Origin of the sequence: Dactylosporangium sp. NPDC051484 (assembly GCF_040689395.1) — a bacterium.
Lineage (GTDB): Bacteria > Actinomycetota > Actinomycetes > Mycobacteriales > Micromonosporaceae > Dactylosporangium.
The window spans coordinates 1-55,102 of sequence record NZ_JBFAZX010000003.1; the positions used below are offsets into that span (position 1 = coordinate 1).

56 protein-coding genes and 1 pseudogene (1 of these 57 cut by a window edge) are annotated in these 55,102 nt (G+C 72.7%); 32 read left to right on the forward strand and 25 right to left on the reverse strand.

Annotated features, from left to right (window positions below):
* Positions 1-718 precede the first annotated feature (718 nt).
* The 12 genes from AB0367_RS06320 to AB0367_RS06375 all read left to right on the forward strand — a co-directional run bounded on the left by AB0367_RS06320 (position 719) and on the right by AB0367_RS06375 (position 12,605).
* Positions 719-2,053 carry a condensation domain-containing protein gene (locus AB0367_RS06320; protein WP_366225605.1) on the forward strand — a complete coding sequence of 445 codons (1,335 nt, stop codon included), beginning with the start codon at positions 719-721 and terminating at the stop codon, positions 2,051-2,053.
* Between the two features lie 107 nt (positions 2,054-2,160).
* A complete protein-coding gene (locus tag AB0367_RS06325; RefSeq protein WP_366225131.1) occupies positions 2,161-2,610 on the forward strand; it encodes an Rrf2 family transcriptional regulator in 450 nt (149 codons plus the stop codon).
* 49 nt (positions 2,611-2,659) lie between these two features.
* Positions 2,660-3,082: a cupin domain-containing protein gene (locus tag AB0367_RS06330; RefSeq protein WP_366225132.1), complete on the forward strand. Its 423-nt coding sequence runs from the start codon at positions 2,660-2,662 to the stop codon at positions 3,080-3,082.
* Positions 3,079-3,948: a hypothetical protein gene (locus tag AB0367_RS06335; RefSeq protein ID WP_366225133.1), complete on the forward strand. Its 870-nt coding sequence runs from the start codon at positions 3,079-3,081 to the stop codon at positions 3,946-3,948. The genes AB0367_RS06330 and AB0367_RS06335 overlap by 4 nt, the downstream gene beginning before the upstream one ends.
* Positions 3,949-4,207: 259 nt before the next feature.
* Positions 4,208-5,752: an ABC transporter substrate-binding protein gene (locus AB0367_RS06340; protein WP_366225134.1), complete on the forward strand. Its 1,545-nt coding sequence runs from the start codon at positions 4,208-4,210 to the stop codon at positions 5,750-5,752.
* Positions 5,749-6,762 carry an ABC transporter permease gene (locus tag AB0367_RS06345; protein WP_366225135.1) on the forward strand — a complete coding sequence of 338 codons (1,014 nt, stop codon included), beginning with the start codon at positions 5,749-5,751 and terminating at the stop codon, positions 6,760-6,762. Before AB0367_RS06340 ends, AB0367_RS06345 begins: the two co-directional genes overlap by 4 nt.
* A complete protein-coding gene (locus tag AB0367_RS06350) occupies positions 6,759-7,544 on the forward strand; it encodes an ABC transporter permease (RefSeq protein ID WP_366225136.1) in 786 nt (261 codons plus the stop codon). The genes AB0367_RS06345 and AB0367_RS06350 overlap by 4 nt, the downstream gene beginning before the upstream one ends.
* Positions 7,531-8,490: an ABC transporter ATP-binding protein gene (locus AB0367_RS06355; RefSeq protein WP_366225137.1), complete on the forward strand. Its 960-nt coding sequence runs from the start codon at positions 7,531-7,533 to the stop codon at positions 8,488-8,490. Before AB0367_RS06350 ends, AB0367_RS06355 begins: the two co-directional genes overlap by 14 nt.
* Entirely contained in the window at positions 8,487-9,473 is a 987-nt protein-coding gene (locus AB0367_RS06360; RefSeq protein WP_366225138.1) for an ABC transporter ATP-binding protein, read from the forward strand. The genes AB0367_RS06355 and AB0367_RS06360 overlap by 4 nt, the downstream gene beginning before the upstream one ends.
* The gene (locus AB0367_RS06365; protein ID WP_366225139.1) at positions 9,470-10,609 is read left to right on the forward strand and encodes an acyl-CoA dehydrogenase family protein; all 1,140 of its coding nucleotides are present in this window, start codon (positions 9,470-9,472) and stop codon (positions 10,607-10,609) included. Before AB0367_RS06360 ends, AB0367_RS06365 begins: the two co-directional genes overlap by 4 nt.
* The gene (locus AB0367_RS06370) at positions 10,606-11,754 is read left to right on the forward strand and encodes an LLM class flavin-dependent oxidoreductase (RefSeq protein ID WP_366225140.1); all 1,149 of its coding nucleotides are present in this window, start codon (positions 10,606-10,608) and stop codon (positions 11,752-11,754) included. Before AB0367_RS06365 ends, AB0367_RS06370 begins: the two co-directional genes overlap by 4 nt.
* Positions 11,751-12,605 (forward strand): alpha/beta hydrolase, encoded by an 855-nt coding sequence (locus tag AB0367_RS06375; protein WP_366225141.1) that lies wholly within the window; start codon positions 11,751-11,753, stop codon positions 12,603-12,605. The genes AB0367_RS06370 and AB0367_RS06375 overlap by 4 nt, the downstream gene beginning before the upstream one ends.
* 148 nt (positions 12,606-12,753) lie before the next feature.
* Here the strand turns inward: AB0367_RS06375 and AB0367_RS06380 are convergent, their stop codons facing one another.
* The 3 genes from AB0367_RS06380 to AB0367_RS06390 all read right to left on the reverse strand — a co-directional run bounded on the left by AB0367_RS06380 (position 12,754) and on the right by AB0367_RS06390 (position 17,803).
* The gene (locus AB0367_RS06380) at positions 12,754-14,724 is read right to left on the reverse strand and encodes a discoidin domain-containing protein (protein ID WP_366225143.1); all 1,971 of its coding nucleotides are present in this window, start codon (positions 14,722-14,724) and stop codon (positions 12,754-12,756) included.
* A 416-nt stretch (positions 14,725-15,140) separates the two neighbouring features.
* Positions 15,141-15,824 carry a response regulator transcription factor gene (locus AB0367_RS06385; protein WP_366225144.1) on the reverse strand — a complete coding sequence of 228 codons (684 nt, stop codon included), beginning with the start codon at positions 15,822-15,824 and terminating at the stop codon, positions 15,141-15,143.
* Positions 15,812-17,803 carry a histidine kinase gene (locus tag AB0367_RS06390; RefSeq protein ID WP_366225145.1) on the reverse strand — a complete coding sequence of 664 codons (1,992 nt, stop codon included), beginning with the start codon at positions 17,801-17,803 and terminating at the stop codon, positions 15,812-15,814. Before AB0367_RS06390 ends, AB0367_RS06385 begins: the two co-directional genes overlap by 13 nt.
* Positions 17,804-17,911: 108 nt before the next feature.
* Here AB0367_RS06390 and AB0367_RS06395 point away from each other — a divergent pair, with 108 nt between their 5' ends.
* Positions 17,912-18,277, forward strand: coding sequence for a hypothetical protein (locus tag AB0367_RS06395; RefSeq protein ID WP_366225146.1), 366 nt, complete (start codon positions 17,912-17,914; stop codon positions 18,275-18,277).
* A gap of 476 nt (positions 18,278-18,753) precedes the next feature.
* On the opposite strand, the gene AB0367_RS06400 is transcribed toward AB0367_RS06395, so the two are convergent.
* On the reverse strand, positions 18,754-20,376 hold the full coding sequence (locus tag AB0367_RS06400) for a BTAD domain-containing putative transcriptional regulator (RefSeq protein WP_366225147.1): 1,623 nt from the start codon (positions 20,374-20,376) through the stop codon (positions 18,754-18,756).
* Between the two features lie 88 nt (positions 20,377-20,464).
* Between AB0367_RS06400 and AB0367_RS06405 the strand changes: the two genes are divergently transcribed.
* Positions 20,465-21,862, forward strand: a complete 1,398-nt coding sequence (locus AB0367_RS06405) for an FAD-dependent oxidoreductase (protein ID WP_366225148.1) — start codon at positions 20,465-20,467, stop codon at positions 21,860-21,862.
* A gap of 749 nt (positions 21,863-22,611) precedes the next feature.
* On the opposite strand, the gene AB0367_RS06410 is transcribed toward AB0367_RS06405, so the two are convergent.
* From AB0367_RS06410 to AB0367_RS06430, 5 genes and pseudogenes are all read right to left on the reverse strand, one after another.
* A complete protein-coding gene (locus tag AB0367_RS06410) occupies positions 22,612-23,052 on the reverse strand; it encodes a TIGR03618 family F420-dependent PPOX class oxidoreductase (RefSeq protein WP_366225149.1) in 441 nt (146 codons plus the stop codon).
* A 42-nt stretch (positions 23,053-23,094) separates the two neighbouring features.
* Complete coding sequence (locus AB0367_RS06415; protein WP_366225150.1) at positions 23,095-23,889, reverse strand: alpha/beta hydrolase; 795 nt, start codon at positions 23,887-23,889, stop codon at positions 23,095-23,097.
* A 39-nt stretch (positions 23,890-23,928) separates the two neighbouring features.
* A complete protein-coding gene (locus AB0367_RS06420) occupies positions 23,929-25,242 on the reverse strand; it encodes a hypothetical protein (protein WP_366225151.1) in 1,314 nt (437 codons plus the stop codon).
* A gap of 36 nt (positions 25,243-25,278) precedes the next feature.
* Positions 25,279-25,395 (reverse strand): annotated as a pseudogene (locus AB0367_RS06425) (DUF2000 family protein); the annotation flags it as partial.
* Positions 25,396-25,572: 177 nt separating this feature from the next.
* Positions 25,573-25,944 carry a cupin domain-containing protein gene (locus AB0367_RS06430; RefSeq protein WP_366225152.1) on the reverse strand — a complete coding sequence of 124 codons (372 nt, stop codon included), beginning with the start codon at positions 25,942-25,944 and terminating at the stop codon, positions 25,573-25,575.
* A 72-nt stretch (positions 25,945-26,016) separates the two neighbouring features.
* On the opposite strand from AB0367_RS06430, the gene AB0367_RS06435 reads away from it, so the two are divergent.
* On the forward strand, positions 26,017-26,445 hold the full coding sequence (locus AB0367_RS06435) for a MarR family transcriptional regulator (RefSeq protein ID WP_366225153.1): 429 nt from the start codon (positions 26,017-26,019) through the stop codon (positions 26,443-26,445).
* A 426-nt stretch (positions 26,446-26,871) separates the two neighbouring features.
* Here the strand turns inward: AB0367_RS06435 and AB0367_RS06440 are convergent, their stop codons facing one another.
* The 5 genes from AB0367_RS06440 to AB0367_RS06460 form a co-directional block, all read right to left on the reverse strand.
* The gene (locus AB0367_RS06440) at positions 26,872-27,219 is read right to left on the reverse strand and encodes a PadR family transcriptional regulator (RefSeq protein ID WP_366225154.1); all 348 of its coding nucleotides are present in this window, start codon (positions 27,217-27,219) and stop codon (positions 26,872-26,874) included.
* A gap of 55 nt (positions 27,220-27,274) precedes the next feature.
* Entirely contained in the window at positions 27,275-28,060 is a 786-nt protein-coding gene (locus AB0367_RS06445) for a cellulose binding domain-containing protein (RefSeq protein WP_366225155.1), read from the reverse strand.
* Between the two features lie 511 nt (positions 28,061-28,571).
* A complete protein-coding gene (locus AB0367_RS06450) occupies positions 28,572-29,003 on the reverse strand; it encodes a hypothetical protein (RefSeq protein ID WP_366225156.1) in 432 nt (143 codons plus the stop codon).
* Entirely contained in the window at positions 29,000-29,203 is a 204-nt protein-coding gene (locus tag AB0367_RS06455) for a hypothetical protein (protein ID WP_366225157.1), read from the reverse strand. The genes AB0367_RS06450 and AB0367_RS06455 overlap by 4 nt, the downstream gene beginning before the upstream one ends.
* Positions 29,204-29,212: 9 nt before the next feature.
* Positions 29,213-29,929 (reverse strand): GGDEF domain-containing protein, encoded by a 717-nt coding sequence (locus AB0367_RS06460; protein WP_366225158.1) that lies wholly within the window; start codon positions 29,927-29,929, stop codon positions 29,213-29,215.
* A 208-nt stretch (positions 29,930-30,137) separates the two neighbouring features.
* On the opposite strand from AB0367_RS06460, the gene AB0367_RS06465 reads away from it, so the two are divergent.
* Both AB0367_RS06465 and AB0367_RS06470 read left to right on the forward strand, forming a co-directional pair.
* Positions 30,138-30,380, forward strand: a complete 243-nt coding sequence (locus AB0367_RS06465) for a DUF397 domain-containing protein (RefSeq protein ID WP_366225159.1) — start codon at positions 30,138-30,140, stop codon at positions 30,378-30,380.
* A gap of 180 nt (positions 30,381-30,560) precedes the next feature.
* Positions 30,561-31,448, forward strand: a complete 888-nt coding sequence (locus tag AB0367_RS06470; protein WP_366225160.1) for a helix-turn-helix transcriptional regulator — start codon at positions 30,561-30,563, stop codon at positions 31,446-31,448.
* A gap of 59 nt (positions 31,449-31,507) precedes the next feature.
* Here the strand turns inward: AB0367_RS06470 and AB0367_RS06475 are convergent, their stop codons facing one another.
* The 3 genes from AB0367_RS06475 to AB0367_RS06485 all read right to left on the reverse strand — a co-directional run bounded on the left by AB0367_RS06475 (position 31,508) and on the right by AB0367_RS06485 (position 34,131).
* A complete protein-coding gene (locus AB0367_RS06475) occupies positions 31,508-32,758 on the reverse strand; it encodes a hypothetical protein (protein ID WP_366225161.1) in 1,251 nt (416 codons plus the stop codon).
* Positions 32,759-32,907: 149 nt separating this feature from the next.
* Entirely contained in the window at positions 32,908-33,603 is a 696-nt protein-coding gene (locus tag AB0367_RS06480; RefSeq protein ID WP_366225162.1) for an alpha/beta hydrolase, read from the reverse strand.
* Positions 33,604-33,885: 282 nt separating this feature from the next.
* Complete coding sequence (locus AB0367_RS06485) at positions 33,886-34,131, reverse strand: hypothetical protein (RefSeq protein WP_350549315.1); 246 nt, start codon at positions 34,129-34,131, stop codon at positions 33,886-33,888.
* Positions 34,132-34,489: 358 nt separating this feature from the next.
* Between AB0367_RS06485 and AB0367_RS06490 the strand changes: the two genes are divergently transcribed.
* Both AB0367_RS06490 and AB0367_RS06495 read left to right on the forward strand, forming a co-directional pair.
* Entirely contained in the window at positions 34,490-35,644 is a 1,155-nt protein-coding gene (locus tag AB0367_RS06490) for an MFS transporter (protein WP_366225163.1), read from the forward strand.
* A 109-nt stretch (positions 35,645-35,753) separates the two neighbouring features.
* Complete coding sequence (locus tag AB0367_RS06495; protein ID WP_366225164.1) at positions 35,754-37,238, forward strand: SDR family NAD(P)-dependent oxidoreductase; 1,485 nt, start codon at positions 35,754-35,756, stop codon at positions 37,236-37,238.
* A gap of 24 nt (positions 37,239-37,262) precedes the next feature.
* Here the strand turns inward: AB0367_RS06495 and AB0367_RS06500 are convergent, their stop codons facing one another.
* Both AB0367_RS06500 and AB0367_RS06505 read right to left on the reverse strand, forming a co-directional pair.
* Positions 37,263-37,874 carry a bifunctional nuclease domain-containing protein gene (locus AB0367_RS06500; RefSeq protein ID WP_366225165.1) on the reverse strand — a complete coding sequence of 204 codons (612 nt, stop codon included), beginning with the start codon at positions 37,872-37,874 and terminating at the stop codon, positions 37,263-37,265.
* 185 nt (positions 37,875-38,059) lie between these two features.
* The gene (locus tag AB0367_RS06505; RefSeq protein WP_366225166.1) at positions 38,060-38,728 is read right to left on the reverse strand and encodes a sporulation protein; all 669 of its coding nucleotides are present in this window, start codon (positions 38,726-38,728) and stop codon (positions 38,060-38,062) included.
* A 38-nt stretch (positions 38,729-38,766) separates the two neighbouring features.
* Here AB0367_RS06505 and AB0367_RS06510 point away from each other — a divergent pair, with 38 nt between their 5' ends.
* Positions 38,767-39,168 carry a MerR family transcriptional regulator gene (locus AB0367_RS06510; RefSeq protein ID WP_366225167.1) on the forward strand — a complete coding sequence of 134 codons (402 nt, stop codon included), beginning with the start codon at positions 38,767-38,769 and terminating at the stop codon, positions 39,166-39,168.
* Between the two features lie 121 nt (positions 39,169-39,289).
* On the opposite strand, the gene AB0367_RS06515 is transcribed toward AB0367_RS06510, so the two are convergent.
* Positions 39,290-39,931 (reverse strand): NAD(P)H-dependent oxidoreductase, encoded by a 642-nt coding sequence (locus AB0367_RS06515; RefSeq protein ID WP_366225168.1) that lies wholly within the window; start codon positions 39,929-39,931, stop codon positions 39,290-39,292.
* A gap of 99 nt (positions 39,932-40,030) precedes the next feature.
* On the opposite strand from AB0367_RS06515, the gene AB0367_RS06520 reads away from it, so the two are divergent.
* On the forward strand, positions 40,031-40,573 hold the full coding sequence (locus tag AB0367_RS06520; RefSeq protein ID WP_366225169.1) for a MarR family winged helix-turn-helix transcriptional regulator: 543 nt from the start codon (positions 40,031-40,033) through the stop codon (positions 40,571-40,573).
* Between the two features lie 554 nt (positions 40,574-41,127).
* Entirely contained in the window at positions 41,128-41,859 is a 732-nt protein-coding gene (locus AB0367_RS06525) for a hypothetical protein (RefSeq protein WP_366225170.1), read from the forward strand.
* A 30-nt stretch (positions 41,860-41,889) separates the two neighbouring features.
* On the opposite strand, the gene AB0367_RS06530 is transcribed toward AB0367_RS06525, so the two are convergent.
* Positions 41,890-42,399, reverse strand: coding sequence for a hypothetical protein (locus AB0367_RS06530; RefSeq protein WP_366225625.1), 510 nt, complete (start codon positions 42,397-42,399; stop codon positions 41,890-41,892).
* Positions 42,400-42,581: 182 nt separating this feature from the next.
* Between AB0367_RS06530 and AB0367_RS06535 the strand changes: the two genes are divergently transcribed.
* The gene (locus tag AB0367_RS06535) at positions 42,582-43,628 is read left to right on the forward strand and encodes a Clp protease N-terminal domain-containing protein (protein WP_366225171.1); all 1,047 of its coding nucleotides are present in this window, start codon (positions 42,582-42,584) and stop codon (positions 43,626-43,628) included.
* Entirely contained in the window at positions 43,625-43,816 is a 192-nt protein-coding gene (locus AB0367_RS06540) for a hypothetical protein (RefSeq protein ID WP_366225172.1), read from the forward strand. Before AB0367_RS06535 ends, AB0367_RS06540 begins: the two co-directional genes overlap by 4 nt.
* 471 nt (positions 43,817-44,287) lie before the next feature.
* Here the strand turns inward: AB0367_RS06540 and AB0367_RS06545 are convergent, their stop codons facing one another.
* A complete protein-coding gene (locus AB0367_RS06545) occupies positions 44,288-44,734 on the reverse strand; it encodes a hypothetical protein (protein ID WP_366225173.1) in 447 nt (148 codons plus the stop codon).
* Between the two features lie 355 nt (positions 44,735-45,089).
* Here AB0367_RS06545 and AB0367_RS06550 point away from each other — a divergent pair, with 355 nt between their 5' ends.
* The 3 genes from AB0367_RS06550 (at position 45,090) to AB0367_RS06560 (ending at position 47,322) form a co-directional block, all read left to right on the forward strand.
* A complete protein-coding gene (locus AB0367_RS06550; RefSeq protein ID WP_366225174.1) occupies positions 45,090-45,590 on the forward strand; it encodes a SigE family RNA polymerase sigma factor in 501 nt (166 codons plus the stop codon).
* A 4-nt stretch (positions 45,591-45,594) separates the two neighbouring features.
* The gene (locus AB0367_RS06555) at positions 45,595-46,359 is read left to right on the forward strand and encodes a hypothetical protein (protein WP_366225175.1); all 765 of its coding nucleotides are present in this window, start codon (positions 45,595-45,597) and stop codon (positions 46,357-46,359) included.
* A 231-nt stretch (positions 46,360-46,590) separates the two neighbouring features.
* Positions 46,591-47,322, forward strand: a complete 732-nt coding sequence (locus AB0367_RS06560; RefSeq protein WP_366225176.1) for a M23 family metallopeptidase — start codon at positions 46,591-46,593, stop codon at positions 47,320-47,322.
* A gap of 73 nt (positions 47,323-47,395) precedes the next feature.
* Here the strand turns inward: AB0367_RS06560 and AB0367_RS06565 are convergent, their stop codons facing one another.
* Both AB0367_RS06565 and pta read right to left on the reverse strand, forming a co-directional pair.
* Entirely contained in the window at positions 47,396-47,749 is a 354-nt protein-coding gene (locus AB0367_RS06565) for a VOC family protein (RefSeq protein ID WP_366225177.1), read from the reverse strand.
* Positions 47,750-47,784: 35 nt separating this feature from the next.
* Complete coding sequence (gene pta, locus AB0367_RS06570) at positions 47,785-49,824, reverse strand: phosphate acetyltransferase (RefSeq protein WP_366225178.1); 2,040 nt, start codon at positions 49,822-49,824, stop codon at positions 47,785-47,787.
* 18 nt (positions 49,825-49,842) lie between these two features.
* On the opposite strand from pta, the gene AB0367_RS06575 reads away from it, so the two are divergent.
* Complete coding sequence (locus AB0367_RS06575) at positions 49,843-50,949, forward strand: acetate kinase (RefSeq protein WP_366225179.1); 1,107 nt, start codon at positions 49,843-49,845, stop codon at positions 50,947-50,949.
* Between the two features lie 52 nt (positions 50,950-51,001).
* Here AB0367_RS06575 and AB0367_RS06580 read toward each other — a convergent pair whose 3' ends face one another.
* On the reverse strand, positions 51,002-51,751 hold the full coding sequence (locus AB0367_RS06580; protein ID WP_366225180.1) for an SGNH/GDSL hydrolase family protein: 750 nt from the start codon (positions 51,749-51,751) through the stop codon (positions 51,002-51,004).
* A 117-nt stretch (positions 51,752-51,868) separates the two neighbouring features.
* On the opposite strand from AB0367_RS06580, the gene AB0367_RS06585 reads away from it, so the two are divergent.
* From AB0367_RS06585 to AB0367_RS06600, 4 genes are all read left to right on the forward strand, one after another.
* On the forward strand, positions 51,869-52,876 hold the full coding sequence (locus tag AB0367_RS06585; protein WP_366225181.1) for a TIGR03842 family LLM class F420-dependent oxidoreductase: 1,008 nt from the start codon (positions 51,869-51,871) through the stop codon (positions 52,874-52,876).
* A 73-nt stretch (positions 52,877-52,949) separates the two neighbouring features.
* Positions 52,950-53,744 carry a hypothetical protein gene (locus tag AB0367_RS06590; protein ID WP_366225182.1) on the forward strand — a complete coding sequence of 265 codons (795 nt, stop codon included), beginning with the start codon at positions 52,950-52,952 and terminating at the stop codon, positions 53,742-53,744.
* A gap of 37 nt (positions 53,745-53,781) precedes the next feature.
* A complete protein-coding gene (locus AB0367_RS06595; protein WP_366225183.1) occupies positions 53,782-54,396 on the forward strand; it encodes an MSMEG_1061 family FMN-dependent PPOX-type flavoprotein in 615 nt (204 codons plus the stop codon).
* Positions 54,396-55,102 carry the 5' portion of a putative protein N(5)-glutamine methyltransferase gene (locus AB0367_RS06600; protein WP_366225184.1) on the forward strand. 67 nt of this gene lie beyond the right edge of the window, so the window shows 707 of its 774 coding nt (coding positions 1-707); it begins with the start codon at positions 54,396-54,398; its stop codon lies beyond the right edge, outside the window. Before AB0367_RS06595 ends, AB0367_RS06600 begins: the two co-directional genes overlap by 1 nt.

Genomic DNA, 55,102 nt, shown 5'->3' on the forward strand with positions numbered 1-55,102 from the left:
CCGTTACGAGGCAACGGTCGGGATCGCCTCGATCATCATCTGGCTCCGCGCGAAACCCGACCGCCGTCAACCATGATCCATCAGACAGGCCCTAGCACAGGCTGATCTTCTCAGATCGCGTCCAGACGCCGCGGCCGGCAGGACCGTCAGCCGCGCGAGGCCGCTGGTGTCGACAGGTTTGTCGGGCGGCGTAGAGGCCCGTTGGCTGGGGCAGCCGCAGGGTGGTCCGGCGTGGGTGGGTGGTGGCTATGCCGCGGCAGCCGCCGATGTCCGAAACCGCGCCGCTGCACGGGACGAATCTGCCGCCGGGTTTCCCGCGGATCAGATCCAGCGTCCGCGCGGGCGCCGGCTCGCCTCGTACCGCCGCCCGGGCCGGCGTCCGCGCGGCGCGACGACGCACGCGGCGCGCGTCACCCCCGTCGCCGAGGCGCAGCGCCGCAGGGCGAGACCCGGCCCGCACCGCCCGGCCACGGCCCGCGCCAGCCTTACCAGGACCCGTCGCACCCGCATACCGGACAGTCTCACCCGTGCCAGCTGAACCCTGGCTGAGAACACGGCGCGGGAGCGGCCCGGCCCGCTTCCTGCGGGTCATGGAACAACTGGCGATGAAAGTCGGCGAACACCCGCCGAACGGCGGTTCCCAGGGCCGGGGCAGTATGCCAGCATCCACGGCAGCGATGCCGGACATGCGTTGGGACCTGGGAGCGGACCGGAATTGGTGGAGCGGATCATCGTCCCGTTCGAGGGGCCCGGCGCCGGGACCGGCCCGCTGGCCTGGGGGCAGCAGCAGGTCTGGGCGGCGATGACGGGGAGCGACTCGTCGATGAGCATGGGCGGCGCCGTCGCCGTCACCGACGGGCGGACCGTCGAGGACATCGCCGGGGAACTGCGCTTCTTCATGAGCCGATACGCGGCGTTGCGGACACTGCTGCGGTTCTCCGGCGACGGCACGGTGACGCAGGAGGTGTTCGCGTCCGGGGAGGCCGTGCTGGAGGTCGTCGACACCGCCGGCGACGCGGACGCGGCGGCGGTGGCCGAGGCGCTGGCCGCCGAGTGGCGCGAGCGCAAGTTCGACTACGCCGAGGAGTGGCCGCTGCGCATGGGTGCGGTCCGCCACGACGGGGCCGTCACCCACGTCGTCGTGCTGATCTGCCACATCGCGGCGGACCTCGGCGGGATCGCGGTGATGCTGCGCGAGCTGGCCGAGCGCGACCCGGTGACGGGGCAGCCGGCCGGGCCGTATGAGGCGCCGCAACCGCTGGACTTGGCGCGCCGGCAGCGGGAGCCGGCCCTGGCGCGGCAGACCGCGTCGGCGATGCGCTACTGGGAGTCGCACCTGCGCACGATCCCGGCCAGCCTGTTCCGGGGGCCGGTGGAGCGGGGCGAGCCGACGTACTGCCGGATGCGGTGGCAGTCGCGGGCGATGCACCTGGCCTCCGACGCGGTGTCGGCCCGGCTCGGCGCCGACCCGGCGTGGGTGCTGCTCGCGGCGTTCGCCGCCGGGCTGGAGCGGGTGCTGCCCAGCGGCGGGCCGTTCGTCGCGATCGGGATCATCAGCAACCGGTTCCGGCCGGCGCTGCGCGACGTGGTGAGCCCGGTGACCCAGGACGGGCTGTGTGTGCTCGACGTCGCCGGGGTCTCCGTCGTCGAGGCGGTGGCCCGGGCCCGGGCGGCGTCGATGAGCGCGTCCAAGTACGCCTACTACGACCCCGAGGCCCGGGCGGAGCTCACCGAGCGGATCGCCCAGGAGCGCGGCGAGCACCTCGACCTGACCTGCCTGTACAACGACCGGCGCACCGCGCGGCCTCCGGACGGCGGGCCCGCGCCGGCCGGGCACGACGAGGTGCGCTCGGCGCTCGCCGAGACCCGGGTGGTCTCGGAGCAGCCGCTGCCGTCGCTGGGTCCCAAGCTCATGGTCACCGTCGAGGACGTGCCGGCCGTGGTACGGATGATCGTGGACGTCGACACCCGGTACCTGTCGCTGCCTGAGCTGCGCGAGCTGCTGCGCCAGATGGAGGCATTCGTGGTGGAGGCGCTCGTGGCGGAGGCCTGAGCCGCGCGACGCATCGCGGTCGTACCGCCGGAGACAATGGATATAAACCAGAGCGCCTTGCTATGGTTTTCCGGCCAACCACTCCCGCTGCTGGAGGACGTGCCGCGATGCGCATCTCGGCGAAGGCGGACTACGCGATCCGCGCCATGGTCGAACTGGCCGCGGACGCGGGCCGCCCGCTGGTGTGCGAGGGGATCGCCGCGGCGCAGCACATTCCGTACCGTTTCCTCAAGTCGGTCATGCGCGACCTGCGCCGCGCCGGCCTGGTGCGCAGCCAGCGTGGCTGCGAGGGCGGCTACTGGCTGAGCCGCGCCGCCGCCGACATCACCCTCGCCGACGTGGTCGGCGCCGTCGACGGCGAACTGCTCACCGTGCACGGCGCGAGCCCGCACGACCCGGCCGACGTGACCCGGGCGCCCGCGGTGACGGCGGTGTGGCGGGCCATCCAGGCGCGCACGGAGGAGATCCTCACCGGCGTGACGCTCGCGGACCTGCTGACCGAGGCGCCCCCTGCGCCGGCCGCGACCCTGCTCGGCCTGGTGCCCGCGCGTGCCTGACCACTCTTGACAGCAGCGCCCGCCCGGGCGCCACGAGAAGGAGATCCGCATGACCGACCACTGGCATGCCCCGCTGCGCCACATCAAGGGCGCGCAGCTGAGCGGCGACACCCGGCAGACGTCGGGTATGACGCGGCTGGAGGCGATCTCCGGCAAGACGGTCGGCTCGGACAAGCTGTGGATGGGCCGCACCCACGTCGCCCCGGCCACCAACTCCGGCGACCACCACCACGGCGAGGCCGAGACCGCCATCTACGTCGTCTCCGGCCACCCGGTCTTCGTCTTCGCCGAGGGCGACGGCGAGGTGCGCCTGGAGACCGAGCCCGGCGACTACATCTTCGTTCCGCCGTACGTGCCCCATCGCGAGGAGAACCCGGGCGCCGAGGAGGCCGTGGTCGTCATCGCCCGCAGCAGCCAGGAGGGCGTCGTCGTCAACCTGCCGAGCTTGTGGGCGCCGGTCGAGCGCCCGTGACGGGTTTGTCGGTCGTCGAGTACACCGACCCCATGTGCCCGTGGGCGTGGGGTTCGGAGCCGACGTTCCGCTACCTGCGCGCGGTCCTCGCCGGTGCGGCCTGGCGCCGCGTGTTCGGCGTCCTCTTCGACGACGGCGACGATCCCGCGCCGGACCCGGCGGCGGAGACCAGGTGGTACCACCGGCAGCTTCAGGAGATCTGCGGGCACACCGGCGCGCCGTGGCCCGCGGTGCTGGAGCGGGTCGCGCTGTCGAGCCGGCCGTCGTCGCTGGCGGCGCTGGCGGCGCTGGAGCAGGGGAGCGCGGTCGCCGACCGGGTGCTGCGCCGGCTGCGTGAGACCGTCTTCGTCCTCGGGGAGCCGGCCGACACCGAGGATCGGGTGCTGTCCGCCGCTCAAGGCGTGCCGGGCCTGGACGTCGCGCGGCTCGCCGAGCAGATGCGCGCGCGGCGGACCGCGCAGGCGCTGGGCCGAGACCGGCGCGAGGCCCGCCGCCCCGACCCGGAGGTGGTCGGGCTCACCGGGCCGGGCCCGCACCCGGGCGCCGCCAAGCCGGCGCGAGGCGGCCGGCGCTACGGGTTTCCCACCATCGTGCTCACCGGACCTCGTGGGCGCGCGATCGTGCCGGGCTGGCGGCCCCTCACCGGCTATCTGGAGGCCGCGGAGGGGGTCGCGCCGGGGTGCGTGCGCGCGGCGGCGCCGACCGGGGACCTGGCCGCCCACCGTAGCCTCACCGGGCCGGAGATCCGCCTACTGCTGGGCGCCGACGTCCCGCCGCAGGGCGCCGTGGAGGTGTGCACCCCGGGCGGATCGGTGTTCCTGGATCTGGACGAGGCCGCCACGCATCCTGCCACGCGCGGTCGCTAATTCCCTATCAAACCCATCGGGTTCATCTCGATAAATAGGACACATCTCGATGTCTATTGACGAGAGTTGTGGCGCCTCCGCATGATGAGGCCATGACCCCGACCCACCCCGGCGTGGCGCGTCGCTACGTCGATTTCCGGCGCACGGCCAGCGCTCTCTGTCGATAGGTCATTCCCCGGCGCACCTCGATCCTCCCCGCGCCCGCCTCCGGCGGGTGCGCTTCCGTGCACCCTCATGCGCTCGAAAGGCATCCGCCCTCATGAACTCCTCTGTCGATCTGAGCCGCCGGTCGTTCCTCGGCCTGGGCGCCGCGCTGAGCGCCGCGACACTGCTCGCCGCGTGCGGCGACGGCACCACCGGCCCCGGTACCGCGGGCGGGGCGGGCGGCACCCTCAAGTGGGGCTGGGCCCTGCCCACCAGCTGGGACCCGGTCACCTCGTCGGCCGGCTGGGACGTGCACGTGCTGTCGCTGGTCTACGCCGGGCTCACCAAGCTCGACGAGCAGGGCACCGCGGTCGCGGCCCTGGCCACCGGCTGGAAGTACAACGACGACGGCACCGAGGTCACCTTCACCCTGCGGCCCGGCCTCACGTTCAGCGACGGCACGCCGCTGGACGCCGCCGCGGTCAAGAAGAGCCTCGAGCGCGGCCGCGACTTCCCCAAGTCGCTCGTCGGCCCGCAGCTGGTCAACGTCAAGGAGATCGCGGCGCCGGACAGCGGTACCGTCATCATCAGGCTCGGCGTCCCGGACTTCCAGATCCCCAACCTGCTCGCCGGCAAGACCGGCATGATCGTGAGCCCGGCGGCGTTCACCACCGCGCCCGACGCCCTCGCCACCAAGCCCGTCGGCGCCGGACCGTTCACGCTCACGTCCTACACCCAGAACGCCAAGGCGGTGCTGGCCCGCAACCCCGCCTACTGGGACGCGGCCAGCATCAAGCTGCAGGGGTTCGAGGCATACCCGCTGCCGGAGGCGGCCACCGTCGTCGCCGCCCTGCAGTCCGGGCAGTACGACGTCGCCCAGATCCCCGGCAGCCAGGTCGAGGCGGCCCGGGCGGCCGGCCTGCAGGTCCAGGTCATCCCGTCCCTCGTCGTCGCCACCCTCGACGTCAACATCGGCAAGAAGCCGTTCGACGACCCGAAGGTCGTCGAGGCGCTGCACTACGCAGTGGACCGCGCCGCGCTGCTCAAGACCGCGCAGTTCGGCCACGGCGAGGTCACCTACCAGCCCTTCCCGAAGGGCTACGCGGGGTATAACCCGGCGCTGGACGGCATCTTCGCCTACCAACCGGACAAGGCCAAGCAACTGCTCGCCGAGTCCTCCTACCAGGGTGCGCCGGTCGAACTGGTCATCACCACCACCCCCGCCGCGGCCGGCGGGGCCGAGCAGCTGCAGTCCCAGCTGCAGGCCGCCGGGTTCAAGCCGACCATCGAGGTGATCCCGCAGACCCAGTTCACCCAGCTGGTGTACGTGCAGCACTCGCGGGCACTGTCCGTCGACCAGTTCGCCGGGCGCGACTCCGCGGTGCAGGCCTTCCAGGTGCTGTTCGGCAAGGAGGGCCTGATGAACCCGGGCCGGGTCCAGCCGCCGGAGCTCGCCGACGCCCTGGCGAAGGTGAGCCGCACGCCGCTGAACGACCCGAAGTACGCCAGCGTGCTGCAGGAGGCGACGGCGATCGCCGTGCGCACCATGCCCAACGTCTTCCTCTACACCGTCCCGCGCATCCTCGCCCGCCGTGGGGGCGTCTCCGCCATCCCCGAGTTCACCGCCGTGCAGCGCTTCGAAGGCGTGACAGTGTCATGACCACGTTGCTCGATCGTCCGCAGGCGCCGGCCCGGGCGCCCGCGCCGGCGCCCGCCCGGCCGCGGCGCCGCCGGGGCCGGATCGGCGCGCTGGCCACGCCGGTCGTCGTGTTCCTGTTCTCCTCGCTGCTCACGTTCGGGCTCGGCGCGCTGTCGCCGAGCAACCCGGCCGCGGCCGTGCTCGGCGAGACCGCGACCCCGGCCGACATCGCACGGATGAACCACGAGTTCGGGCTCGACCGGCCGTTCCTCGTGCAGTACCTCGACTGGCTCGGCAGCGCCCTCACCGGCGACCTCGGCCGCTCGTACTTCACCACGATCCCCGTCGCCGACAGCATCTTCGCCGCGCTGCCCGTGGATCTGGCGCTCGCCGTCCTGGCCGTGCTCCTCGCCGTGCTGCTGGGCGGCTCGGCGGGGATCGGCGCCGCGCTGCGCCGGGGTGGCCGGCTCGACCGGGCCGTCACCGTCGTCGCCTCCGCGCTGGGCACGCTGCCGCCGTTCGTGGTCGGCATCGGCCTCGTGGTGATCTTCTCCGTGCTGCTCAAGGTGCTGCCCGCCGGCGGCTACGTGGGCCTGGAGCACGGCTTGCTGCCCTGGCTGCGCTTCGCGATCCTGCCAGCGCTCGCGCTCAGCCTCGACATCGCCGCGTCCATCGCCCGGCAGCTGCGCACCTCCCTCGTCGCGCAGCTCGGCGAGAACTACGTCACCGGAGCCGTGGTGCGCGGCCTCGGAGCCCGGCGGGTGCTGTTCCGCCACGCGCTGCGCAACGCGATCGGCCCCGCCGTCACCGTGCTCGGCATCGGCGTGCCGATCGTCCTCGGCGGCGCCGTCGTCACCGAGAAGATCTTCAACCTGCCGGGCGTGGCCCAGCTGACCCTGCAGGCCGCCGCGCAGCACGACGTGCCGCTCATCCAGGGCACCCTGCTCGTCACCGTTACCGTCGTGCTGCTCTGCAACACCCTCGTCAACATGGCGCTGCTGCGCCTCACCCCGCAGGGGCGGCGGTCATGAGGCGCCTCGCGCTCGCCGCGCTCGCCGTCGTCGCGCTGCTGGCCGTCGCCGGCGGCCTGCTGGCCCCGCACGACCCGCTGGCGCAGGACCCCGACCTGGCCCTGCACGCGCCCACCTGGGCGCACCCGTTCGGCACCGACTACCTCGGCCGCGACGTGTTCAGCCGGCTGCTCGCCGGCACCGGCACCACGGTCGCCGCCGCCGTGGAGAGCGTCGGCGTCGGGCTGTTGCTCGGCGTGGTGCCCGGCCTGGCCTCGCTGTGGCTCGGCCGCGGCGTTGAATGGGTGCTGCTGCGCGCCGTGGACGCGCTGATGACCCTGCCGTTCATCGTGTTCGCGGTGGCCGTCACCGGCATCCTCGGCAACGGCCTCACCCAGGCGATGATCGCGATCGGCATGCTGTTCGCGCCCCTGTTCTTCCGCGTCACCCGGGCCGCCGGGCTCGCGCTCACCCGGGCGCAGTACGTCGAGGCCGCCGAGCTCTTCGGCGCCTCCCGCAGCCGGATCCTGCGCACCCACGTCTGGGGCAAGGTCCTGCCGACCGTCGCCGTCACCGCCGCCCAGGCCACCGGCGGCGCGCTGCTGGCCGTGTCGTCGCTGTCGTTCCTCGGCATCGGCGTCCAGCCGCCCGCGCCGACCTGGGGCGGCGTCCTCGCCAGCGACCTGGGCTTCCTCGCCCAGCAGCCGTGGGCGCCGGTCATTCCGGCCGCGCTCATCGCGCTCACCGTCGCCGCGCTCAACACCCTCGCCGACGACAGGGGGACGCTCCGTGTTGCGCGTTGAAGACCTGCACCTGACCGTCGGCGGGGATCTGGAGGCGGTACGCCAGGTCTCCCTCACCGTCGGCCGGGGCGAGTCGCTCGGCCTCGTCGGCGAGTCGGGCTCCGGCAAGACCCTCACCTGCCGGGCCGTGCTCGGCGTGCTCCCGCCCGGCGTCGCCGTCTCCCGCGGCCGGATCGCGCTCGGCGACACCGACCTGACCGCACTGGACCGCCGGGGCTGGGACCGCGTCCGCGGCAACCGGATCGCCGCGGTCTTCCAGGACCCGGCCTCGTACCTCAACCCCTCGCTGACCGTCGGCCGCCAGCTCGCCGAGCAGCTGCGCCTCAAGCGTGGCCTGCCCCGCGGCGAGACCCGCGCCGCCGCCGTCGCGCTGCTTGAGGCGATGGGCATCCGCCGTGCCCCGGCCGTCTTCGACCAGTACCCGCACGAGCTGTCCGGCGGCATGCTGCAGCGCACCCTCATCGCCATCGCCGTCGCCGGGCGGCCCGACCTGCTCGTCGCCGACGAGGCCACCACCGCGCTCGACCCGGCCGTGCAGGCCGAGGTGCTCGACCTGCTACGGCAGCTGCGCGAGGAGCGCGGCCTGGCCCTGCTGCTGGTCAGCCACGACCTCGCCGTCGTCGCCGAGGTCTGCGACCGGGTCGCGGTCTTCTACGCCGGCGAGATCGTCGAGCACGGCCCGACCGACGAGGTCATCGCCAACCCCCGGCACCCGTACACCGAGGCGCTGCTGCGCGTCGCGTCCCTGGGCGACTGGCGCCGCCGTGACCTGGAGGTGATTCCCGGCCGCCCGCCCGAGCTCGGCGCCTTCTCCACCGGCTGCCGCTTCGCCGAGCGCTGCGCACACTTCACCGAGCGGTGCGGCACGCCGGTGCCACTGTCCACCGTGGACGGCCGGACCGTGCGCTGCCACCGGGCCGCCGAGCTGGCACTGGTGGGCGCATGAACGCGCTGCTGGACATTCAGGACCTGACCGTCGAGTACGACCGGCACCGGGTGCTCGACGGGGTGAGCCTGGCCGTGCGTGCCGGCGAGATCCTCGGCATCATCGGCGAGACCGGGTCCGGCAAGACCACGCTCGCCCGCGCCGTGGCCGGGCTCGCTCCCGTGCGCGGCGGCCGGATCGCCTTCGACGGCGCCGAACTCACCGCCCTGCGTGGCCGGGCCCTGCGCGCGTGGCGGCGCACCGGGGCGCTGCAGTACATCTTCCAGGACCCGCTGCGCGCCCTCGACCCGCAGCACACCGTGGCGGCCGCGGTGGGGGAGGGCCTCGCTGTCGCCGGTGGACGGCGCCCGGGCGAGATCGCCGAGCAGGTCGCCGCCGCGCTGACCCGCGTCGGCCTCGACCCGGCCCTCGCGTCGCGCCGGCCCGGCGAGATCTCCGGTGGCCAGCGCCAGCGTGTCCTGCTCGCCCGCGCCTTGGCCGTCGGTCCCCGGCTGCTGCTGTGCGACGAGCCGGTCTCGGCGCTGGACGCCTCCAACCGCAACCACGTCCTGCGGCTGCTCGCCGGCCTGCGCAACACCGCCGGCGTGAGCGTCGTGGTCATCACGCACGACCTGAGCTCCCTCGCGGGCATCGCCGACCGGGTCGCCGTGCTCTACGGCGGCCGCCTCGTCGAGCACGGCCCGATCCAGGACGTGCTCACCGCGCCGCGCCATCCGTACACGGCGCTGCTGGCCGCCTCCTCGCCCAGCGTGCGCCGCGAGCACCCGGTCCCGGCCGCCCGGCTGCGCGGCACCGGCGACGGCATGACGCACCCCGGCGGGTGCGTGTACGCGGTCAGGTGCCCCTTCGCCACCGCCGAGTGCGCCACCGCGCCGGAACTGTCGAGTGTGGACGGTGACCGCGCGGTCGCCTGCCATCACGCCGGCACCTGGCGGGCTCGCCTCGGCGCCGGCGCGGGCGACCTGGCGGAGGTTCCGGCATGACCGACCTTGCCGCCATCACCGCACAGCTCGCGGCGCGCGCCGAGGAGCACGACCGCGAGGCCACCTTCCCGCACGAGGGCGTCGCGCTCGTGCACCAGCACGGCCTGCTCACCGAGACCGTCGCCGCCCGCTACGGCGGGCCGGGTGCCGGGCTCGGCCGTACCGTCGAAATCCTCACGGCGCTGGGGGCCGGCGACCCGGCCGTCGCGCTCGTCACGGCGATGACCCTGTTCAACCACGCCGGGCAGGCGCTCGCGCCGACCTGGCCGGCGCCGTACTACCAGCGGGTGCTGGCCGAGTCGGCGGCCGCGCCGACCCTCATCAACGCGCTGCGGGTCGAGCCCGAGCTCGGCAGCCCGGCCCGGGGCGGGCTGCCGGCCACCGTCGCCAGGCGTGTCGCCGACGGCTGGTCGCTCTCCGGTCGCAAGATCTTCTCCACCGGCGGGGAGGCGCTCGCCTGGATGCTGGTCTGGGCGCGCACCGACGAGGACGAGCCGCGCGTCGGGTCGTTCCTGGTCCGCGGCGGCAGCCCCGGGCTGCGCATCGAGCGCACGTGGGATCACCTGGGCCTGCGCGCCAGCCGCAGCGACGACGTGGTCCTCGACGACGTCCGGGTGCCGGTCGACGCCACGATCGACCTCGCTGTGCCGGTGCCCGACGCCCGCGGCGCCACGCTGTTCGCGTGGAACTGCCTCGGTCTCACCGCGATGTACCTCGGCGTCGCGAACGCCGCCCGCGACTGGCTCGTGCGCTTCCTGCACGAGCGGGTTCCCACCTCGCTCGGCCGGCCGCTGGCCACGCTGCCGCGGTTCGAGGCCGCGGTCGGCGAGATCGAGGCCCGGCTCGCCTCGGCCGCGGTGCTCGTGCGAGCCCTCGCCGGCGGTGTCGACGCCGGCGACCCCGAGGCGATCCGCCGGGCCCCCGTCGGCAAGCTGATCGGCACCCGGGCCGCGATCGAGTCCGTCCAGGACGCCGTCGCGCTCGTCGGCAACAACGCCCTCAACCGGCGCAACCCCCTCGAACGGCACCTGCGCGACGTGCTCTGCGCCCGCATCCACACACCGCAGGACGACACCATCCTGACCGCGGCCGGTAAGGCCGCGTTGTCCCGGTTCGGAAAGGAATGCAACCCATGACCTCGGTCGAGTTCATCGGCATGATCGGCACGCAGCACGCCTCCGAGATCCACGCGCCGAGCGGGCCGGTCGTCGACCCGGCGTACACCCGTCGCTTCGCCCGCGCCCACGAGGACGCGGGCTTCGACCGGATCCTCATCGGATACGGCTCGGGCTGGCCCGAGGGCGGCCAGGTCGCCGCCCACGTGGCCGCCCACACCGAGCGGCTCGGCCTGCTCGTCGCGCACCGCCCCGGCTTCGTCGCGCCCACCCTCGCCGCGCGCACGTTCGCGACCCTGGACCAGTTCAGCGGCGGCCGGGTCGCGGTGCACGTCATCACCGGCGGCATTGACCACGAGCAGCGGCGCGACGGCGATTACCTGGGCAAGGACGAGCGCTACGCGCGCACCGACGAGTACCTGGAGATCCTGCGCCGCGCCTGGTCCTCGCCCGAGTCGTTCGACTACGAGGGCAAGTACTACCGCTTCGCGGACTTCTCCGCCCACGTCCAGCCGGCGCACCGGATCCCGCTGTACTTCGGCGGCTCCTCCGAGGCGGCATACCGGGTCGGCGGCAAGCACGCGGACACCTTCGCGCTGTGGGGCGAGCCGCTGAAGGAGACCGCCGAGCAGATCGCCTCGGTCCGCGCGGCCGCGGTCGCCGCCGGCCGGACCGACGAGCCCGGCATCAGCGTCTCGTTCCGCCCGATCCTCGGCCCGACCGAGGAGCTCGCGTGGGAGCGCGCGCACGCGATCCTCGACACCATCACGACCGGCTACACCAACTCGCCGAAGGGGTCCTGGGGCACCGACGGCCCCCCGCAGAACGTCGGCTCGCAGCGCCTGCTGGCCGCCGCCGCGAAGGGCGACCTGCACGACCGTGCACTGTGGACGGCCACGGCGAAGGCGTCGGGGGCGGTCGGCAACTCGACCGCGCTCGTCGGCACCCCAGAAACCGTCGCGCAGGCCCTCCTGGACTACGTCGACATCGGCGTGACGACCCTGCTGATCCGCGGCTACGACCCGCTCGACGACGCCATCGACTACGGCCGCCATCTGCTCCCGCTGGTACGCCAGGAGCTCGCCCGCCGCGCCGCCTCGTCCACGCCGGCCTTGTCCACGGCGTCCTCGTCCAGCGCTGAGCCGGTCGCGGCGGGTGCCCGGTGACCGCCTCCACCAGCGCGTCCGCCGGCACCGCTGCCAGCGCCTCGATCGGAGCGCCCGTCGTCGCCGGCGCCCGCTGGGACCCGCCGGCCGCGATCGCCGTGCGCGGCACCGTCCTGCTGTTACCCGGTCGCGGCGAGCACGCCGGGGTGTACGACCGCTTCGGCCGCCGCCTCGCCGCCGACGGCTACGCGGTGCGCTCGGCCACCCCGGAGACGGTGACCGCCGTCGCCGCGGACGCGGTCGCCCCGCTCGTGCTGGCCGGCTCCGACACCGGCGCCCTGTACGCCCTGGCCCTCGCCGCGACAGTCCCAGCCGCTGGCGTGATCGCGGCCGGCGTGCCATGGGCCCAGCCCGCCCAGGACCCGGCCGCCCAGGACCCGGCCGCCCAGGACCCGGCCGCCCAGGACCCGGCCGTCCTGGATCAGGGCGTTCCGGATCGGGGCGTTCTTGAGCGAGAGGTCCTGGATCGGGGCTTTCTCGACTGGGGCGACGAGCTGGAGGCCCGCAGTGCCTGCCCCACCCACCGGGCCCGGCTGGAGGCCGACGGCGGCTTTCAGCGCGGCACCCTCGCGGAGCCGGTGCCGCAGGCGCTCGTCGAGGCGGTCGACCCGGCCGCGATCGCCCTGCCCGTCCTGCTCGTGCACGGCGGGGCCGACCTGGTCGCGCCGCTCAGCGGTGCGCGGGAGCTGGCCGCCCGGCTGGCCCGGGCCGAGCTGGCCACCGTGCGCGACGGCCGGCACGACGCGCTCAACGACAGCACCCACCGCACCGTGGCCGCCCACGTCGTGCAATGGCTGGAACGCCTGCGCGCCGACCCGGCGACCGTCGCCGCGATCCTCACCGTCTCGTAAACGGGGTAGCCGACGGGTGGCGGCCGGACGCCTGGTCGCCACCCGCCGGTTTCGGGGTTGGTGTCGTTCCCTGGGCCCGTCGGCGTCGGGCCCGGGGCACTGCGCCCCATCCGCGCCCGGCCGTCGGCGGCGACCGGGCGCGGACGTCTCAGCCGTTGTAGACGCGGAACTCCGAGCACTGGCCGGCCGGCCAGCCGGTGTTCGCCGTGAAGGTCAGCCGCAGGTAGCGGGCCGTGGCCGCGGACGGGAAGGTGATCGTCGCGGTGTTGCCCGTCGCCGGGTTGAAGGTGTACGCGGCCGACGCCACGATCGTGGTGAACGTCCCGCCGTCCGTGCTCCCGCTGACCGAGAGGGTCTGCGTGCGGGTGGCCCAGGACGACTGCGGCGGCAGGGTCAGCACGACACGGCGCGTCGCCGTCGCGGCGCCCAGGTCGACCTGCAGCCACTGCGGCCACGCGTTGTTGGCGCTCTCCCAGTAGGTGCCGGTGTTGCCGTCGACGACGTTGCCGCTGCCGTACGTCTGCGTGTGGCTGCTCTCGGACGTCGGGCGGCCGGCGGCGAGGTTGGTGTTGTTGTCCGGCGGCGTGGCCGTGGTCGCGGTGACGGCGTTGGAGGCGCCGGAGGCGTTGCCGGCCGCGTCGAAGGCGGCGACCGTGAACGTGTACGCGGTCGAGGCCGTCAGGCCGGTGACGGTGAAGGCCAGCGTCGTGGTGGTACCGATGACCGTGCTCGTGGAGCCCGACAACCGCGAGACGCGGTATCCGGCGACCCCGACGTTGTCCGTGGAGGCGTTCCAGGCGAGCGCGACCGTCGTGTCCGTGGTGCCCGTGACGCGCAGGTTGCCGGGCACGGACGGAGGGGTCTGGTCGGGGCCGGTGGGGAAGGGCACCGTGAACCGGGTCTCGGTGAGCGCGATCTGGCCCTTGAGCATCCGGCCGCCGTCGTTGGTCAGGCGCAGGTAGTAGTCGGACGAGCACGGGGTGCCGTCCTCGTCGAGGGCGCGCATCCCGGAGTTGGTGGGCTGCCAGGCCGCGCTCTCGGCGGTCTTGGCGATCTGGTTGCCCTCGTTGAACTCGTCGAACATCGAGATGTAGGCGCTCTGCACGCCGGCGCGGGTGTGGTTGTAGAACTGCCGCCACATCAGCTCGCCGTGGCGGCGGTGGCCGGAGGCGAGGTCGCCGGGGATCACGCATGGCTGGTAGTCGATCCCGCGGGCGTTGAGATCGGCGAGGTCGCCCAGCACGCGGTTGGTGTAGAACCAGTCGGCGCCGGCGTTGTCGCTGATGCGGCCGACCATCCACGGCGAGATCATGTTGAAGGCGTGGTACACGTCGATGAACCCGGCCCGCGAGTCGTCCGTGCCCAGGCGCCAGTGGGTGGGCACGCCGCCGATCACGTAGCAGCCCTGCGCCTTGAACCAGTTGATCACGTCGAGGCACGCGGCCGGCGCGAACGGGCGGCCGTCGTCGTTGAACCCGAAGCCCCAGATGCACACGACGGGCTTTCCGTTCTGCCTGGCGTACGCCGAGGAGGCCGTGTGGGCGGACATCTTGTTCGTCCAGTCGGCCTTGATCTCGTTCTGCATGGTCAGCCACCAGGTGACGTCGTACATGATGTAGAACTTGCGGCCGTTGGCCTCGGCCGCCTGCCGCACCTTTTGGGCCATCGCGTCGCGGGTCGCGCCCTCGCCCCCGTTCGGGTTGAAGCGCTGCAGCGCGGCCGTGTCGCATCCGTTCTCCCGCATCCAGCGGAAGTGCGTGTCGACCGTCTGCTGGTCGTACGACGAGAACAGGTTCGCCGGCTGGCCGTTGCCGAGGTTGGCGAAGTTGGTGCGGTACCCCTTGGTGAAGTCGCGCATGTCGGGCCAGCAGGTGATCGAACACGCGCCCGGGGCGGGGCTCTGCGACCAGTTCGGGCTGTAGTGCCACCAGCCGTTGATCGGGGCGCCGTCGCCGATGCAGGCGAACCAGCCCTGGTAGCCGACGGTGACCTTGCCGACGACGTCCCCGGGCGGGCTGGCGGCGAACGCGGTGCCGGCGCCGGCCGAGCCGAGCGGCAGCGCGCCGACGGCGGCACCGGCGAGCGAGGTGGCGATGACGGAGCGGCGGGAAACTCCCATGTGGACTCCTCGGGGTGTCGCCCCGGCCGGTACTGCAACGCGCCGCGCCCCCGGCAGGGTGGGGTAACCGGACCCGATGGCGGTCGGGCCGGCGGCCGGTGCGCGTCGTCTGGGATCCGGTTCGGGGCATGGCGTGGGCAACGGGCCGGGCGGGGCCCGCACACCGGCACTGAGCAGCCCACGCGTGCGAACGCGAGGTTGGCGGTGCTGACCATATGTCGGCTTCTGGCACGGAATCCTGCCAGCACCAGCGCTCCCAGCGCAAGACTTCGATGTTCTGATCGCAACTTCGCGACGAGCTTCTGTCGCATTGGACGTTTGTCCATGACGATCCGCACCGTCGGGGCGGTCGTTCGACACGGGTTTGCGCGCCGCACCGGCTACCGCTCGGACGCCCGGCGTGCGCCGGCACCGGATTAGCCCTCCGGCGAAGTACGGCTGTCCGGCGTCGCTGTCCGACCGGCCTGATTGAGATACGCCAGCACCGCCAGCACCCGCCGATGACCCTCGTCCGACATCGGCAGCCCCAGCTTGTTCATGATCGAGCTGACGTGCGCCTCCACCGTCCGGTCGGCGAGCCAGAGCCGGCGAGCGATGCCGATGTTGGTCAGGCCCTCGGCCATGAGGGCCAGCACGTCGTGCTCACGCCCGGTGAGCGAGGCGAGCAGCCGGTCGCCCTGCTGCCCGCCGACGAGCCGGCGCACCACCTCAGGGTCGAGGGCGGAGCCGCCGGCGCCGATCCTGCGTATCGCGTCGAGGAAGTCGTCGACGTCGAGCACCCGGTCCTTGAGGAGATAGCCGAACCCGCCGTGCGTGACGAGTTCGACCGAGTGCCGGGTCTCGATGTGCTGGGAGAGCAGGACGATACCGCAACGAGGCTGGGTCGTGCGGATCTGCCGGGCCGCGCGCGCACCGTCGTCGGTGCCGTCGGGAGGCATCCGGATGTCGATGACCGCGAGATCGGGCCGCGCCCGCTCGACCGCCCGCAGCAGGGACGGGGCATCGTGGGCCTTCTCCACCACCTCGTGTCCCGCATCGGCCAGCAGGCGGGCCAGTCCCTCGCGAAAGAGCGCGGAATCCTCACCGATCACGATTCGCACGGCAGCACCGCTTCCACCGTGGTACCGCCGGCGACAGGGCTCACGACGCGCAGCCGGCCACCGGCCGCGGCGACCCGGTCGGCCAGACCTCCCAGGCCGGACCCGGGACGGACGACCGCGCCACCGGAGCCGTCGTCGCGCACCCGGACGGTCAGCCGTTGCGCGTCGCGGCGCACGGTGACCCCGATCGCCGTCGGCCGCGCGTGCTTGACGGCGTTCGTCGCCGCCTCGGTGACCACGTAGTAGGCCGTCGTCGCCAGGTCGTCGGGGATCGGGTCGGCCGTGCACAGGTCCAGCGTCACCGGGATCGGCATCTGGCTCACCATGGCCCCGAGCGCGCGGTCCAGCCCGTCGTCGAGGCTGCTCGGCCGCAGCCCGTGCGCGATCTGGCGCAGTTCCACCACCGCGCTGCCCAGCTCGCCCACCGACTGTTCGAGCAGGCCGTCGACGTCGACCGTGCCGTCGTCGAGGTGGCGCTGGGCCAGCCGCAGGCGCATGCCGAGCGCCACGAGCCGCTGCTGGGCGCCGTCGTGAAGGTCCCGCTCGAGCCGGCGCCGCTCCTGGTATCCCGCCGCCAGCAGCCGGGCCCGGCTGGCCTCCACCGCCTCCAGCGCCGAGGCCAGCTCCGCCCGCAACCGGACGACCTCGACCAGCAGCGAACCGGCCGCCGCCACCTCGCGGAGCAGTTCCCGGCTCGCCCCGCCGTCCGCCACGATGACGCCGATCTCGTTGCCGCCCAGCCGCACCGGGGCCGACCGCCCGGGCCGGGCCGGGTCCGGCTCCACCGGGCGCCCCGCCGTGTCGAGCATCGCGGCCGACCCGGGCAGCCGGTACCCGACCCGCAGGCTCGGATCGCGCAGGGCCGTGCGCAGCGCGCTCTCCAGCTGCTCGGGCCGGGCGCTGCCCGCGTCGGTCCGCTGGCGCAGCTCCTCGATCGCGGCCATGGCCGCCTCCCGGGCCGGGTAGAGCCGCTGGTCGACGAACCGCTGCAGCCGGTTGCGCATCGGCGCGAGCGCGGCGGCGCAGACCGCCGTCGCCGCCGCGGCGGCCACCGGGGAGCCCCGGCCCGCGCCGAGACCGACCACGAACGACGCCGCCGTGTAGAAGGCCAGCAGCATCGCCGTCACGAGGGCATAGGTCGCCGTCGCGCTCAGCGCCCGGTCGACGTCGTACAGGTCATGCTTGAGCAGCGCGATCGTGGTCGACGCCGGGATCGCGAGGTACGTCGCGATCAGCCCGGCGAGCCCGAGCTCGGGCCGGTCGAACACCAGATAGCTGGCCCAGCACAGCAGCAGCGTGATCGGAAGAAAGCTCGCCCCCAGCACGAACCACTTGAGCTGTGCCCGCTCGACGGCGCCGCTGGTGCGGCGGTAGCGCACGACGATCGAAGCGAGCGACGCGACGAGCAGGCCGAGGAAGATCGGCAGCAGCGCGAAGGCGAACCCCTCGATGACACCCTGGACCTCGGGGGGCGCGCGGAACGCCTTCGGCACCCCCGGATACCGCGGCGTCGAGGTCGGGTCGAAGGCCGCCGCCACGATGAACAGCACCGGCACCACCAGCAGCCCGATCACGACCCAGCGCCAGCGCGGCCCCGGCACCCGGCCCTCGGGCACGAGCAGGAACAACAGCGCCGGCGGGACGTACAGCAACATCCAGGCGCCACGAACGAGATCGACATAGAGGCCCGCGAGCGGCAGGCGCGGGTCGGCGGTCAGCGCGTCCGCGTACAGCTCGCTGACGACGACCCCGACGAGCGCGGCGCCGGAGCAGACGAGCAGCAGGCCGACCACGTTGCGCGGGCGGCGGGTGGCGACGGTCAGGCCGAGGAGAACGGACGAAAGCCCCAGCGGCACACCGACCGCCAGCTTCACGGTGGCCGCCCAGTCCCAGGCGATCGTCGCCAGGAGGACCCCGAACCCGGCTGAGGCGAGGACCACCGCCGCGGCGAGGTACGCCACCAGCCGCCTCCCGTACATCGCATCACCGTAGCGGCGGCGACCGGCGGCATGAATACGTGCCAGTACGGAACTTGTCCGGGTGCTGGCACAGATCCGATCGCGAGCCACAACCCGGACGCTGAGCTCATGAAGCGCTCGCTCTCCCTCACCATCGGGCTGGTCCTGTCCGGCCTGTTCGGCCTTCTCAGCGTCGTCTCGCTCCCGTTCGCCACCGACGGGCCGCCCCTGGCGGTGCTCGTGATCGACGCCGTGCTCGGGCTCGGCACCATCGTCGGCGTCGTGCTGGCGTGGCCGAACCGATCGCGGGCCGGCGCCGTCACGGTCATCGTGACCCTGCTGCTGTCCGCGCTGACCGCCGTGCCCGCGTTCTTCGCGGCCGAGGCCCCGGCCCCGGCCAAGGTCGGCGCCGCGGTCGGCATCGTGCTCACCCTGCTCTGCGTCGCCCTGGTGGCTCCCGCCCTGCGCGTGCGCCCCGCCGGGGTGCCCTCCTAGCCGGTCGAGCCGGCGTCACACCGCGGGCTCGCGCCCGTCACACGGATTGGAACCTTCATGCTGGACAGTGCGACCGAAACGACCACCACGCACCGCCGCGCGACCGCGCTCGCGGCGGCGCTGTTCACCGCGCCCTGGGGATTCGTCGTCGCCAACGGCGCGTACGCCTGGGCCACCCGCGACGGCGGCAGCGACAGCGACGGGGCCGGCGCCCTGGCGCTCGCCGCCGCCCATCCCGGCCTGACCCGGCTCTCCACCCTCGCGGCGATGGTGGGCAGCCTGCTCTTCGTGCCCGCCGTCCTCGGCGTCAAACGGCTCGTCGGCGACCGCAGCCGCAGGCTCGCCGGCATCGCGGCCGCGCTCACCGCGGGCGGCTACATCTGCTACTTCGCCATCGTCTCCAGCGGCTTCGTCACGCTCGCCATGGCCCGGCGCGACGGGCTAACGGCCGACTTCGCCAAAGTGCTCGACGAGGCTCAGTCCGACCCGTCGGCGCTGTGGATGTTCCTGCTCTTCGTCCTCGGTAACATCGTCGGCACGGTGCTGCTCGCGGTGGCGCTGTTTCGCAGCCGTGCCGTGGCCGGCTGGGTCGCTCTCGCGTTGGGCGCCTGGACGCCGCTGCACATCATCGGCCTGATCGTGGGCAGCGAGTGGTTCGAGGTCGCGGGCGCGGTGAGCCAGGCCGTCGCCCTGGCCGCGGTCGGCCGCGCGCTGCTGAACACCCAGGCTCGACCGGAGTAGGGCCCGCCCGGATTCCCTAGGCTCGCAGGGCGGCCGAGTACGCCGCGGCGAACGCCTCCGCGCCCAGCAGGTCGCGGGCCGTCGAGCAACGCGCAGACACTGGCCACCGCCGCGGCGCTGCCGGCGTCGAGGGCGAAGCCGGCCCGCACGGCCGCGGCGCGTTCGGCGAACAGCCGCGCTGCCGGCTCGGGCGCGAGCGGACCGACCGGCACCAGGACCTCGCCGGTGAGCCCGAGCGGTTCGCGGCTCGTGGCCAGCACCGCCAGGCCCGGGCACTGCCCGAGCAGCGCGCGCACCAGGCCGGCGACGCCGTCGAGCGCCTGCTCGCAGTTGTCCAGGACGAGCAGCGCCGCCCGACCGGCCAGCGCTCGCACCGGATCCGCGGCGCCGGCGGCCGGGGCCAGGCCGCCCTCGCGCAGCCCGAGGGCGCCGGCGACCGCGTGCGGCACGAGGGCGCCGTCCTCGACCCGCGAGAGGTCGGCGAAGCTCACCTCGCGCCCGTCCCGGCCGGCCGCCTCGACCGCGAGCCGGGTCTTGCCCGCCCCGCCCGGGCCGACGAGCGTGACGAGCCGGGCGTCGCGCAGGCCGGCGAGCCGCTCCAGCTCGTCCTCCCGCCCGACGAGGCGGGTCAGCGGCGCGGGCGGCGTCCCCTGTGGTCGATGGGGCGGCTCGGCTCGCAGAATTGCCAGGTGTACCGCCGAAAGCTCCGCCGACGGGTCGGCGCTCAGCTCCGCGGCGAGCAGCCGGCGCGCCTCGTCGAACTCGGCGAGCGCCTCCGCGGTGCGCCCGGCCGCGTGCAGGGCCCGCATGAGCTGACCGCGCGGCCGCTCCCGCAACGGGTGCTCGGCGACCAGCCGGCGCAGCGGCCCGACGGGCGTGCCCTCAGGCAGCGCGAGCTCGGCCTCGACGAGATCCCCGGCCGCCGCGAGCCGGGCCTCCTCCAGGCGCACCACCTGGGTCGCCGCGTCCGGCAGGTCCGCCAGGGCGGGTCCGCGCCACAGGTCCAGCGCCTCGCGCAGTACACCTGCGGCGGTCCGGAAATCGCCCGCGGCGAGCAGCTGCCGGCCGTCCCGCGCGAGCCGCTCGAACCGGTGGACGTCGACGTCCTGCGGGTCGACGGCGATGCGGTAGCCGCCGCCGGTGAACTCGACCGGCCCGCCCGGCAGCGCCCGCCGCAGCCGCGACACCTGCGCCTGCAGCGCGTTGACGCTCTCGCCGCCGAGCCGCTCCAGCGCCACGACCTGACCGGCCTCCAGCAGCAGCCGGGTCAGCAGCGCCCGCGGCTTGGGCCCGCCGACCGCGACCGGCGCGCCCGCGTCGTTACGGACCTCCAGCGGCCCGAGGATGCCGAAGCGCATCTTGACATTGTCCTTCACCGCCCAGGCAGGCGGTCGCATGGCCTTTGCGGGTCTTTAGGTAAATATTTGCACGAGTAAGATGAGCGTCATGGCACCGACAGCAGCGCAGCTCTTCGCCCGGATCAGCACGTCGGCGCCGCCCGGGCCGCCACGGATCCTCATGCCACGCGCGGTCGTGCTCGGTGGCAGCATGGCCGGGCTGATGGCGGCCCGCGTGCTCAGCGACCACGCCGAGGAGGTGCTGATCGTCGAGCGTGACCCGACCGAGGGCGACGGGCCGCGCCCGGGCGTGCCACAGGGCACCCAGGTGCACGCGCTGCTGCCGGCCGGGCAGATCCAGCTGGAGCGCTGGTTCCCGGGCTTCACCGCCGAGGCCCTCGATGCCGGCGCGCCCGACTTCGGCGGCGTCCAGGGCAAGGTGTATATCAACGACGAGCTGCGCCAGGTGCCCGACCCGCCGGCCGCGCGACCCGCCCTCGTCACCACCCGGCCGTTCCTGGAGTCCCAGGTGCGTCGCCGGGTGCTGCAGCGGGCGAACGTCCGGATGGTGTATGGCCGGGCCGAGGGCCTGCTGTTCGGCGAGCACGGGGTGCGCGGCGCGGCATACGTGCCCGACGGCGCCGACGAGCCGGTCGAGGTCGCGGCCGGCCTGGTCGTCGACGCGACGGGCCGCTCGAGCCGGCTCAACGACTGGCTCGAGCAGCACGGCTGGCCGCGTGCCCCGATGCGGCGCATGCCGATCAAGCTCAACTACGCCTCCGCCGTGTTCGAGCGCGACGAGTCGGTCAGCGACGCCCGGGCCGTCGTCTCCCAGACCACGCCCGGCAAGGGGCGGACGCCGCGCATCGGCGGTGTGCTGTCGGTGGAGGGCGGCCGCTGGCTGATGCTGGTCGCCGGCTACGACGAGGACCGCCCGAGCCGCGACGCCGGCGAATACGCCGAGCGCTGCCGCCGGGATTTCCCGTCGCTGTTCGGCGACATCGCCGAGCGTGGCCGGATGATCGGCGGCGTCATCACGTATCACCAGGCCGACAGCCGCCGCCGCGACTTCGACGCCGTGGACCGCCTGCCGGCCGGCGTGATCGCCGCCGGGGACGCGGTGGCGTCGTTCAATCCGGTGTATGGCCAGGGCATGACCTCGGCGATGCTGCACGCCTCGTGCCTGTCGGCCTGGCTGCAGGGCGGCCCCGACGTGACCCGCGAGCCGGCCCGCCCGTATTTCGACCGGGTCCGCGTCATCGTGGACGCCGCGTGGCAGGTCTCCACGTTCGCGGACCTGGGCCTGCCGCACATCACCGAGGGACACCCGCGCGGCTACCGGGTCATCCGCTGGGCGAGCGACCTGCTGCTGCGCGCCTCGATGATCGACGAGCCGACGTGCCGGCGGGTCAACAGCGTGACCGCGATGGAGGCCCACCCGGCCGCGCTGGCCAAGCCGGGCGTGGTCCTGCGCGCCCTGCGCCTGCGCATGCTCGGCCGGATCTGACGCCGCGCCGGGCCGGAAGGCGGCGCGGCCGCAGAGCCGGGCGGTGATCTTCCGGCTCAGTTGCGGTGCTCGGGCTCGCCGCCGGGGCGATTGCGGGGCAGATGGTCGCGGGTGGCTCGTCGACCGGTTCGGCAGTGTGCGGATCGCGGCGCCGACCGCGCTCGCCGAGGGGGCGCTGCTGCTTCCGGCTCGTCCGGTTTCGCCGCGGCCGGGTACGCCGCCGTGCAGGCGCCGGCCGCCGTCACAGGCACCGGCAGCACGCCCCGCTGACGGGGCTGTCAGCGGATCGGTCGGGGGCTGTCAGCGCCGCCCGCGAGCGTGGCCGCATGAAGAACACCACGGTCCTCATCTCCGGCGCCGGCATCGCCGGCCCCGCGCTCGCCCTGGCCGAGCTCGGCGTCGACGGCGACTCGATGATGTACAACGAGCCGGGCCGCATGGCCGCCCTCGGCGGCCCGAAGGCCCCCGCGCTCTTCGTGTTCGCCTCGCCGGAGCTGCGGTACGACCGGTACGACCCGCAGGCGCAGAAGGACGTCCTGCGCGCGGCGTACCGCGGCGGAAGCTGGCGGATCCCGGAGCTCATGGCCCGGCTCGACGACGCGACCGACGTCTACCTGGACTCGATCAGCCGCGCCGAGGTCCCCGCCGCTGAGCGACGTGGGAGCCCCCGCCGGAGCGTCCACGTGGGGCGGTCCGGGGCGGCAGTCATCCCGGCGCCGCGGCGCTCGCCTTCAGGCGTGGGGGGATGTCTAGTTCGTCGCGAAGCGCTCCGGCCGGACAAGGATCGCCGTCCGGCCTTCGGTGGCCATGACCCGGTCATACTCCTCCAGGTCGGGGTGCTCGCCACCGGCCGCCTGGTAGATCTCGCGCAGCAGCAGCCGCAGCGTCTCGGCCTCGACGTCGCCGGGGGCGATCACCTCGGCGGCGCCACTCACCGAGATCCACTCCCAGCCGGCGCGGAACACGAGCGTCGTCCGCGGGTGACGCCGCAGGTTGGCCAGCCGGGCGGCGCCGGCCCGGGAGACGATCCCGACCACGGGCGTCCCGTCGGCCGGGTGCGGCAGGATGCCGGCGTTGACCACGGACGTGGAGGGCTCGCCGTCCGGGCGCACGGTGACGACGACGGCGAGCCAGTGGTCCCGCTGCGCAAGCTCGGCGACGCGCCGCAGCCCGTCCTCGGTGGAAAGCATGCGCGAAGCATATGCTCCCGCCGGGACGCGCGGGGCCGGTCGTCAGGGCTCACCGGCCCGCTCCAGCCACTCGGCGACGAGTGCCTCGAACAGGGCCGACTGCTCGAGCTGCAGGTTGTGCCCGGCCACGTCCAGCACCGCATACGTCGCGCGCGGATAGTGCGGCAGCAGCGCGAACTGGTCTGCGTAGCCCACCGTGGAGTCCTGCCGGCCGGTCAGGATCAGCGCCGGGCGCTCGAAGGGCGGGCCGTCCTCGGGGTCGCAGGACAGCACCCAGCGACGCCGGATCCGCGCCATCGCCTCGGCGTCGGCGGCGTCGAGGCCGGGCTGCACCTCGTCCCGGTGTCGCCGCCACGTCTCAGGGGTGCGCACGACCGCCATCTCCAGGAACTCGGGGTCCGCATTCGCCAGGAAGTCCGGGTCCGCCTCCAGGTCGGGCTCAGTGCGCAGCGTCTCGTGCGGCGGCACGGTGCGCTCGGCCTGCTCGACCTTCGTGCCGATCGGGCAGATGAGCGCCAGCCCCCGCACCCGGTCGCGATGGATGCGGGCCAGCGCCCGGGCGAGATAGCCGCCGTAGGACTCGCCGATCAACAGGAACGGCTCGTCGCCGATGCGCTCCCCGACGAACCGGTCCAGCTCCGCCAGGAGGTCGTCCGACGACGCGATCTCGGGCGGCGCGGGGCTGTTCCCCATCGCCGGCAGGTCCGGATAGAGCCGGCGGTAGCCCGGCAGCCGCTCGAACAGCGGCTCCAGGCAGCCCAGCATCAACCGATGGTCGGGCGTCCAGCCGTGGACGGCGAGGACCGGGGTTCCGCTGCCGCGCTCGACGAAGTGCATAGGGGCATCATGCCAACGGGGTATGACAAAAATCCGTCCTCACGCTGAGGACGAACGGGCCGGGTACGCGAAGGACACCGCGAGCGCCTCCATGTTCCACAGAATCCGCTCGGCGTCGCTCGGCGCCAGCAGCGCCGTGTCGGTGTGGGCGGTGCAGCGCATGGCGCCGGGCACGTCGGGCAGGTCCTCGACGTCGAGGATGAACGGCTCGAACGCGGGGTGGTCCTGCCGCCGTACCCAGGACAGCCGCGACGCCGGCAGCGCCGCCTCGATGTCCTCGGCGGTGGGGGAGTCCATCGGCACCGGGCCGCGCCGGTCGTTGAGGAAGCAGCCGATCTCCAAAGGCTCCCCGCGCTCGGCCGTCACCCGGTCCACCAGCGCCCACAGGTCGCGCTGGTCGAAGTAGCCGTACTTGAACGCGGCGAGCGCCGCCCGCCGCGCCCGGTCGACCAGCTCGTCGACGCCGGTCTCGCAGTCGACCAGGCACAGCCCGGCCTGTACCGCGGTGCACACCACGTCGTCCAGCCCAGCGCGGAACCGGTTGCTCACCAGCGGGCGTACCACGACCGGGTTGAACCCGAACGTCTCGTGCACCGCCGCGGCGAACACCGCCAGCAGCGTCACCGCCGGGTCGACGTCCAGCCGGGCCGTGATCGCGCGCAGCGCCAGGGGCAGCGCGGACGAGTCGAACCGCGCCCGCCAGTACCGCGGCGAGCTCGGCACCTCCGGCGTGGCGAAGCGCTGCGGCGGCATCGCCCGCAGCACCGACTCGAAGTGCCGCATCGCCGAGGCGTTCTGCCGCCGCCCGGCCGGGGAGGCCTGCCACGCGGCCTGCTCCAGTGGCGCCAGCCCGGCGACCGGCGCGCTCGGGCGCTCGGCGACCTCGCGCAGCATCGTCCGCGCGCCCGCGGCGTCCATGGCGAAGTGCGAGATGAGGGCCACGAGATGAGCCGGGGCGCCGTCGCGGGAGACCACCGCGGCCCGGAACGGCCATTCGGTGGCGAAGTTCAAGGGCCGGTCACGGTACCGCTGTGCCACCGTCTCCGGATCGACGTCCTCGTAAACCTCGAGCTCCAGTTCACCCTCGGCGAACACCTCCTGCTCGGGTGTCCCGCCGTCGCCGGGGATGTGCAGGCGGGTGCGCAGCGTGACGTACCGCTGCAGATGGAACCGCAGCTCGTCGACGACATCGTCGATCGTGGTGCCCGCCGGTATCGGCCGCGCACCACCGAGCGGCAGCCAGTCCCTGAGGGCTTGCACGGCGCGCCAGTTCTCGATCTGGCCCCAGGACAGGGGGCCGCGGCCGGCCCCCTCACCCTTGAACGGGACGACGACGCGGGAAGGGGCAGCCATGTGCGCTCCTCGATTCGGGCGGGCATCCGCCGGAATCTAACCATGCGGGCGGCCTCCCTTGAGGATCTTGTCGACAGCGTTCTCCGGCCCGTGGAGCGCCATGCCGGCCAGGCGCAGCTCAGCGCGGGGGACGGCGCGCACGGCCGCCCGGCGGTGCGCGCCGGCTTCATGCCCCGGCCCCTGGCTTGTACGTTGTGAACATGGCGTCCGAGCTGGTCACGGCGTGGCGCCCGCGCGTGCCGGGCGTCGCCGAGGTCTTCCACGCCACTTCGCCGACCACGCGTATCCGCTGCACGTGCACGACACGTGGACGCTGTTCGCCGTCGACGACTACGCCGCCCAGGGCGGCGTGCCGACCAGGGTGCCGTCCATGCGGTGGGCCGTCACCCCCGCCCGCAGCGCGACGTACACCTCGGCCGGCTCGTCCAGCGGGTTGCCGAGCTCGATCTTCTCGCCGGCGGGCACGACGGCCGCGTCGCCCGGCCCGAGCACCTCGCCACCCGGCGCGAGGTGGATGCCGCCGGAGAGCACCATGAAGACCTCGTCGCGGTCGATCGTGTGCGGCATCGACTGGGTGCCGGCCGGCACGGTGAGCCGCCACGCGCAGATCTCCTGCGAGCCGTGGCTGGGTCCGGAGTACACCGCGAACTTTGTGCCTCCGAGCTCGAATCGCGGCGCGTCGGCCGCGCGGACGATACTCATCCTCTGTCCCTTCCGTCGGTTGGTGTGTCTTGAAAGTAAACCAGGTTTCGTACTTTGTAAACGGGGTTTCGTATGTCCGATCTCACCGATGACGTGCCGCTGGGCCGCCTCCTGCTGCAGGCGCACCGCCGAGCCCAGGCCGCGTCGCTGGCGAAGTTGCAGGCGAGCGGGCACGCCGAGATCCGGCTGGGTCATGTACCGGTGATCACGAACCTCGACCCGGAGGGCACGCGGATCACCGACCTGGCCGCGCGGGCCGGGATGACGCGGCAGATGATGGGCCGGCTGGTGAAGGAGCTCGAGGCGATCGGCTACGTGCGCTCGCGCCCGCACGAGACCGACCAGCGGGCCGTGGTGGTGACGCTGACCGAGCGGGGGGAGCGGTTCCGCGCGGAGGCCCCCGTCGCGATGGCCGCCGTGGATCGGGACTTCGCGCAGCTGCTGGGCCCGGACGAACTGGCCCGGCTACGCGGGATGCTGCTGCGCATCAGCGAGTCTTGAGCCCGTGACTGTCCGCGTGACGCACTGCCGGTCGTGGCCGCCGGGGCTCGCGTGAGGCGCGGAAGCGGGCCGGTGGTTCGCGGTGCCGCGCTCGCCGGTCGCTGTGAGGGTCGCCCGCAAGGCGGGTGTGCGCGTGGTGTGCCGCCGGTTGCCCGGTCGTGGCTGGCCCCGGCTCGTATGAGATGCGAAAGCGGGCTCACCCCGGTCGCCGGCCGCTCGCATGGCGGGCTGGCCCGCGCAGCGCGCCGTGTGAGGCGCGGAAGCGGGCCGGTGATGTGCCGTGCCGCGCTGACCCGGGCCGCTCGTGGCTCGGGCCGGCGCGCGCCGGGCCGCCCGCGGTGCTGCCCGCGCATGCGTCCGGCCGCCCGGCGACCGGCGCTTCGGTGTCGAGGCGAGGTGCGGTGCGGGCGGCCGGCGCGCGGGCCGCTATGCGGCGGCGTCGTTCGTCGACAGTTGGAGGCGCCGCAGCCGTCGTTCGGCCGCCGCCGCGTTGCGGTGCAGGCGGTCCGTCTCGGTGCTCAGCAGCTCGCGCCCCACTTCCGTCAGCCGGTAGTAGCGGCGCAGCCGGGACGCGACGACCTCCTCCCGGTCCACCTCGATCAGGCCGTCGACGCGCAGCCGGTCCAGGATGCCGTACAGCGTGCCCGCCTGCAGGCGCACCCGGCCCTCCGAGATGCGGCGCACGTCGTCCAGCACGCTGTAGCCGTGCTGCGGCTCGGCCGCCAGGGCGGTCAGGACCAGGAACGTCGGTTCGCGCAGCGGTAAGCCAGTCATACCCATCACTATATAAAGATAGCCTGTATATGGAATCAACCGATCGGTCAGGCGATCACGGGGTCACCGCGATGTTCGTCAGGCCGATCGTGGCGTTGCGGACGGTGTTGGAGGCGTAGACCACGTTGAGGTTGCCGGCGCACTTCGACGTCGAGGTGACGTTGATGGCGTACCGTCCGGCGCCGCCCAGGTCTGAGACGTTGTCCCGCCAGACGTTGCCGCAGCCCGAGCCCGCCACCGGGTTGTGCGTCTCGTAGCCGTTGGCGAACGTGCCCGGCGCGAGCCGGATCGTCTGCCCCGGCCGGGCGTTCGCGAGTGCCGCGGTCAGCTGCGCCGCGGTCGAGACGTCCACTGTGGACCCCGAGGTCGGCGGCGAGGAGGGCGCGGGCGACGAAGGCGCGGGCGATGAGGGTGCGGGCGACGAACGTGTGGGCGCGGGCGACGTGCCGCCACCCGCGCAGGGCGCCCCGTTCAGCAGGCATCCGATCGGTACCCCGGTGCCGCTCACGTTGAACCCGAAGCTGACTGACCCGCCGGCCGCGATCGTGCCGTTCCACGAGACGTTCGCGAACCGGTAGTGCTGAGCGCTGCCGGTGCGTACCGAATCCCATGAACTGCTCACCGACGACCCGGCGGGCAGGTCGAACTCGACCACCCACCCTGAGGCGGCGGCATCACCGCGGTTGGCGATCGTGAATCCGGCGCCGTATCCGCTGTCCCACACCGACGTCTGCGTGAACGTGGCCGTGAGTGACGCCGACGCGGCCGAGGCGAGCGGCGCGACCAAGAAGGCCGCGGCGCCGGTCGCTGCGACGGGCAGCAGGAGGCGGAGGATGCGCATCGACCTGCCCTTCCTCAGCGGGAGCATGCGTCGATGAATTAGTTAACTGTCTTAACAGCAACGGGTCAATGCTTCAGCACCCTCGACTACCTTACGAAATCGAACTACTACGACAAGTTAACCTCGGACGTTGATGAAGATCACTGGGGCGGCGTCGCCGGGCGAGCCGCGCGGACCGTGCCAAGACGAAGCCGCTCTTCACGTCACAGGCGCCGCGGCTGTCAGGTCGACGGCTCGCCCGGAGGACCGCGTTGAGGGCGTGACCGGCGAACGTGAACCACGGCGCCGGAGAGGCGGGCGACGTCCATGCCGGGAGGTCGGGGCGGGCCGCGAGCCGCGCGACCGGGTGGACGCGCGCGACGGTACTGCCGGCGCGGCGCGGCTGGTCGACGTGTCCATCGGCGCGGCACCGCTCAGGCATGGACCCTGCCGGCGACACGCGGCGGGGGAGCGGAGTTCCCGGAGCTACGGCTGGACTACGTGCTGGCCACGCCGGGCGTGACCGGCCGGTTCACCGGCTGCTACGTCGTGACCGGCGGGGAGGCGGAGTCCGCGTCGGAGCATTGTCCGCTGGTGGCCCGGACAGTGCGGAGGCCTGCGCGGCGGCGGCCTGCGCGGCGCTGCCGGAGGTCCGCGGGTCGATCTGCTCGCGCGGCGGCAGGCGCCGGTGCCCGCCGAGCGGCGGGTTGGCCACCCAGCGGATGATCGGGCCCTGGCCCGGGTCGGGCAGCCACCCCAGGAACCGGCTCCACAGCTGCTCGGCACCGAACTGGCGCAGGTCCTCGGCGGCGTCGGCGACGCGCAGCGCCATGAGCGTGCGCAGCGCGGCCGGACTGTCACCGTACTCGGCGACGAGCTGCTCCCGCTTCGCGGCGCACGGCCACGGCTCGGCACATCCCGTGCACCGCCATGTCGGCCGGGCCGGGATGTGCGCCTCGGTCACCCAAGGCTCCCCGGCCGGGCGACCTCGAGGCGTCGCAGGGCGTACACGAGCACCGAGTTGCGCGCCGTCACGTACTGGTCGCACGGCCAGGGGCGGCCGCAGTCGCGGCACTGCTCGGCGCGCTTGAGCTTCGCGGCCAGCCACGAGCGGGGCCGCGGCTGGTGGCGGCGGCGCTGGCGGACCAGGTCTGGCAGCTCCATAGCGGTTCCTTAGTTCGCCGTCGTCGGATGGGGGAAGACGTCCTTCTCCACCGGCAGCCGGGGCTTGCCGAAGCGGAGCGTGGTGTGCACGACGTGCTGGTGGGCGGCCAGGTGCGGGTGCGTGGCCAGGATCGGGCGGCGGCGGGCGCCCTTCGAGCGATACATGGCCGCGTCGGCACGGTGGACGGCGTCGGCGAGGTGTGCGTCGGGCTCGACGGGGACGAGCCCGACGGACACGCTGACGGTGACGACCTGGCCGGCCAGCCGCATCGGCGCGGCGAGCGCCTCCGCGAGTCGGTCGGCCTGCTCCTGCGGGTTGTCGTGGCGGCCGGCGAGGAGCCCGGCGAACTCGTCGCCCCCCAGTCGGGCCACGAGGCCCGATCCGGCGTAGTCGGACAGGCGCCGGGCGGTCGTCACGAGCACCTCGTCGCCGGCCGAGTGGCCGAACATGTCGTTGATCTGTTTGAACCCGTCGACGTCGAGCACGACGGCGACCAGCGGGTGACGCGCGCGGTCCGCGACCAGCTGGGTGCCGCACTTGTAGAAGGCCCGCCGGTTCGCCAGCCCGGTGAGCGGGTCGTGGTCGGCGGCGTGCCGCTCGACCTCGAGCTCCGCGGCCAGCCGCTCGGCGAGGCGCTCCGCGCGACGCGCGCGTAGATAGAGAGGAAGGACGGCACACGCCCCGGCCGCCGCGGCCGCACCGGCCAGGAAGGCGAGGGGATCCATGCGCGCGTCCCTTCCGGAGATCGCAGCTGGGGAAGCCGCCCGATCATTTGGGAACGAACGTCCGGTTTTGATCACAAACTGTGAGCAAGCCCTGACATTCGCACATGCGCTAGCATGCGCTTTATCGGCTGCAGAAGCAAGAGCCGATGCACGTGCAGATGCCGATTGCTTGGTGAACATTCATCCAAGGTCCTCAAGAAAGATGCATATGGAACCGACGTACAACGGGATGCCGGCCGGCCGCCTGGCGGGTGTGACCTGGCAGAAGAGCCGCCGCAGCAACCCCAGCGGCAACTGTGTCGAGCTGGCGCGCCTGTCCGACGGGAGCGGCTTCGCCATGCGTAACTCGCGCGACCCTGAAGGGCCGGCGCTCATCTACACCTTCGAGGAGATCGCGGCCTTCGTCGGTGGTGCCCGTGACGGCGACTTCGACAATCTGTTATCTGAGTAATCGGACCAGAAGAACAAGCAGGATCGCCCCCCGCCCGTAGACGCGAGCCGACTCCCGCTTACTGTCCGGTCATGGCATGCTTACTCCGGCCCGAACGCCAAGTCTGGCTCGGACAGCCTCGCGGAACCGAACCAGATCGGCGCCGCCGCTGTTCGTTCACGACAGTCCGGAGGCAGCACGGTGACGACCGGTCCAACTGAAGGAGGAGCGTCCGGAGGCCCCACGGTCCTCCGGATGCTGCTGGGCGCACACCTGCGGCGCTTACGTGAGGCACAGGGCGTCACCCGCGAAGACGCCGGCTGGGAGATCCGCTCCTCGGAGTCGAAGATCAGCCGGATGGAGCTCGGCCGCGTCGGCTTCAAGGAGCGCGACGTCGCCGACCTGCTCACCCTCTACGGGATGGACGACACGGAGGAGCGCACCCGCCTGCTCGCGCTGGCCCGTGACGCCAACAACCCCGGCTGGTGGCACCGCTTCGGCGACGTGCTGCCCAACTGGTTCCAGTCCTACCTCGGCCTCGAGGCCGCCGCGGCCCTCATCCGCACCTACGAGGTGCAGTTCGTGCCCGGCCTGCTGCAGACCCACGAGTATGCGCGCTCCGTCGTCCGGCTCGGCCACGGCCGGGCCAAGGAGGACGAGATCGAGCGCCGGGTCGAGCTGCGCATGCAGCGCCAGCAGATCCTGACCCGCCCGGATGCGGCCCGCCTGTGGGTGGTGGTCGACGAGGCCGCGCTGCGCCGCCCGATCGGCGGCCTGGACATCATGCGCGGCCAGATCGAGGCGCTGCTGGACATCAATAGCAGTCTGCCCAACGTGCGACTGCAGGTGATCCCGTTCAACGCCGGCGGCCACGCCGCGGCCGGCGGCGCGTTCACGATCCTGCGCTTCCCCGACGAGGACCTGCCGGACGTGGTCTACATCGAGCAGCTCACCTCCGCGTTGTATCTCGACAAGCGCGACGACGTCGACCTCTACGCGGAGGCGATGGAGCGCCTGTGCGTGGAGGCCCGGCCGCCGACGGACACCTCGAAGGTCCTCCAGGACATCCGCAAGGACCTCGACGCGTAGGACCATCGCCGCCCGGTTCCGGGACGCCCGATTCCAGCACGAGCCGCCCGAGCTCGTGGCTACGCTTTGCGCCTGATTCGGTACTCCAGCGTCAGGAACGGCAGGCCGAAGAGCGTGAAGGCGTGGTCGGCGCGCAGCTCGCCGTTGTCGACGTAGACGTCGAGCTCCTCGCCGAAGCCGTGCACCGCGAGCGTCGACAGGTCGCGGCTGCCGGCGTCGATGTGGCTGAGGTAGTGGCCGGTCTGCCCGTCGCCGCCGCGGCTGGTCAGCCGGAGCCCGCCGCCGGCGCGGGGGAGCGGGGCGAGGGTGGCGGTGAAGTTGGCCTGGGGCAGCGGGAAACCGACGCTGACGTACCCCTGGCCCTCGTGCCGGTACGTCGTGTAGACGCCGACGTAGACCGGTTCCCCGGTGAGGGCGAAGCTGCGTATCCACCCGCGGACGGACACGGCGCCGCCGGGGTCGCTGATGGTGTCGATGCGGCTGTGTATGCCGCGCACCGCCTCGCGCTGGTTCATGGGAACGTTGGCCTGGCCCAGCGGCCGGGCCACGAGGGTGCGGTACAGCAGGTAGCCCGGCCGCGCCCAGGCGCGCCAGCGCGGGACGATGTCGAGCGTGAAGCGGGTGGTGTGCTCGTAGAACTCGCGGACGAGGGGGTCGACGGACGCCGGGTCGAACCGGGGTCCCGCGAGGGCGTCGAGGTCGGCGAGGATGCCGACGTCCTCGGCCGCCTCCTGATAGACACCGCCGGTGGCCGCGGCGAGGTCGCGGACGTAGCCGGTGCCGACGTAGCGGGTGCGGGCCTCCAGCGGTACCACGAAGGGCAGCCGCTCGGCGGGGACGCGATCCGCGAGCAGGGCCACCTGCGGGTCGCGGAACAGCAGTTGCGACACGATCCGGAAGGCGACGACGCTCGCCGCAGCGACCTCGGCCGGCGGGCGGTGGCGCAGCGCGGCGCCGACGGCGAGCCCGACGGCGGGGCCAAGCGCGACCTTCTGCGGCCGCACGCCCATGGCCCCGGCCAGAGCCCCGCTGCCGATCCCGACCGCGAGCGGGCTGGCGCCGGCCTTGCCGGCCATCCACCCGGCGGGCGCGGCGAGTGCACCGCTCGCGGCGATCCGGGCCCATATGGCGGGGATCTCGTTGGGCCGCTGCAGTGCCCGTGCGGCGGTGTCGACGGCGGTCATCGCGCCGGCGCCGAGCAGCGCGCCCTTGACGGCGCCGCGCGGCCCGCGGTGCGCGGCGAGGGCCGCTCCGGCGGCGGCCCCCATGACGGCGGCGAACCCGATTCCCTGCGCGCGCTTGGCCTCCACCCATCTGTTGTACACGCCGCCGGTCCCGCCGGCCCGCCCGCCCAGTTCGGCCAGCCTGGTCAGCCCGGCTGCGGATGCGCATCGGACCGAGGCCGGCGGGGACGGTGCGGCGCCCCGGCCGGTGCGGCCAGGGCGCCTGACGGCGTCGTCTACTGGCCGGTGGCGGCCAGCTTGATCAGGTCGGCGACCGCGTCGGGGCGGGATTCGTAGATGGCGTGGCTGCCGGGCACCTCGACGACGGTCGAGCTGGCGCGCTCGGACATCGCCCGCTGGGCGGGCGGCGGGATCATCCTGTCGTCGGTGGCGACGAGGTACCAGCTGGGCTTGGTGCGCCAGGCCGGCTCGGTGACCGCGCCGGCGAGTGCGTCCAGGCCCCACGGCACCTGCGAGTCGGCGAGGAACGCCGCGCGGCCGGCGGGAAGGTCCCCGGCGAAGGACTCGTGGAACTTCTCGCGGTCGAGGAACAGGAAGCCGTCGACCGGGGGCAGGATCGGCGGGACCGGGGCGCCGGGCGGCGGATCGGCGATGAGGGTGTTGACGGACTCGCCCTTGTCGGGCGCGAACGCGGCGATGTAGACGAGGGCCGCGACCTTCTCGTGGGTGCCGGCCTCGCTGATGACGGCGCCACCGTAGGAGTGGCCGACCAGCACGGTGGGTCCGTCCTGCAGGTTGAGGATCTGCCGGGTCGCGGTGGCGTCGCCGGCCAGCGACAGGGTCGGGTTCTGCACGACGCTCACGTGGTAGCCGTCGGCCTTGAGTAGCTCGTACACCGCCTGCCAGCCGCCGCCGTCAACGAAACCGCCGTGCACCAGCACCACGTTGCGGATTGGGTCACCGGTACTCATTTTCTCGTTCCTCCTTGAGAGCACTGCTGCCACGCTAGGGTCCGTTTCATAACTGAGGCGGGGCTGCGGCGGGCCCAGATTCCGCCTGCGCACGTCCCGCGAAAGCCCGGTTACAACACCGGTAGCCTGGCTTCCGCGGGCCGCACGCAGACGAAATCTGGACTCCGCCTCGCTCCCACCCCAGTTATGAAACGGACCCTAGGCCCGGCCGCCGGTCCGCCGATTACGTCATTTGACTTGGAGATGGTCGCGGCGGGCAGCGGCGGCACGGCGCTTGCACGGTCACACCTCGGCCGGGAGGATCGCGATGAGCTGGGTGGGCGGCTCCAGCGCCTCGACGATCGTGTCGCCCTCGAGCCAGAGGCCCCCGGCCCGGCACACGAGCGCGGCGGCGGCCTCCACGGGACAGGGCAGCGGCGCCCCGCAGGCACCGCAGCGGCTGGGGTCGTCGGGGTCCCGCGCGAGGTGTCGGGTCTGCAGCTCAGCGGCGGTGGTCACCAGCACGCTGTCGGGATCGAGGTGCAACATGCCGACGATCGTGCCTGCGTGCGCCCGCCCGCCCGCGCCGTGAAACGGGTGATCCGGCGTTTTCACCCACAACCCACCCGGCGTTGTGGCCCCCTGCGGATGGGGCTCAGCGGCTCGGCCGGCCCGTGCCGGGGCATTGCCCGGAGCCGGGAGCCGCGTCGTCGGGCTGGTGCGGTGGTGTGGGAGAGCCGGCGTTGACGTGGACGCGGGCGCCGCAAGCGGGGCAGCGGCTGATGGCCTGGGCCGATGTGGACGACATGGCGGGTACATTCCCGCCGTCCGCCCCGTTGGAACATCTCGGCGCTGACGAGGTGTTATGGCGTTGGGCGCGCTTTCGCCGGATGGCATGATCGCGGCCATGTCGATCTCCGCCGTGCTGCGCGCCGCGCAGGTCGCCCGGCTTCTCGCCGCCAGCACCATCGGGCGGCTGCCGCTCGGGGCCGCGCCGGTGGCCCTGTTGCTGTACGCGCGGGAGAGCCTCTCCATCGGCACCGCGGGCCTGCTCGTGGGCGTGTACACGGCAGGCCTCGCCATCGGCGGGCCGGTCCTCGCGCGCATCGCCGACCGGTTTCGCCAGTCGCCGGTCATGCTCGCCGCCGCCGCCGTGTCGACCGTCGGGTTCTCGATCCTGGCGCAGGGCGTAGCGCTGTGGGCGGCGGTGCTCGCCGTGCTGCTGGCGGGCCTCGGCGCGCCGCCGTTCGAGGCGGGGTTGCGAGTGCTGTGGCGGGACCTGCTGGACGAGGAGCAGGTGCCGACCGCGTACACGCTGGACATCGCCGTGCAGGAGCTCATCTTCATCTGCGGACCGCTCGTGGCCGGCGCGGCGGTGGCGCTCGGCGGCGGGGTGGCCGGCGTGTACACCACCGCCGCGCTCCAGCTGGCCGGCACGATCTGGTTCGTGACGACGCCGGCCGTGCGCGGCTGGCGTGGCGCGCACGCGGATCGTCACTGGGCCGGCGCGCTGCGCTCGGGCCAGCTGCGCCTGCTGCTGATCGCCGTGGTGCTGGTCGGTGCCGGGGTGGGCAGCCTGCCGGTGGCGATCCTCGACTACGCGGAGACGGTCGGCCACCGTTCGTGGTCGAGCTGGCTGCTGGCCGCCCAGGCGTGCGGCGCGCTCATCGGCGGCCTGGTCAACACCCGGCTGCGGATCGACGGCCGGCGGCTGCCGCTGGTGGCGACCCTGCTCGGCCTGGGGTACTTGCCGCTGTTGCTGACGCCCTCCTCGGTGGTACCGATGGTGCCGCTCACGGTCCTGTGCGGGCTGTGCCTGCCGCCGCTGCTGGCGGCCGCGTTCCTGACGGTGGACCGGATCGCGCCGGCGGGCACGGCCGCGGAGGCGTTCGCCTGGGTCGCCACGGCGTTCTCGGTCGGCGCCGCGGCGGGCGCGGCGATTGACGGCGCGATCCTGGACGCGGCCGGCTCGACCCGCGCGGGCTTCATCCTGCCGCCGGTGGTGATCCTGCTCGCCGTGCCGTGGCTGCGCCCGGTAGCCCGCGGCGCCCCGGCATTGTGACCTGCCCCACATCACGCGTGCCACGCGGCGGCGGGTCCGGGCGGCAAGGGCGCCCCCGGACCCGTTTTCCGTTTGGTACGGGCCCCGGGACGTTGCGTACAGTTCCTGCGTGACCCCGCACGACCCTCAGACCACCGACGCTGACGACCCCGCCGCGGCCCTGTCGGGCATCGACCCCGAGCGGCTGGCGATCTGCCTGGCCGTCTTCGACGAGTTGCAGGCGCTGCCGCCGGAGCACCCCGACGTGCTGCTGGTGCGGCGGGCGACCTCGCACCTGTACAAGAGCGTCAAGCGCCAGCGGCGCAGCGACCGGCGCGCCGCCGTGACCGAGGCCGACCGGCTGGTCACCGCGGCGACCGCGACCGGCGCGCCGGGTCGCATCGACGACGAGACGCAGGGGATCGCGCTGGTCTCACCGACGATCGGGGCGAGCGCCGGCCGGCTGCTGCGGGCCCGGTCGTGCTACACGTGCAAGGCGCGATACGTCGACGTCGACGCGTTCTACCACCAGCTCTGCCCGCCGTGCGCGAAGCTCAACCGCGAGCGGCGCGAGCAGCGCGCCGACCTGACCGGGCGGCGGGCGCTGCTGACCGGCGGCCGGGCGAAGATCGGTATGTACATCGCGTTGCGGCTGCTGCGTGATGGAGCTCACACCACAATCACGACCCGGTTCCCGAACGACGCCGTGCGGCGCTTCGCCGCGATGGCCGACAGCGGCGACTGGCTGCACCGGCTGCGCATCGTCGGCATCGACCTGCGCGACCCGGCGCAGGTCGTGGCGCTCGCCGACGACGTGGCCGCGCAGGGGCCGCTGGACATCCTGATCAACAACGCGGCGCAGACGGTGAAGCGGACGCCCGGCTCGTATTCGCACCTGGTGGCGGCCGAGTCCGCCCCGCTGGTGCTGGAAGGGCCGATGCCGGACGTGGTCACGTTCCACAAGGCGGACCCGCACGCGGAGCTGACGCTCACGGCCGGGCTCGGCGCCGACGCGGCGCTGATCCCGCCGGACGCGCTCACGGCGCTCGCGCTTACCAGCCGTAACACCACGCCGGAGCGCATCGCCACGCTGACCGCGATCGACGCCGGCGGGCTGGTGCCCGACCTGGCCGACTCCAACAGCTGGGTGCAGACGGTCGAGGAGGTCGACCCGCTGGAGCTGCTCGAGGTGCAGCTGTGTAACGTGACCGCGCCGTTCATCCTGGTGAGCCGGCTGCGCCCGGCGCTTTCGGCATCGTCGGCCCGGCGCAAGTACGTGGTGAACGTGTCGGCGATGGAGGGCCAGTTCAGCCGGCGGTACAAGGGGCCCGGGCACCCGCACACCAACATGGCCAAGGCCGCGCTGAACATGCTCACGCGCACCAGCGCCGAGGAGATGCTCTCCGACGGCATCCTGATGACCGCGGTGGACACCGGCTGGATCACCGACGAGCGGCCGCACCCGACGAAGATGCGGCTGCACGAGGAGGGCTTCCACGCCCCGCTGGACCTCGCCGACGGGGCGGCACGGGTGTACGACCCGATCGTGCGCGGCGAGCGCGGCGAGGACCTCTACGGCTGTTTCCTGAAGGACTACGAGCCTTCGAACTGGTGAGAACGGTGACCGGCGAGGCCGGGGTCAGCGCAGCTGATACAGCAGCGTGAACTTGCCGACCTGGACCTCGTCGCCGTCGTTGAGCGTGACGCTCTTGACCCGCTCGCCGTTGACATAGGTGCCGTTGAGGCTGCCCATGTCGAGCATCGAGTAGCCGAGGCCGCCGCTGTTGCGGTGAAACTCGACGTGCTTGCGGGACACGGTGTTGTCGTCGAGCACGATCTGGTTGGCCGAGTCGCGGCCGCAGCGCACGACCTCACCGTCGAGCGCGAACTCCGCGCCGGCCTCGGCACCCTTGCGGATCAGCAGGGTCGCACGGCCCGACGGCAGCTTTTCCATGTGCGCGGTCAGGTCCAGCGGCTGCGTCGGCCCGTCGGGCGCGGCGACCGACGCGGAGTTGAGCAACTCGTCGGTCGTCACGATCGGCACGCCCCAGTGGCGGGCCAGGGCGATCGCCTCCAGCGGCGCGGCCGGCACGCGGATGCCGGGGCCGAGCACCAGCTGGAACGGCCCGTGCGCGGCGACCACCTCGACCGCGCGCAGCGGCGCCTGGAGCGCGGTCAGCGCGCGCTGGAACAGCTCGGCGCTGATCGGCTCGTCCATGCTGCGGGCGCCGCCCTCGATGGGCAGCTGCAAGTGACGACCTGTGGATTCGTCCCTGAGCAGAACCACGGGACGGCTCTGCCAGGTCTGCGCACGCACACCCACCACGACAAGCTCTCGCATGCCCGCCTCCCGAGTTCATAGCCGACGAGTGCCAACCTCGTGCGCATAACGGTACCGTGTCGGCCGATCGTCGCCCTTGCCCGGTCGGTTGAGGTCTATTGCCGTATGTGCCCGATCTGCCGCATCAGTCGGTCGATCTGTTCCGTCCAGTCGACCTGTTCGCGCCGTTCATGGCGGGTGCGCAGGCGGCCGTCGAGCACCAGTTCGACCTCGTCGGCGCCGGTCAAGAAGCCGACAGTGACCTCGGTGGCCACGTCCTGGTACTGCGGCGCGACCCAGAACTCGAACACCTGTGAGACATCGGCGGACTTGAACCGGAACCCGAGCGCCCAGAACGCATCGAGCGCGGCCGCCTCGGCGGGCAGGGGATGCACCGCGACGGGGTCGAGGTCGCCGGGGTCGAGCGCGAACGCGACCTCCAGGTCGGTGCGCACGCCCACGGCCAGGCCGGGCACGCGCTCGCCGTACACGTGCGTGACGGGGGTGTCCAGGGGGACCACGAGCCGCAGCGGTACCTCGTGCGAGGCGCCCGCCGGGAGTCGGAACCCGCCGGCGACCTCCTGCCGCGTCAGCTCCGCCGTGCGCGTGCCGGCCCTCGTCACCAACGTCAGCACGATCCGCTCGATCTCGACGCCGCGCTCGCCGCCGGTGAGACGCACTGCCCCCGCGAGGGCCTCCCCGGGGCGTGTCACAGGATTTTCTAGTACCGTGTCGACGGCCGGCCCGCCCACACCCATGGCGCGGCGCAGGCTCCTGAAGACCATGGCGGGCACACTAGCACGCGGCGCTGTAGGGTTGGGTTGTGTCAAGACTGCTGCGGATCGGGGAGCTCGCCAATCTCGCCGGCGTGTCGACTCGCACCGTCGACTTCTACACCGGGCTCGGCCTCATCGAGTCGACCGAGCGCACGGCCGGCAACTTCCGGCTTTACGACACCTCGTGCATCGAACGCATCGCCGCGATCAAGGTGCTCGAGGCCAACGGCGTAAGCCTGGCCGACATGGCCGACGCGCTGGAGCGCGGCGCCGGCGACCTGGCTCGCCAGCTCAGCCAGGTGCAGGGCGACCTCGAGACACTGCGGGAGGCGGCCGGCCACGCCGGGCCGGCCGCCCACCAGTTACTGCTCGCGCTGACGGCGCGGCTGCAGTCGCTCATTCACACCGCGATCGAGCTGACCAACAACCTGCCCACGCTGGGCGGCTGACCGCCGGGTGGCGTCATGCGCGCGGACTTCCATGATCACGGAGCGAACGTGCTGCTCTTTGTACATTTCACTCCGTGATCATGCCGGCAGTGCGCCGGCCGGGCGCGGTTGACGCACACGGTCAGACGCGGACCAGTTCCGCGACTCGGCGACCGTGTGCGGCGGCGTTCTCGTGACCGGCTTTGAGCAGGTTGGCGGCGAGGCCGCGCAGCGGCGCCATCGCCGGTGTCACGTCCGCCAGCGTGAGCTCCGCCTCGGCGACGTGCAGGTCGAGGCCGAAGGTGTCGCTGAAGATCCGGCGCAGGTACGGGCTCGCGTGGTCCCAGCCCTCCTTCGGCGTGCCGGGGCCGTAGCCGCCGCCGCGGCTCAGCGCCAGCACCGCCGGCCGGCCGGCGATCGGCCGGTCGCCGTTCACGCCGAGGCGCTGGTCCAGCAACAGCAGGTCGATCCAGGCCTTGACGTGCGCGGGGACGCCCCAGTTGTACAGCGGTACCGCGAACACATATGCGTCGGCGTCGAGCAGTTCGGCGGCGAGCCGCTCGACCAGCGCCACGGCCTGCGGCGCCGCCGGTGCGGACGGATCGATCGCGTGCCGGGCCGCCTTCGCCCACAGGTCGGCGGGCAGTGGTTCGAGGCCCAGGTCGCGCCGGGTCACGACCGCGTCGTGGTGCTCGGCGAGCCAGGACTGCTCGGTGGTGTCGGCGAGCGCGCGGCTCACCGATCCGGTCGTGCGGATGCTCGCGTCGAGTCGGAAGAGATGCATGGTGCCGGTACCTCCACGGTATCCTCCAGTGGCAATGCAGAAAGTCTTCTACACAGAACATCTGATGGCAAGCGTGAGTGAGCTGCTTATCATTACTCCATGACGCAGGCGCCGGAAAGCCCGGCTGACACCCATGTCGACCTTCAGTCCGACCTCGGCTGGGCGCTCGGCGTGCTGCTGCGTGGCTACGCGAAGGGCGCCCAGTCGGTCATCGCCGACGTCCCCGGCGGCCCCCGCGGCTACCAGGTGCTCACCTCCGCCGTCGACGGCACGGCCTGCACCCAGCTCGCCCTGGCCAACAAGCTGGGCATCGATCGCACCGTCATGACGTATCTCCTCGACGACCTCGAGCAGGCCGGCGTCATCGAGCGCCAGCCCGACCCCGCCGACCGCCGCGCCCGCCGCATCATCGCCACCGAGGCCGGTCGCGCGACCCTCTGTGCGCTGCAGCGCAAGCTCCGCCACGTGGAGGACCGGGTGCTGGGCGCCCTGCCGGAGGACGAGCGTGCCCAGTTCCGCGCCTTGCTGCGTCGGGTCGCGGTCAGCATCGACGAGCGCGACCCCCTCGACAACGCGTGCGGCGTCATCGAGGCCGCGGGCGTCGAGCCCGCCACCCGCGCCCGCCGTCGCAAGAGCGGCTGATCCGACCGCCACAACCGCCGATCGGAGCTATGAGCCCGGCGTCCAGCGCGGATCGCGGCCGCTGAGGCCGAGCGCGCGCTCCAGCGGCGGAGCGTCCGGCGGGCCGAGTCTTGAACAAACGCGACGCACCCGGCTGGCAGGATCGGCCGGATGCGCGACGGTCGCGAACTGGCCGGAGCACTGCCGCGGACGCGGTTCAACCCGAACGCGGAACGTGGGTGACGGTCGTGGTCCTCTGCTTCTGGCCGTTGTCGCCTGTCGCGTAGTGCTGCTTGAGTGCCGTTCGCTGTCGTCCCTTGTCAACCGTTGGCAAGCCTCACGCGGACTTTCCGCTGACGTGCTTGCTGTCGCCTGCTGATGATCGAGCTTCACGCTTACGCCTGGTGACGAGCCGTCAAGAGCCAGCGCGCGATGTCCGTGGCATGTGCGGATGCCGCAAGGCCGGGGTTCAGTCACCCTGCACTGGCTCAGTTCAGCCGATGATCAATAGGTATGGCTGCCCACCCTTGTCTTGCTACCGTTGGCCTCCTTGATCCCGGGCGGTGTGTTTGACCATGACCAAAGTCCTCAGGTTGATCGGGTACTGGGACGGGCGGACGGCGCCGGAAGGGCTGCCCGATGTTTGCGACTTCGTGTCCGCAGTCGACAGCGCCGTGCAGCGGGCTGTTGCTGCGTATCTCCGATCGGGCGCGGTGTTTGCCGTCGCGGCTGGCGTGTCCGTATGCCGGCTGTGTGGTGCGGCAAACGGCAGTGCCGAGCAGACGGATGGTGAGCATTTCGTGTGGCCCGAGGGTTTGGCGCACTACGTCGAGGAGCACGGCGTCTGTCTGCCGGATGAGGTCGTCGCTATCGCTGCGCGCGGCGTCGCCCCGGTCGCCGATCTGGCGTGGTTTACGCGTTCGCTGCTGGAAACCGGCGGGGCGACCATCGATGTGGAGTGGTGGCGCCACCAGGCCGGCCCGGGCTCCGCCGGGCACGCTGTCAAGCACCTGCACGGCTGCAGACACAGCGCGATGGTGGCGAGCTGGGATCTGCCCACCCACGCCGACATCTATGTCGACCGGGTCCCGCACAATGCGGTGACGATCCTGGTCAAGCTCCGGCGGCTGCTCGATACCGCGTGGCCGTTCTCCGACCTTCGCAACCTGCTCGGCTCCCAGCCGTTCCACGCCGCCGCCGGCAACCCGTCCAGGCTGTATCGCACCCTGGCCACGTCTCCTGAACTACGGCCGTTCCTGTTCTACGATGGCGACGGCGGCCTCATGCCGGTTTGGTCCGATACCTGATCCCGCTCCGTGACCGTGCATTGTCATCGGCTAAAGCGGAAGTCGGACGTTAGAAGAACACCGGTGGTCGACGCGGGCTTCGATGACCTCGCCTCGTGATGTGGTCAGCACACGTGCGCCCATGTGTTCGTCGAGGAAGATCGCGATCTCCTCGCGGTCGCCCGCATCCAAGGCCGGAAGATCGTTATCCCTCGCCTGCAAGGCGTCCAACAGCGCGTCGCGCAGCTCCTCGTTCAGCAGTGGTAACACGTACGCATCGACCTCCTCGTCGGCGAACTGCTCAGGAAGAGTCCCACGGAGGAACAGCAGATCGGCCACCCGCCGCGCCGGACTGGCTGGCTCCGGCTCGCAGCCGCACGTCGCGACCTTTCCGAGGCATACCGCCGGTGCCGACTCTACGATGCCATCGAGCTCAGCCGTATCCTTCAGACTCCACCAGCGCCGAGCCTCGCCCGCTGGCACGGGCCTCCAGATCGCCACCAGCCAGCTCGTTTCTACCCAGCACCTCATTGAGCCGAACCTCCCGGTGAGATCGTTCACCCAAACGCACGCTATTCGGCATGAGTGCGCACCCTATGTAGGAGTGCCGACTTGAGCGCGACCGGTCCTGCTCCGCCAGGGGCACCAGCCGGCCGCCCGGCCCGGTCCGCGACGCTCGCTGCGCATGGTGCAGGATCAGGCCCGGGTTCCGTGGGTCGGCGCGGTCGGGTAGAAAGTGCCTCGTGTTCGAACGGTTCACTGCCGAGACGCGGCAGGTGCTGGCGCTCGTGCCGCACTACGCCGTCGCCGCCGGCCGGCCGGAGATGACCCCGGCCGATCTCGCCGCCGCGCTGGCCGCCCGGCCGGTCGGCAACACCGCCGGTATCTGGACGTCGCCGCAGCTACCTGAGCCGGCCGAACCCGCGGGCGCCCAAGGCAGGCGCCTGCCGCCGAAGGCGCCGCACCGGTTCGATAAGGCGGCGCGAGCGGTCCTGACGCGGTCATTGCATGTCGCGGTGACCGAGGCGGCCGCGCACATCGGCACCGAGCACCTGCTCGCCGCGCTCGTCCGGAACGGGCCGCCGGACGTTGTGGCGGGGCTCGGCGCGCGGGGTGCGACGGCCGAAACCGTCGATGCGCTGCTCGCCCGGCTGGCCGGAGCGCTGGGCACCGAAGGGCCGCCGGAGGAGCTGCGGGCCGTCAAGGGGGCGGGCTCGGCCCTGAGCTACACACGCCTGACGGTCGACGCACGCGCCGTCATGCGGGAAGGCGCCGCGCTGGGCCGGGCCGCCGGACGCGCCAACGTGACGCCGGTCGACCTGGCCAGGGCGCTCGCCTTGTATGACGGAGGCAACGTGGTCCGGGTATGGACCGTGCCGCCGGTACCGCCGCCGGAGCCCGCCGCGCCGATCGAGGATGTGGCCTCGTTGGCCGGGCCGACCGAGCGGGTGCTCGCGGCGGCCGCGGTGATCGCGCGGGAGGCGGGCTCCGCGCAGGTAGGCACCGAGCACTTGCTCGTGGCGCTGATCCGGTACGGCCACCCTGAGGTCGTGACGCTGCTGGCCGAGCGGGGCGGCACCGCCACGGCCGCCGACGCGTTGCTCGCCGAGCTGGCCGGCGATCCCGGTGTCGAGAGGTCGCCGGCGCCCGTCCCGGGCCTGCCGCTCGCAGCTCGCTGGCCCGCGCTGCGCCCGGTATCGGGACGGCGGGCGATCGTCGTGCTGGTCACCCTGGTCGCGCTGCTCGTGATCATGGCGGTGTGCTTCCTAGGCCTCATCTTCGGCCCGTGATCAGGCCAGGCGCAGGCCGGGTGGCAACGTGTGCGGGCAGCCGGCGCGCCTGCCGGCCGGAAACGGACGATGTGCTCGGTGAGGCCGGCGCCATCCTCGCCGCGGAGATCGGGCATCGGTTCGACAACCTGCACGACGCGCTCACCATCGCTCTCGCCGAGGCGGCCCGGCCGACGCCCGCCCAGTGACGGTGTCCGCCTACGCGCGTCCAGCAGGCCACAGGCGACGCAGCGGCTCGTGATGGCGCACGGATGCCGCCGCCGTCGTCCTCGTACAGCGAGTCGCCGACGGCGACGCTGCTCGCGCTTTCCGATGCCCCCGGCTCCCACCAGGCCGGCGTCAAACGCACTCGGGCGCTGCCGCGCGTCAAAGCGGCATGTGCGCGCTCCAGATCACGGGATCGGCATCGTGCTGGGTGACGCGCTACGTGGTGATCGCTCCCCTGCGCCGGTCTGTCCAGAACTGCTCGACGATGTCCGCGAGCCGGTACGTAGCGTGCCACACGATTGATGCCCGGACCGCCGCGCTGACGGACCGCCGCGCAGGCGATCGGTGTCCGACGCTTTTCACTGTCCCGCTCGGACTGCGCGAGCGAGCGAACCTGATCATGCATCGAGCGCGGTTCGTCATGCCCACAGCGTCACCTGGCGCGGCCGGACCTACGGCGTCGGCCGTGCGATGACGGCAAGCGTCAGCACGATAGGGAATTCCTTGTCCACCTGCCCGAGGAGTAGACCCACGATACGGTCGTCGTGACGCCAAGCCGGGAACTGCTCACCGTTGGTGAAACGGGCGAGGTCGTAGTCGAGCATTGAGACGCTGTTGTCGTTTCCCATCACCCGCTCGTGCTCCGCCTGGAACGAGTCCGCTTTCGGCGGACCCCATTTCGCGGTCAGTGCGGCGACATACTGCAGGCGCCGACGCCCGAAGTCGCGATAGACCTCGTCATACAGCTCGCCGATGGATCCGTCGTAGTCCGCGGGTGTTTCGTACAGACTCTCGCTCATCGCGATCGGCGCGAAATGGGCTTCCGGCCCGCTCTGCGCCAAGCCCACGAGCCAGTCGCTGCCGCCGGTCGGGCCATCTGGAAACGGCCGCGTGACCAAGCTGCTCGGCCAAGCCTGCGGGGGCGTCGTCGTTCATGGCCGGGTTGGTAGCGGCCCTGCCTTCAGCCGGCGACAGGCACACCACGATCGCCATGCCGGCGCCGATGCCGCCCTCTTCGCCCTCCTGGCCGCGGCCGCATGGACCCTCGCCACCCGCCGGTCGCAGCTTCCATGTCGATCGCTCGGTCAGCCTCAGAAGCGCATGTCTGGTCATGGCTGGTCAATGGAAACGGCGGCCTGCGCGCCAACCCGCTTCGTGCCTGACGCATCTGTGTCCGTGCCCGGGACCCACCGGCAACCCGCCAGTCGGTCCGTTCCGTCTTCTACACATGCAAACGGACCCAGGTGTGTTCCGGTGAAGGCACCCGACGAGGCCGAGTACCGCGAGTTCGCGCTCACCCGGATGTCAGTTCTTCGGCGGACGGCGTACCTGCTCTGCAACGACTGGCACATGGCTGACGATCTGGTCGCAACGGCGCTGGACAAGCTGTACCGCATATGGCATCGGCGATCACACATCGCCAACCTCGACGGCTACGTCAACATGATCCTGTCCAGAGCGTGGCTGGACGAGCAGCGCCGGCCGTGGCGGCGCGAATGGCTGGCCAACGACGAGGCACCGGACTCCCCAGCCGACCCGGCCGACTCCGGCGTCGCTGATCGGCTCGACCTCGATCGGTGGCTGGAAGGGCTCGGTCCACGCCGCCGAGCCGTGCTGGTCCTGCGGTTCTACTGCGACCTCACCGTTGAGCAGACCGCCGAAATCCTCGGCCTCTCCGAGGAGACCGTGAAGAGCCAAACCGCGCGTGCGCTGCACACGCTGCGCGTCCAGGCAACCAAGCGAATGGAGCGTTGATGTCATGAACGAGTATCGCGAGCTGCTCGACCGCCACATCCATGACGAGCCACCCAGCCGGCTCGACCTGGACACAATGATCCGTCGTTCGCGCCGGCGGGTACGCCGGCAACGCTGGGCGGTCGCCGGCGGCGCCGGGTTGGCCGCTGCGGCGATCTCAGTCACCGCGCTGTCGCTGGCCGGCTCGGCCGCCACGCTCGCTCCGGTGGAGACTCCGGGGGCGCCGCTGTCACTCAGTGGTCAAGCCACGGACCCAACGTTGGTCGCCGACGACGTCCGTAATGCGCTCGTCGCGGCTGGGGTGGCACTCACGGACTTCACCGCCGACCCCGGCAAGATGAGCCCGGTGTCCAGCAGCGCTGGCAAAGTAAGCCTGGGGGACCCCGTACCGGGGTGGTATCGGATTACCGCTCGTGGGTGGACCGGCGACCGCGCAGGGTCGATCATCATCACACTGCATCCGCAGCAGCCGGGCGAAGCCCTGCAGCCGTGCGAGGACAGGTACGAGTACCAGGTGTCGTGCACCACCCGGACGGTGAACGGCAGCTCATTGCAGGTGCGCCGGGTTGAGTGGCCGGCCCACCCGGGTTTGGGGCGCCGGATCGACCTTGTGGCTACGGTGCTGCGCGCGGATGGCGTCTACGTGAATGTGCTGTCCGCCAACATGAAGCCCACCACCGATGTGATGGACGACGGTACGGGCAAGGAGCCGCCGCTCGACGCCGGTCAACTCGAACACTTGGTGCTGGACCCGAAGGTCCATCCCTAGTGCCCTGAGGCACTGCGGCGATCGTCACCGATCAGCGGTGACTGTAAAGCACCGGTTTGCGCAGGTGGCCCGCGCGTGTCGCGGGCCACCGGCAGGCGAGATCTTGCCGTTTCAAACAAGTGGCGCTCGGTTCTCGCAACGAAGAGTTCGGGGTCGATCGGTCAGGAACTCTGCGCGACCGGATGGTGCGGGATCGCGCGGCTTGGGGTGCGGCGCGTAGGGTGGCGGGCGATGTCTGCGCTGCGTATGAGTCTTGCCGGGATCGCGACGCTGGCCGTTCTCGGCGCGGGTGGCTGCGGCGACCCCGCCCCCGCCGGCACTCCGCCGCCCGTCGCCCAGCAGTCGCAGGGGCGGCAGGCCGGCAACGGTGACCCACCGGCCTCCAGAGACCCTGGCAACGGAGCCGGTGCGAGCGCCACCAGCGGCGCGCCCGGCGGTGGCACGACCAAGCACGCCTTCCCGCTACAGGGCAAGGGTTCCTACTCGCGCGACCACCACGACTACCCGGCCTCCGACATCATCGCCAACTGCGGCCTCAACGCGCTGTCGCCGGTCGACGGCACGGTGCTCGAGGTGGCGCGGGTCGACACGTGGAACGCGAGGGTCAACGACGGGGCCACCCGCGGCGGGCTGTCGGTGTCGATCCTCGGGACCGACGGCGCGCGCTACTACATGTCGCACTTCTCGTCGATCAATAACGGCATCGAGGCGGGTGCGAAGGTGGTGGCCGGGCAGCCGGTCGCCAAGGTCGGCCGCACCGGCGACGCGAGCGCCTGCCACATCCACTTCGGGCTCTCTCCGGCGTGCCAGAAGACGGGCGACTGGTGGACGCGGCGCGGGGTCATCTGGTCGTGGTCCTACCTGGACGCCTGGAAGGCCGGCGAGGAGAAGTCCCCGGTCGCCGAGCTCGAAGCCTGGCAGCAGCAGCACGGCTGCCCCGCGAAGGCCACGGTCGACCGATGACCGGCGCCCCGGCGACCGGTCATCGACCCCGGGCCGGGCGTAAGGCGCGCTGCCGAGCATCGGGGCGGCCGGGTCAGTCGTGCTCGAGGCAGAAGGGATGGCCGGCGGGGTCGCTGTACACGCGGTAGCCAGCCTCCGGCGTCGCCAGCAGCTGCGCGCCCATCCGCAGGGCCGTCGACTCGGCCGCGTCGATGTCGTCGACCCGGATGTCCAGGTGCAGCTGCTGCGGATAGTTCGGGTCCGGCCACTGCGGCGGAATGTGGTTGGGCGCCAGCTGGAAGCTGAGGACCCGGCCGGACTCGTCGCCGACGTCGATCCAGTCGCTGTCGACCTTCGTGATCCGCAGGCCGAGCAGCTCCGCGTAGAAGCGCGCCAGGGTGTGCGGATCGGGCGTGTCCAGCACGACGGTGGAGAGTTTCGCAATCATGCCTTCATCGTGCCCTCGGGGTACGACAAGAAACGCTACGAACTCTGGGCCTGGATCGCGGTGATGGCGACGGTGTTCACGATGTCCTTCACCGTCGCGCCGCGCGACAGGTCGTTCACCGGCTTGCGCAGGCCCTGCATGACCGGGCCGACCGCGACCGCGCCCGCCGAGCGCTGCACCGCCTTGTACGTGTTGTTGCCCGTGTTCAGGTCCGGGAACACGAACACCGTCGCCTGGCCTGCGACGGGGCTGCCGGGCAGCTTGGTGGCGGCCACGGCCGGATCGATCGCCGCGTCGTACTGGATCGGGCCCTCGACCGGCAGGTCGGGGCGGCGCGCGCGCACGATCGCGGTGGCCTCGGCGACCTTGGTGACGTCGGCGCCGGCGCCGGAGGTGCCGGTGGAGTACGACAGCATCGCCACGCGCGGCGTGACGCCGAAGCGGGCGGCGGTGTCGGCCGAGGACAGCGCGATGTCGGCCAGCTGCGCGGCGTCGGGGTCGGGGTTGACGGCGCAGTCGCCGTAGACGAGGACCCGGTCGGGCAGCAGCATGAAGAAGACGCTGGAGGCGACGCTGAGCCCCGGGACGGTCTTGATGATCTCGAAGGCGGGGCGGATGGTGGCGGCGGTGGTGTGGGTGGCGCCGGAGACCATGCCGTCGGCGTGGCCCAGCTGCACCATGAGCGTGCCGAAGTACGACACGTCGCGCACCACGTCGCGGGCCAGGTCGAGCGTGACGCCCTTGTGGGCGCGCACGTCCCGGTAGACCTGGGCGAACTCCTCGCGCAGCGGGCTGGTCACCGGGTCGATCAGCCGCGCGGCGCCGACGTCCAGGCCCAGGTCGCGGGCCCGGGCCCGGATCGCGGCCGGGTCGCCGAGCAGGGTCAGGCCGGCCACGCCCCGGCGCAGCAGGATGTCCGCGGCGCGGAGGATTCTCTCCTCGCTGCCCTCGGGCAGCACCAGATGCCGCTTGTCCGCCCGGGCGCGGTCGATGAGGTCGTACTCGAACATCAGCGGCGTCACGCGCGCCGAGCCGGTCAATTCGAGCACGTCGGCCAGGCCCGCAGTGTCCACATTGGACTCGAACGCGCCGAGGGCGGCCTCGACCTTGCGCGGGTTGGCCGCGCTGAGCCGGTGCTCCACCCGTGTCGAGGCGGCGATCGTGTCGTAGCTGGCCTTCGGCACCGACAGCACCGCCAGGCCCGGGTTGAGCCGCTCGAAGAGCTCCAGCGCCGCCGGGTCGGGTGCGATGCCCAGCGTCAGCACGATCCCGGCCAGCGGCACCAGGCCCGATGCGTGCGCGGCGCCCGCCGCGACCAGCAGGTCGGCGCGGTCGCCGGGGGTGATGAGCAGGCAGTTCGGGGTCAGGTGCGTCAGCAGCGCGGGCACCTGGGCAGCGCCGACAACGTAGTCGAGCACGTCGCGGCCCAGCGCCGCGTCCTTGTCGCCGCGGCCGGCGGTGACCACGCTCGCCCCGAGCTGGGCGGCGACCTCGCCGACCGTGGGCGCGCCGATGGTGGGCACGTCGGGGATCACGTAGCAGGCGACCGGCAGCTCGGGCGGGGGCACGATCCCCGGGGTCTTGTTGAGGATCACGGCCGCGACGGTCGCGTCCAGGTCGGCCAGCGCGTGATAGGCCTGCCGGGCCTCGGAGTCCAGCGTGGCCGCGTCGGCGCCGGAGCCGTTGACGACCGACACGACCACGGCGCCGAACTCGTGGGCGAGCCGGACGTTGAACGCCAGGTCGTCGTCGATGTCGGTGCCGATGACGACGACGGCGTCGTGCTGCTGCGCCACGGGCCGGAAGCGCTCGACGATCTGCCCCACGAGCTCCTCGGACCGCCCGGCGGCGAGCATCGCCGACGCCTCCGCGAAGGTCACGCCGAACAGGCGATCGTCCCCGATGCCGTACCGCAGGCGCAGCAACTCCAGCAGAACGTCGTCCGACGCCGGGGCGACCGGCCGGAAGACGCCGATGCGGGGGACCTTACGGGACAACAACTCGGCGAGTCCGAGGGCCACGGCCGACTTGCCGGAGTCCGGTCCGTGCTCGACGAGGTACACGATGCGGGCCACCGCAGTAGTCTGCCTGGCATGATCCTGGTGCTCAACAGCGGCTCCTCCTCGGTGAAGTTCCGTGTCGTGGACCTCGACGACCCCACCGCCGGCGAGCGCGGCCTGGTCGAGAAGATCGGCGAGCCGGGCGGCGTGCCGGACCACGCCGCCGCCATGGAACAGGTGCTCGACGGGCTCGGCGCCACCCCGATCGAGGCGGTCGGGCATCGCATCGTGCACGGCGGGTCGCGCTTCGAGCGCCCCGCCCTCATCGACGACACTGTGCTCGCCGCGCTGCGCGAGCTCATCCCCCTCGCCCCGCTGCACAACCCGGGCGGCATCATCGGCATCGAGGCGGCCCGGGAGATGCTGCCGTCGGTGCCGCACGTGGCCGTGTTCGACACCGCGTTCCACGCGACCCTGCCGCAGGCCGCCGCCACGTATGCGATCGACCGCGACCTCGCCCGGCGGTACGACATCCGCAGATTCGGTTTCCACGGCACCTCGTGCGCCTATGTCGCCGGGCGCACCGCGACCCTGCTGGGGCGGCCGCTGGAGGAGCTGAACCTCATCGTGCTGCACCTGGGCAACGGCGCCAGCGCCACCGCCGTGCGGGGCGGGCGTAGCGTCGACACGTCGATGGGCCTCACGCCGCTGGAGGGCCTGGTCATGGGCACCCGCTCGGGCGACCTCGACCCGGCCGTCGGCTCCTACCTCAACCGGGTCGCCGGGATGGACTTCGCCGCCGTCGACGACGTGCTGCTGCGCCACGCCGGCCTGCTCGGCCTGGCCGGGGTCAACGACATGCGCACCGTGCTGGAGCGCCGCGCCGCCGGCGACGAGGACGCGACGCTGGCGTTCGACGTGTACTGCCACCGCATCCGCAAGTACGTCGGGGCCTACCACGCCGTCCTCGGCCGCCTCGACGCGGTCGTGTTCACCGCCGGCGTCGGCGAACACGCGCCGGCGGTCCGGGCGGCGTCGCTGGCCGGCCTGCAGACGTGGGGCATCGAGGTCGACGAGGCCCGCAACGCCGCCAACGAGCGCATCGTCAGCCCGGACGAGGCACGGGTCGCGGTCTGCGTGGTGCCTACCGACGAGGAGTACTCGATCGCCGAGCAGACCGCCGCCCTGATCCGCGGCTGAGGGCGCGCGGGTCAGACGGGCTGACAAGGCGGCCGCGCGCGACCTGGCGGTCCTACGCGGGGGCGGCCGTCCAGTCCGGATACTTGGCCGCGCGTCCGTCGCCCGACGACCGGCCGCGCAGGCGCCGGCTGACCCACGGCAGGACGTGCTCGCGGTAGTAGCGTGCCTCGGCCAGCAGGCGGCGGGCCGGCGTCGGCGCGGCGTCGGCGCGGTGCTCGGTGGCGGGCAGGCCCAGGGCGTCCAGCACGAGCCCGGCGACCCGCCGGTGGCCGGTGGCGTTGAGGTGCAAGCGGTCGGCGGACCAGTACGCGGCGCGGCGGATCTCGGTGTCGCCGAAGACGTTGACGAACAGGATGTCGTGGCGCACAGCGAGGTCCTTGACCGCCTCGGTGAGCAGCTCGCCGCGGCGGCGCAGGACCCGGCCGAACGGCAGGTGCTCCGACGGGTCCGCGCCGCTGAGCAGCAGCAGCCGCACGCCCGCGGCGCCGCAGCGCAGCACCGCCCGCTCGGTCAGCTCCAGCAGCCGGTTCAGGTCGGCGCCGCGACGCATCATGTCGTTGCCGCCGCCGTTGAGCGAGAGCAGGGTCGGTGCCGGCGACATGGCCAGGGCGGCGTCGAGCTGCTCCGTGACGATCGGCTCCAGCAGGCGGCCGCGGACGGCGAGGTTCGCGTACCGTACGGCACCGCCGTTCGCCGCGGCCAGGCCCGCCGCCACCAGGTCGGCCCAGCCGCGTGGCGAGCCGTCCGGGCGCTCGTCGCCCATCCCCTCGGTGAAACTGTCGCCGATCGCCACGTATCGCATGCCGCGTCCTCTCGTCCCGTCGTCGCTGCCGGCCCGTGCGCAGCCCCTCGGCGCACGGGTTACTTCGCCGACCCGGAGGGCAGGTTACCCGGGGCTTCCCGAGAGTGCGGTGACGTCATGGACGTAGGGGTGGTGCTGCAGTGCGACCCGCCCGCGATGGGCGTGGTGGAGCTTGCCAAGCGGGCCGAGGCGGCCGGTTTCAGCCACGTGTGGACGTTCGACTCCCACGTGCTGTGGCAGGAGCCGTTCGTCATCCACAGCAGGATCCTCGCCGACACCGATCGGGTCGTCGTCGGGCCGATGGTGACCAACCCCGGCACTCGCGACTGGACGCTCACCGCGTCACTGTTCGCGACGCTCAACGAGATGTACGGCAACCGCACCGTCTGCGGCATCGGCCGCGGCGACTCGGCACTGCGCGTGCTGGGCTCCCGCCCGGCCACGCTCGCCGAGCTGCGCGAGTGCGTGCGGGTGATCCGCGAGCTGGGCAACGGCCGATCGGTGCGCCTGGGCGACCGTGACCTGCGGTTCGCGTGGGCGCCCGACAGCCGGCTCGAGGTGTGGGTGGCCGCCTACGGACCCAAGGCACTCGCGCTGGCCGGCGAGGTCGGCGACGGGTACATCCTGCAGCTGGCCGACCCGGACATCGCCGCCTGGATGATCAAGGCGGTGCGGGAGGCGGCCGAGCGGGCGGGCCGCGACCCGGCGGCGATCAGGTTCTGCGTCGCCGCCCCCGCCTACGTCGGCGACGACTCCCCGGAGTCGATGGCCCACCAGCGCGACCAGACCCGCTGGTTCGGCGGCATGGTCGGCAACCACGTCGCGGACATCGTGGCCCGCTACGGCGCCGACGGCACCGTACCGACGGCGCTGACCGACTACATCAAGGGACGTCAGGGCTACGACTACGCCCAGCACGGCCGGGCCGGCAACATCCACGCCGACTTCGTCCCCGACGGGATCGTGGACCGCTTCTGCGTCCTCGGCCCGGTCGAGCACCACCGCGGGCGCCTCGCCGAGCTCAAGGAACTCGGCGCGGACCAGTTCGCCGTGTACCTGCAGCACGACGCGAAGGAGTCCACGCTCGCCGCCTACGGCGAGCGGGTCATCCCGGCCGTCGCCTGAGACGACCGCCTGGCTGATTCTGGCCGAACGGGTGTGTCCGGATGCGACGCGGCACCCGCTACTGTCCTCAGTCATGACCGCCGATGCCGCACGTCCACCCCGGCCCGCGCAGGTGACGATCGCGTTCTGGTTACAGTTCGCCGCCGTGGCCCTGCTGCTCGGTATTGCCGGACTGGTCGTCGCCTATGCGGTGCACTTCGACGGCGAGATCTCCCGAGCCGCCGCGCTGGTGCCAGACACGAACCCGGCCGCGGTGAGCTCGGAGCGGTCCGGAAACGTCTTCGCGGCGCTGTTCCTCGGCATGCCGACGCTGCTGCTGGCGGTCTGGCTCGCCGCGACGGCGGTGCCGGTCCTGCGGGGCAGCAACATCGCGCGGATCCTCGTCTTCGTCGCCGGGGGTGGGCAGCTGCTGGTCTGTCTGCTGCCGAGCTGCGGCGGGTTTCTGCTCGCGCCGTTGTTCTTCGCCCTCGACAATGGGGACGTCTCCGGGTTCGACGAGATGCCGCCGCAGGATTCCAAGTTTCTCGAAACCCTGTACTCGGGTTCGGACACGTTCGCCGAGGTGTCCGTCCCGCTGGGTGTCGCCGGCGCGCTGGCGGTGCTCGGGTTGACGGGCGCGGTGGTGCTGCTGGTGGCCCTGCCTCCCGCGCACCGCTACTTCGTCCCGCGCACCCCGGCACCGCCGGCGCCGGCCTGGCTGGCGCCCGTCCATCACGGCGGCGGATACCCGCTGCCGGCGCCGTACATGCTCTGCCCCGATCCCTCGGTCCACTTCGCACCCGTCGCCGCACCGCCGGCCACCGAGCCACCACCCGCCGCACCGGCCGAGCCCACCACGCCGCCCACGACCACCACGGACCACGCATAGGGACTAGACCGGCTGTTACCGGACGTATTCTGATGCCATGCAGATCACCTCGGTGACAGAACTGGAGGAGCTGCTCGGGTCGCCGAAGCCCCGGGCCGTGGCCAAGGAACGTGACCGCCTCTGCCGGACCGACCGCGACTGGCTCGCCCTGTCGCCCTTCGTCCTCGTCGGCACGTCCGACGGGGAGGGCAACTGCGACGTCTCGCCCAAGGGCGACCCGCCGGGATTCACCTACGTCATCGACGACCGAACGATCGCCGTCCCGGAGCGCCCCGGGAACAAGCGCGCCGACGGCTTCCGCAACATCCTGGCCAACCCGCACGTCGGGCTGATCTTTCTGGTTCCGGGCCGCCGCGAGACCCTGCGGATCAACGGCCGCGCCCGGCTGCTCACCGACGCGCCGTGGTTCGACGAGCTCGTCGTCGAGGGCCACCGCCCGGTCCTGGCCGTGGTGGTCGACATCGACACGATCTTCTTCCACTGCCAGAAGGCGTTCATGCGCTCGAAGCTGTGGAAGCACGAGACGTGGACGCCGGGCGCGCTGCCGTCGCACGCGACGCTGGTCAAGAGTGTCCAGAACACCCCGGAGACGCTGGAGGAGCTGGAGGAGTACTACACGGAGGCCAACTACAGCCGCGGCCTGTACGCCTGATGCCTCACGCCGCGCTCGTCTCCCGCCTGCGCGCCGCCGGGTGCGTCTTCGCCGAGGAGGAGGCCGATCACCTGCTCGCCGCCGCGACCGACGCCGCGGCCCTGGAGTCGATGGTGGTCCGCCGGGTCGCCGGCGCTCCGCTGGAGCATGTGCTCGGTCATGCGGATTTCGCGGGTGTACGCCTGGTGATCGCCGACGGCGTCTTCGTGCCCCGGCACCGCACGGAGCTGCTGACCGCGACCGCCCGCACGCTGGTCCGCGACGGCGCGACGGTCCTCGACCTGTGCTGTGGCACCGGCGCCCTCGGCCTGGTCGTCGCGCGCGGCTTCGCGGGTGTGCGCCTCATCGCCTCCGACATCGACCCCGCGGCCGTGGCCTGCGCCCGGCGCAACCTGGCCGGTGTCATCGCGGAGGTCTTCGAGGGCGACCTGTTCGCCCCGCTCCCGACCGGCCTTCGCGGCCGGGTCGACGTGCTGCTCGCCAACGTCCCGTACGTGCCGACCGCCGAGATCACTTTCCTGCCCGAGGAATTCCGCGTCCACGAGGCCCGTGCCGCGCTGGACGGCGGCGCGGACGGCCTGGACGTGCTGCGCCGCGTCGCCGCGCAGGCCCCCGGGTGGCTGGCCCCGGGCGGCGCCCTGCTCACCGAGGCCGGCGCCGCCCAGCTGGACGCCGCGCACGCGCTGCTGCTGGCGGCCGGCCTGCA

Bases quoted from the DNA above. Each gene is read 5' to 3' on its own strand.
- AB0367_RS06480 (WP_366225162.1), bottom strand. From the start codon at position 33,603: ATGAGTACCGGTGACCCAATCCGCAACGTGGTGCTGGTGCACGGCGGT.
- AB0367_RS06560 (WP_366225176.1), top strand. From the start codon at position 46,591: ATGTCTGCGCTGCGTATGAGTCTTGCCGGGATCGCGACGCTGGCCGTT.
- AB0367_RS06395 (WP_366225146.1), top strand. From the start codon at position 17,912: ATGAAGCGCTCGCTCTCCCTCACCATCGGGCTGGTCCTGTCCGGCCTG.
- AB0367_RS06445 (WP_366225155.1), bottom strand. From the start codon at position 28,060: ATGCGCATCCTCCGCCTCCTGCTGCCCGTCGCAGCGACCGGCGCCGCG.
- AB0367_RS06525 (WP_366225170.1), top strand. From the start codon at position 41,128: ATGACCAAAGTCCTCAGGTTGATCGGGTACTGGGACGGGCGGACGGCG.
- AB0367_RS06575 (WP_366225179.1), top strand. From the start codon at position 49,843: ATGATCCTGGTGCTCAACAGCGGCTCCTCCTCGGTGAAGTTCCGTGTC.
- AB0367_RS06340 (WP_366225134.1), top strand. From the start codon at position 4,208: ATGAACTCCTCTGTCGATCTGAGCCGCCGGTCGTTCCTCGGCCTGGGC.
- AB0367_RS06400 (WP_366225147.1), bottom strand. From the start codon at position 20,376: ATGCGCTTCGGCATCCTCGGGCCGCTGGAGGTCCGTAACGACGCGGGC.
- AB0367_RS06460 (WP_366225158.1), bottom strand. From the start codon at position 29,929: ATGGATCCCCTCGCCTTCCTGGCCGGTGCGGCCGCGGCGGCCGGGGCG.
- AB0367_RS06485 (WP_350549315.1), bottom strand. From the start codon at position 34,131: ATGTTGCACCTCGATCCCGACAGCGTGCTGGTGACCACCGCCGCTGAG.
- AB0367_RS06410 (WP_366225149.1), bottom strand. From the start codon at position 23,052: ATGCTTTCCACCGAGGACGGGCTGCGGCGCGTCGCCGAGCTTGCGCAG.
- AB0367_RS06330 (WP_366225132.1), top strand. From the start codon at position 2,660: ATGACCGACCACTGGCATGCCCCGCTGCGCCACATCAAGGGCGCGCAG.
- AB0367_RS06365 (WP_366225139.1), top strand. From the start codon at position 9,470: ATGACCGACCTTGCCGCCATCACCGCACAGCTCGCGGCGCGCGCCGAG.
- AB0367_RS06505 (WP_366225166.1), bottom strand. From the start codon at position 38,728: ATGGTCTTCAGGAGCCTGCGCCGCGCCATGGGTGTGGGCGGGCCGGCC.
- AB0367_RS06430 (WP_366225152.1), bottom strand. From the start codon at position 25,944: ATGAGTATCGTCCGCGCGGCCGACGCGCCGCGATTCGAGCTCGGAGGC.
- AB0367_RS06580 (WP_366225180.1), bottom strand. From the start codon at position 51,751: ATGCGATACGTGGCGATCGGCGACAGTTTCACCGAGGGGATGGGCGAC.
- AB0367_RS06440 (WP_366225154.1), bottom strand. From the start codon at position 27,219: ATGACTGGCTTACCGCTGCGCGAACCGACGTTCCTGGTCCTGACCGCC.
- AB0367_RS06360 (WP_366225138.1), top strand. From the start codon at position 8,487: ATGAACGCGCTGCTGGACATTCAGGACCTGACCGTCGAGTACGACCGG.
- AB0367_RS06390 (WP_366225145.1), bottom strand. From the start codon at position 17,803: ATGTACGGGAGGCGGCTGGTGGCGTACCTCGCCGCGGCGGTGGTCCTC.
- AB0367_RS06555 (WP_366225175.1), top strand. From the start codon at position 45,595: ATGAACGAGTATCGCGAGCTGCTCGACCGCCACATCCATGACGAGCCA.
- AB0367_RS06380 (WP_366225143.1), bottom strand. From the start codon at position 14,724: ATGGGAGTTTCCCGCCGCTCCGTCATCGCCACCTCGCTCGCCGGTGCC.
- AB0367_RS06455 (WP_366225157.1), bottom strand. From the start codon at position 29,203: ATGGAGCTGCCAGACCTGGTCCGCCAGCGCCGCCGCCACCAGCCGCGG.
- AB0367_RS06405 (WP_366225148.1), top strand. From the start codon at position 20,465: ATGGCACCGACAGCAGCGCAGCTCTTCGCCCGGATCAGCACGTCGGCG.
- AB0367_RS06325 (WP_366225131.1), top strand. From the start codon at position 2,161: ATGCGCATCTCGGCGAAGGCGGACTACGCGATCCGCGCCATGGTCGAA.
- AB0367_RS06465 (WP_366225159.1), top strand. From the start codon at position 30,138: ATGGAACCGACGTACAACGGGATGCCGGCCGGCCGCCTGGCGGGTGTG.
- AB0367_RS06520 (WP_366225169.1), top strand. From the start codon at position 40,031: ATGACGCAGGCGCCGGAAAGCCCGGCTGACACCCATGTCGACCTTCAG.
- AB0367_RS06565 (WP_366225177.1), bottom strand. From the start codon at position 47,749: ATGATTGCGAAACTCTCCACCGTCGTGCTGGACACGCCCGATCCGCAC.
- AB0367_RS06415 (WP_366225150.1), bottom strand. From the start codon at position 23,889: ATGCACTTCGTCGAGCGCGGCAGCGGAACCCCGGTCCTCGCCGTCCAC.
- AB0367_RS06590 (WP_366225182.1), top strand. From the start codon at position 52,950: ATGACCGCCGATGCCGCACGTCCACCCCGGCCCGCGCAGGTGACGATC.
- AB0367_RS06435 (WP_366225153.1), top strand. From the start codon at position 26,017: ATGTCCGATCTCACCGATGACGTGCCGCTGGGCCGCCTCCTGCTGCAG.
- AB0367_RS06490 (WP_366225163.1), top strand. From the start codon at position 34,490: ATGTCGATCTCCGCCGTGCTGCGCGCCGCGCAGGTCGCCCGGCTTCTC.
- AB0367_RS06515 (WP_366225168.1), bottom strand. From the start codon at position 39,931: ATGCATCTCTTCCGACTCGACGCGAGCATCCGCACGACCGGATCGGTG.
- AB0367_RS06595 (WP_366225183.1), top strand. From the start codon at position 53,782: ATGCAGATCACCTCGGTGACAGAACTGGAGGAGCTGCTCGGGTCGCCG.
- AB0367_RS06420 (WP_366225151.1), bottom strand. From the start codon at position 25,242: ATGGCTGCCCCTTCCCGCGTCGTCGTCCCGTTCAAGGGTGAGGGGGCC.
- AB0367_RS06345 (WP_366225135.1), top strand. From the start codon at position 5,749: ATGACCACGTTGCTCGATCGTCCGCAGGCGCCGGCCCGGGCGCCCGCG.
- AB0367_RS06585 (WP_366225181.1), top strand. From the start codon at position 51,869: ATGGACGTAGGGGTGGTGCTGCAGTGCGACCCGCCCGCGATGGGCGTG.
- AB0367_RS06370 (WP_366225140.1), top strand. From the start codon at position 10,606: ATGACCTCGGTCGAGTTCATCGGCATGATCGGCACGCAGCACGCCTCC.
- AB0367_RS06350 (WP_366225136.1), top strand. From the start codon at position 6,759: ATGAGGCGCCTCGCGCTCGCCGCGCTCGCCGTCGTCGCGCTGCTGGCC.